Annotated in this window: 57 protein-coding genes (2 of these 57 running past the window's edge); 30 read left to right on the top strand and 27 right to left on the bottom strand. The window is 69.8% G+C overall.

Going from position 1 to position 55,245, the window contains the following annotated elements; translation table 11 throughout:
- Positions 1–48 carry the 3' end of an Rv3654c family TadE-like protein gene (locus ACZ6SA_RS07555; RefSeq protein ID WP_465827065.1) on the top strand. It extends 354 nt beyond the left edge of the window, so only the last 48 of its 402 coding nucleotides appear in the window; its start codon lies off the left edge, out of view; it ends in the stop codon at positions 46–48.
- A 416-nt stretch (positions 49–464) separates the two neighbouring features.
- Positions 465–2,180 (top strand): hypothetical protein, encoded by a 1,716-nt coding sequence (locus ACZ6SA_RS07550; protein WP_465827064.1) that lies wholly within the window; start codon positions 465–467, stop codon positions 2,178–2,180.
- Positions 2,181–2,207: 27 nt separating this feature from the next.
- Here ACZ6SA_RS07550 and ACZ6SA_RS07545 read toward each other — a convergent pair whose 3' ends face one another.
- Positions 2,208–4,733: a DEAD/DEAH box helicase gene (locus ACZ6SA_RS07545; protein WP_465827062.1), complete on the bottom strand. Its 2,526-nt coding sequence runs from the start codon at positions 4,731–4,733 to the stop codon at positions 2,208–2,210.
- A gap of 349 nt (positions 4,734–5,082) precedes the next feature.
- Between ACZ6SA_RS07545 and ACZ6SA_RS07540 the strand changes: the two genes are divergently transcribed.
- The 4 genes from ACZ6SA_RS07540 to ACZ6SA_RS07525 all read left to right on the top strand — a co-directional run bounded on the left by ACZ6SA_RS07540 (position 5,083) and on the right by ACZ6SA_RS07525 (position 10,119).
- Positions 5,083–5,433: an STAS domain-containing protein gene (locus ACZ6SA_RS07540; protein WP_043629845.1), complete on the top strand. Its 351-nt coding sequence runs from the start codon at positions 5,083–5,085 to the stop codon at positions 5,431–5,433.
- A gap of 1 nt (position 5,434) precedes the next feature.
- Positions 5,435–5,854: an ATP-binding protein gene (locus ACZ6SA_RS07535; RefSeq protein WP_138203197.1), complete on the top strand. Its 420-nt coding sequence runs from the start codon at positions 5,435–5,437 to the stop codon at positions 5,852–5,854.
- A gap of 1,175 nt (positions 5,855–7,029) precedes the next feature.
- A complete protein-coding gene (locus ACZ6SA_RS07530) occupies positions 7,030–9,345 on the top strand; it encodes a sodium-translocating pyrophosphatase (protein WP_347648299.1) in 2,316 nt (771 codons plus the stop codon).
- Positions 9,346–9,651: 306 nt separating this feature from the next.
- A complete protein-coding gene (locus tag ACZ6SA_RS07525) occupies positions 9,652–10,119 on the top strand; it encodes a SixA phosphatase family protein (RefSeq protein ID WP_347648300.1) in 468 nt (155 codons plus the stop codon).
- Position 10,120: 1 nt separating this feature from the next.
- On the opposite strand, the gene serB is transcribed toward ACZ6SA_RS07525, so the two are convergent.
- The 3 genes from serB to ACZ6SA_RS07510 all read right to left on the bottom strand — a co-directional run bounded on the left by serB (position 10,121) and on the right by ACZ6SA_RS07510 (position 13,190).
- Positions 10,121–11,341 carry a phosphoserine phosphatase SerB gene (gene serB / locus ACZ6SA_RS07520; protein ID WP_465827059.1) on the bottom strand — a complete coding sequence of 407 codons (1,221 nt, stop codon included), beginning with the start codon at positions 11,339–11,341 and terminating at the stop codon, positions 10,121–10,123.
- A gap of 173 nt (positions 11,342–11,514) precedes the next feature.
- On the bottom strand, positions 11,515–12,537 hold the full coding sequence (locus ACZ6SA_RS07515; RefSeq protein ID WP_465827058.1) for an S-adenosylmethionine:tRNA ribosyltransferase-isomerase: 1,023 nt from the start codon (positions 12,535–12,537) through the stop codon (positions 11,515–11,517).
- Positions 12,534–13,190, bottom strand: coding sequence for an SDR family oxidoreductase (locus ACZ6SA_RS07510; RefSeq protein WP_465827056.1), 657 nt, complete (start codon positions 13,188–13,190; stop codon positions 12,534–12,536). Before ACZ6SA_RS07510 ends, ACZ6SA_RS07515 begins: the two co-directional genes overlap by 4 nt.
- 94 nt (positions 13,191–13,284) lie before the next feature.
- On the opposite strand from ACZ6SA_RS07510, the gene ACZ6SA_RS07505 reads away from it, so the two are divergent.
- Both ACZ6SA_RS07505 and ACZ6SA_RS07500 read left to right on the top strand, forming a co-directional pair.
- Positions 13,285–14,400, top strand: coding sequence for a GAF domain-containing sensor histidine kinase (locus tag ACZ6SA_RS07505; protein WP_347648304.1), 1,116 nt, complete (start codon positions 13,285–13,287; stop codon positions 14,398–14,400).
- A complete protein-coding gene (locus ACZ6SA_RS07500) occupies positions 14,397–15,020 on the top strand; it encodes a response regulator transcription factor (protein WP_347648305.1) in 624 nt (207 codons plus the stop codon). The genes ACZ6SA_RS07505 and ACZ6SA_RS07500 overlap by 4 nt, the downstream gene beginning before the upstream one ends.
- A 5-nt stretch (positions 15,021–15,025) precedes the next feature.
- On the opposite strand, the gene ACZ6SA_RS07495 is transcribed toward ACZ6SA_RS07500, so the two are convergent.
- Positions 15,026–15,745, bottom strand: a complete 720-nt coding sequence (locus tag ACZ6SA_RS07495; RefSeq protein ID WP_347648306.1) for a hypothetical protein — start codon at positions 15,743–15,745, stop codon at positions 15,026–15,028.
- Between the two features lie 70 nt (positions 15,746–15,815).
- On the opposite strand from ACZ6SA_RS07495, the gene ACZ6SA_RS07490 reads away from it, so the two are divergent.
- From ACZ6SA_RS07490 to ACZ6SA_RS07475, 4 genes are all read left to right on the top strand, one after another.
- Complete coding sequence (locus ACZ6SA_RS07490) at positions 15,816–16,604, top strand: ABC transporter ATP-binding protein (protein WP_347648307.1); 789 nt, start codon at positions 15,816–15,818, stop codon at positions 16,602–16,604.
- 106 nt (positions 16,605–16,710) lie between these two features.
- A complete protein-coding gene (locus tag ACZ6SA_RS07485; protein ID WP_347648308.1) occupies positions 16,711–17,634 on the top strand; it encodes an SPFH domain-containing protein in 924 nt (307 codons plus the stop codon).
- Positions 17,635–17,720: 86 nt separating this feature from the next.
- On the top strand, positions 17,721–18,476 hold the full coding sequence (locus ACZ6SA_RS07480; RefSeq protein ID WP_443155727.1) for a sulfite exporter TauE/SafE family protein: 756 nt from the start codon (positions 17,721–17,723) through the stop codon (positions 18,474–18,476).
- Between the two features lie 45 nt (positions 18,477–18,521).
- Positions 18,522–18,728, top strand: a complete 207-nt coding sequence (locus ACZ6SA_RS07475; RefSeq protein ID WP_246083453.1) for a hypothetical protein — start codon at positions 18,522–18,524, stop codon at positions 18,726–18,728.
- Here the strand turns inward: ACZ6SA_RS07475 and ACZ6SA_RS07470 are convergent.
- The 5 genes from ACZ6SA_RS07470 to ACZ6SA_RS07450 form a co-directional block, all read right to left on the bottom strand.
- Positions 18,721–19,554, bottom strand: coding sequence for an NAD(P)H-binding protein (locus ACZ6SA_RS07470; protein ID WP_465827053.1), 834 nt, complete (start codon positions 19,552–19,554; stop codon positions 18,721–18,723). The two genes, ACZ6SA_RS07475 and ACZ6SA_RS07470, sit on opposite strands and share 8 nt — an antisense overlap.
- Before the next feature lie 28 nt (positions 19,555–19,582).
- Entirely contained in the window at positions 19,583–20,404 is an 822-nt protein-coding gene (locus tag ACZ6SA_RS07465; protein WP_347648311.1) for a Rieske 2Fe-2S domain-containing protein, read from the bottom strand.
- Positions 20,405–20,524: 120 nt separating this feature from the next.
- Entirely contained in the window at positions 20,525–21,136 is a 612-nt protein-coding gene (locus ACZ6SA_RS07460) for an HD domain-containing protein (RefSeq protein WP_465827052.1), read from the bottom strand.
- Positions 21,137–21,292: 156 nt separating this feature from the next.
- Complete coding sequence (locus ACZ6SA_RS07455; RefSeq protein WP_347648313.1) at positions 21,293–21,943, bottom strand: hypothetical protein; 651 nt, start codon at positions 21,941–21,943, stop codon at positions 21,293–21,295.
- A gap of 1 nt (position 21,944) precedes the next feature.
- The gene (locus ACZ6SA_RS07450; protein WP_347648314.1) at positions 21,945–22,160 is read right to left on the bottom strand and encodes a hypothetical protein; all 216 of its coding nucleotides are present in this window, start codon (positions 22,158–22,160) and stop codon (positions 21,945–21,947) included.
- Positions 22,161–22,815: 655 nt separating this feature from the next.
- Between ACZ6SA_RS07450 and ACZ6SA_RS07445 the strand changes: the two genes are divergently transcribed.
- Together ACZ6SA_RS07445 and ACZ6SA_RS07440 are read left to right on the top strand one after the other, a co-directional pair.
- Positions 22,816–23,679, top strand: a complete 864-nt coding sequence (locus ACZ6SA_RS07445; RefSeq protein ID WP_465827050.1) for a helix-turn-helix domain-containing protein — start codon at positions 22,816–22,818, stop codon at positions 23,677–23,679.
- 50 nt (positions 23,680–23,729) lie between these two features.
- Positions 23,730–23,954, top strand: coding sequence for a DUF397 domain-containing protein (locus ACZ6SA_RS07440; protein WP_465827049.1), 225 nt, complete (start codon positions 23,730–23,732; stop codon positions 23,952–23,954).
- A gap of 131 nt (positions 23,955–24,085) precedes the next feature.
- Here the strand turns inward: ACZ6SA_RS07440 and ACZ6SA_RS07435 are convergent, their stop codons facing one another.
- The gene (locus ACZ6SA_RS07435) at positions 24,086–24,820 is read right to left on the bottom strand and encodes a DUF6082 family protein (protein WP_465827047.1); all 735 of its coding nucleotides are present in this window, start codon (positions 24,818–24,820) and stop codon (positions 24,086–24,088) included.
- A 240-nt stretch (positions 24,821–25,060) separates the two neighbouring features.
- Here ACZ6SA_RS07435 and ACZ6SA_RS07430 point away from each other — a divergent pair, with 240 nt between their 5' ends.
- From ACZ6SA_RS07430 to ACZ6SA_RS07420, 3 genes are read left to right on the top strand one after another with little or no spacing between them, the layout of a single operon-like run.
- Positions 25,061–26,155 (top strand): CapA family protein, encoded by a 1,095-nt coding sequence (locus ACZ6SA_RS07430; protein WP_465827045.1) that lies wholly within the window; start codon positions 25,061–25,063, stop codon positions 26,153–26,155.
- A 49-nt stretch (positions 26,156–26,204) separates the two neighbouring features.
- Positions 26,205–27,929, top strand: a complete 1,725-nt coding sequence (locus ACZ6SA_RS07425) for an SDR family oxidoreductase (RefSeq protein WP_465827044.1) — start codon at positions 26,205–26,207, stop codon at positions 27,927–27,929.
- A 29-nt stretch (positions 27,930–27,958) separates the two neighbouring features.
- Positions 27,959–28,618, top strand: a complete 660-nt coding sequence (locus ACZ6SA_RS07420; RefSeq protein WP_347648318.1) for a TetR/AcrR family transcriptional regulator — start codon at positions 27,959–27,961, stop codon at positions 28,616–28,618.
- A gap of 4 nt (positions 28,619–28,622) precedes the next feature.
- Here the strand turns inward: ACZ6SA_RS07420 and ACZ6SA_RS07415 are convergent, their stop codons facing one another.
- On the bottom strand, positions 28,623–28,958 hold the full coding sequence (locus ACZ6SA_RS07415) for a hypothetical protein (protein ID WP_347648319.1): 336 nt from the start codon (positions 28,956–28,958) through the stop codon (positions 28,623–28,625).
- 158 nt (positions 28,959–29,116) lie between these two features.
- On the opposite strand from ACZ6SA_RS07415, the gene ACZ6SA_RS07410 reads away from it, so the two are divergent.
- Positions 29,117–29,647, top strand: coding sequence for a tetratricopeptide repeat protein (locus ACZ6SA_RS07410; RefSeq protein ID WP_347617259.1), 531 nt, complete (start codon positions 29,117–29,119; stop codon positions 29,645–29,647).
- Positions 29,648–29,893: 246 nt separating this feature from the next.
- Here the strand turns inward: ACZ6SA_RS07410 and ACZ6SA_RS07405 are convergent, their stop codons facing one another.
- The 7 genes from ACZ6SA_RS07405 to ACZ6SA_RS07375 all read right to left on the bottom strand — a co-directional run bounded on the left by ACZ6SA_RS07405 (position 29,894) and on the right by ACZ6SA_RS07375 (position 38,077).
- Positions 29,894–30,556: a hypothetical protein gene (locus ACZ6SA_RS07405; protein ID WP_465827042.1), complete on the bottom strand. Its 663-nt coding sequence runs from the start codon at positions 30,554–30,556 to the stop codon at positions 29,894–29,896.
- Positions 30,557–30,789: 233 nt separating this feature from the next.
- Positions 30,790–33,360: an ATP-dependent chaperone ClpB gene (clpB, locus tag ACZ6SA_RS07400; protein ID WP_347648321.1), complete on the bottom strand. Its 2,571-nt coding sequence runs from the start codon at positions 33,358–33,360 to the stop codon at positions 30,790–30,792.
- Between the two features lie 5 nt (positions 33,361–33,365).
- Positions 33,366–33,716 carry a heat shock protein transcriptional repressor HspR gene (locus tag ACZ6SA_RS07395; RefSeq protein ID WP_043629776.1) on the bottom strand — a complete coding sequence of 117 codons (351 nt, stop codon included), beginning with the start codon at positions 33,714–33,716 and terminating at the stop codon, positions 33,366–33,368.
- Positions 33,717–33,719: 3 nt separating this feature from the next.
- Complete coding sequence (gene dnaJ, locus ACZ6SA_RS07390) at positions 33,720–34,898, bottom strand: molecular chaperone DnaJ (RefSeq protein ID WP_347648322.1); 1,179 nt, start codon at positions 34,896–34,898, stop codon at positions 33,720–33,722.
- Positions 34,899–34,919: 21 nt separating this feature from the next.
- Positions 34,920–35,510, bottom strand: a complete 591-nt coding sequence (grpE, locus tag ACZ6SA_RS07385) for a nucleotide exchange factor GrpE (protein ID WP_347648323.1) — start codon at positions 35,508–35,510, stop codon at positions 34,920–34,922.
- Positions 35,510–37,384 (bottom strand): molecular chaperone DnaK, encoded by a 1,875-nt coding sequence (gene dnaK, locus ACZ6SA_RS07380; protein WP_347617254.1) that lies wholly within the window; start codon positions 37,382–37,384, stop codon positions 35,510–35,512. Before dnaK ends, grpE begins: the two co-directional genes overlap by 1 nt.
- A gap of 234 nt (positions 37,385–37,618) precedes the next feature.
- Positions 37,619–38,077 (bottom strand): hypothetical protein, encoded by a 459-nt coding sequence (locus ACZ6SA_RS07375; protein ID WP_347648324.1) that lies wholly within the window; start codon positions 38,075–38,077, stop codon positions 37,619–37,621.
- A 58-nt stretch (positions 38,078–38,135) separates the two neighbouring features.
- Between ACZ6SA_RS07375 and ACZ6SA_RS07370 the strand changes: the two genes are divergently transcribed.
- Together ACZ6SA_RS07370 and proC are read left to right on the top strand one after the other, a co-directional pair.
- Positions 38,136–39,017 (top strand): proline dehydrogenase family protein, encoded by an 882-nt coding sequence (locus tag ACZ6SA_RS07370; protein ID WP_347648325.1) that lies wholly within the window; start codon positions 38,136–38,138, stop codon positions 39,015–39,017.
- Between the two features lie 60 nt (positions 39,018–39,077).
- Positions 39,078–39,872, top strand: coding sequence for a pyrroline-5-carboxylate reductase (proC, locus tag ACZ6SA_RS07365; RefSeq protein ID WP_347648326.1), 795 nt, complete (start codon positions 39,078–39,080; stop codon positions 39,870–39,872).
- Positions 39,873–39,876: 4 nt separating this feature from the next.
- Here proC and ACZ6SA_RS07360 read toward each other — a convergent pair whose 3' ends face one another.
- The 4 genes from ACZ6SA_RS07360 to ACZ6SA_RS07345 form a co-directional block, all read right to left on the bottom strand.
- On the bottom strand, positions 39,877–40,620 hold the full coding sequence (locus ACZ6SA_RS07360) for an ABC transporter permease (RefSeq protein ID WP_465827040.1): 744 nt from the start codon (positions 40,618–40,620) through the stop codon (positions 39,877–39,879).
- Positions 40,617–41,507, bottom strand: coding sequence for an ABC transporter ATP-binding protein (locus ACZ6SA_RS07355; protein ID WP_347648328.1), 891 nt, complete (start codon positions 41,505–41,507; stop codon positions 40,617–40,619). Before ACZ6SA_RS07355 ends, ACZ6SA_RS07360 begins: the two co-directional genes overlap by 4 nt.
- Positions 41,508–41,587: 80 nt before the next feature.
- A complete protein-coding gene (locus tag ACZ6SA_RS07350; RefSeq protein WP_465827038.1) occupies positions 41,588–42,259 on the bottom strand; it encodes a response regulator in 672 nt (223 codons plus the stop codon).
- Complete coding sequence (locus ACZ6SA_RS07345) at positions 42,256–43,383, bottom strand: sensor histidine kinase (protein WP_465827037.1); 1,128 nt, start codon at positions 43,381–43,383, stop codon at positions 42,256–42,258. Before ACZ6SA_RS07345 ends, ACZ6SA_RS07350 begins: the two co-directional genes overlap by 4 nt.
- A 124-nt stretch (positions 43,384–43,507) precedes the next feature.
- Here ACZ6SA_RS07345 and ACZ6SA_RS07340 point away from each other — a divergent pair, with 124 nt between their 5' ends.
- The 6 genes from ACZ6SA_RS07340 to ACZ6SA_RS07315 all read left to right on the top strand — a co-directional run bounded on the left by ACZ6SA_RS07340 (position 43,508) and on the right by ACZ6SA_RS07315 (position 48,175).
- Positions 43,508–44,671, top strand: a complete 1,164-nt coding sequence (locus tag ACZ6SA_RS07340; protein ID WP_347648331.1) for an acetoin utilization protein AcuC — start codon at positions 43,508–43,510, stop codon at positions 44,669–44,671.
- Positions 44,672–44,686: 15 nt separating this feature from the next.
- Positions 44,687–45,475: a phosphatase gene (locus ACZ6SA_RS07335; RefSeq protein WP_347648332.1), complete on the top strand. Its 789-nt coding sequence runs from the start codon at positions 44,687–44,689 to the stop codon at positions 45,473–45,475.
- Positions 45,476–45,781: 306 nt separating this feature from the next.
- The gene (locus tag ACZ6SA_RS07330) at positions 45,782–45,985 is read left to right on the top strand and encodes a helix-turn-helix domain-containing protein (protein ID WP_026214222.1); all 204 of its coding nucleotides are present in this window, start codon (positions 45,782–45,784) and stop codon (positions 45,983–45,985) included.
- A gap of 172 nt (positions 45,986–46,157) precedes the next feature.
- Entirely contained in the window at positions 46,158–46,256 is a 99-nt protein-coding gene (locus ACZ6SA_RS07325) for a 30S ribosomal protein bS22 (RefSeq protein ID WP_018654693.1), read from the top strand.
- Between the two features lie 24 nt (positions 46,257–46,280).
- Positions 46,281–47,276 carry an NAD-dependent epimerase/dehydratase family protein gene (locus tag ACZ6SA_RS07320; RefSeq protein WP_347648333.1) on the top strand — a complete coding sequence of 332 codons (996 nt, stop codon included), beginning with the start codon at positions 46,281–46,283 and terminating at the stop codon, positions 47,274–47,276.
- On the top strand, positions 47,273–48,175 hold the full coding sequence (locus ACZ6SA_RS07315; RefSeq protein ID WP_465827034.1) for a lysophospholipid acyltransferase family protein: 903 nt from the start codon (positions 47,273–47,275) through the stop codon (positions 48,173–48,175). The genes ACZ6SA_RS07320 and ACZ6SA_RS07315 overlap by 4 nt, the downstream gene beginning before the upstream one ends.
- 100 nt (positions 48,176–48,275) lie before the next feature.
- On the opposite strand, the gene ACZ6SA_RS07310 is transcribed toward ACZ6SA_RS07315, so the two are convergent.
- The 3 genes from ACZ6SA_RS07310 to ACZ6SA_RS07300 are packed head-to-tail and all read right to left on the bottom strand — an operon-like array spanning position 48,276 to position 50,563.
- Positions 48,276–49,139 carry an HAD family hydrolase gene (locus ACZ6SA_RS07310; RefSeq protein ID WP_246083048.1) on the bottom strand — a complete coding sequence of 288 codons (864 nt, stop codon included), beginning with the start codon at positions 49,137–49,139 and terminating at the stop codon, positions 48,276–48,278.
- A 30-nt stretch (positions 49,140–49,169) separates the two neighbouring features.
- Positions 49,170–49,865: a DUF5667 domain-containing protein gene (locus tag ACZ6SA_RS07305; RefSeq protein ID WP_465827033.1), complete on the bottom strand. Its 696-nt coding sequence runs from the start codon at positions 49,863–49,865 to the stop codon at positions 49,170–49,172.
- A 59-nt stretch (positions 49,866–49,924) separates the two neighbouring features.
- Positions 49,925–50,563 carry a sigma-70 family RNA polymerase sigma factor gene (locus ACZ6SA_RS07300; protein WP_347648335.1) on the bottom strand — a complete coding sequence of 213 codons (639 nt, stop codon included), beginning with the start codon at positions 50,561–50,563 and terminating at the stop codon, positions 49,925–49,927.
- Positions 50,564–50,802: 239 nt separating this feature from the next.
- Here ACZ6SA_RS07300 and ACZ6SA_RS07295 point away from each other — a divergent pair, with 239 nt between their 5' ends.
- Positions 50,803–52,248, top strand: a complete 1,446-nt coding sequence (locus tag ACZ6SA_RS07295; protein WP_465827031.1) for a putative quinol monooxygenase — start codon at positions 50,803–50,805, stop codon at positions 52,246–52,248.
- Here the strand turns inward: ACZ6SA_RS07295 and ACZ6SA_RS07290 are convergent.
- Positions 52,245–52,481 (bottom strand): glutaredoxin family protein, encoded by a 237-nt coding sequence (locus ACZ6SA_RS07290; RefSeq protein WP_347776430.1) that lies wholly within the window; start codon positions 52,479–52,481, stop codon positions 52,245–52,247. The two genes, ACZ6SA_RS07295 and ACZ6SA_RS07290, sit on opposite strands and share 4 nt — an antisense overlap.
- Positions 52,482–52,619: 138 nt before the next feature.
- Here ACZ6SA_RS07290 and ACZ6SA_RS07285 point away from each other — a divergent pair, with 138 nt between their 5' ends.
- The 3 genes in view from ACZ6SA_RS07285 to hemC are tightly spaced (each overlapping or abutting the next) and all read left to right on the top strand, a layout consistent with a single transcriptional unit that may run on beyond the window.
- Positions 52,620–53,297: a redox-sensing transcriptional repressor Rex gene (locus ACZ6SA_RS07285; RefSeq protein WP_347648338.1), complete on the top strand. Its 678-nt coding sequence runs from the start codon at positions 52,620–52,622 to the stop codon at positions 53,295–53,297.
- Positions 53,294–54,550, top strand: a complete 1,257-nt coding sequence (locus ACZ6SA_RS07280; RefSeq protein ID WP_443155702.1) for a glutamyl-tRNA reductase — start codon at positions 53,294–53,296, stop codon at positions 54,548–54,550. The genes ACZ6SA_RS07285 and ACZ6SA_RS07280 overlap by 4 nt, the downstream gene beginning before the upstream one ends.
- A protein-coding gene (gene hemC, locus ACZ6SA_RS07275; RefSeq protein WP_347648340.1) for a hydroxymethylbilane synthase crosses the window boundary here: on the top strand, positions 54,547–55,245 show its 5' portion. 222 nt of this gene lie beyond the right edge of the window; 699 of the gene's 921 nt are visible here — the first part of the coding sequence; it begins with the start codon at positions 54,547–54,549; its stop codon lies off the right edge, out of view. Before ACZ6SA_RS07280 ends, hemC begins: the two co-directional genes overlap by 4 nt.

Below are 55,245 nucleotides of genomic sequence, written 5' to 3'. Positions count from 1 at the left end.
AGATCCCGTGCGGGCCCGGCGACGGTGACCACGGCCGACGATCACTAGACCGCCGGCGTCGCTGCCAGCCCATCGCACGCCTGTGACCCTCTGCTGGATTGCTGCGACCGAGGTGTTCTGACTCGGTGATGCGTCGTGGTTTTTGTTATTTGACACAAGAATGTGTGGACGGCAAATGGTTGGCGCCCCCAATGTGATGGATGGGGCTTGCGGGGCTATGTCGCAATCCAGTTACGACTCCTTAGACGCGGTGTCCAAGAGCTGGGTATTTACCGTAAGGTCCCGCTTACCCTCGGTTCATGCCATATGCGACAGAGAGCCTGTGACCGCTCTGACGAAGTCGCTAGGGTGCGGTCCGGGGGCGGTCGGTGACCGTATCGGCCGGGCGGACTGCACTTCCGGTCGTCGCGCGAACGCTCCGTGGGCGGTCGAGCGACGCGAGGCTCTCGATGGAGGGAAGCGTCGTGACGGTAGTCGGCAAAGTGGTGGCCGCAGGAGCGATCGTGGTGCTGTCAGTCGCGCTGGGCGGGTCCGCGCGGGCCGTCTCCGTGACCGGACGAGCCGACACGTCGAAGCAGGCCGACACGTCCGGGCAGATCACCTCGCCCGCCGACGGTCAGGTGGTCTCGGGCTCGTCCGTCACCGTTTCCGCCCGCACGGGAATGATCCAGCTCAACATGGGCCTGTACGTCGAAGGTCCGGCCACCCCCCGTCAGAAGGTCGCCGGAGGCGGCGCCAACCAGACGCTCTCCGGGACGTTCGACGCCGGGGACGCTCCCAACGGTCCCTTCACCGTGACTCTCAAGGGAGAGCTCACCGGAAGGGAGTACGCCATCAGCACGTTCAAGCTGCGACGGCCGGCCGAGACTCCGGGCAACGTGAACGTGGCGAGGCAGGGCGCCGACAAGGTTCTCGTCACCTGGACCAGGGGCTCCGAGCCTGATCTGCAGTCCTACGAGGTCTCCAACACGCTGACGGGCATCGTCGGGAGGCTGCCCGCCGATGGTGCGTGCGCGGGCACCTCGTGCAGAGCGGCGCTCGCGGTGCCCGCCAAGGCGGAAGGGCAGCGGGTGGGGTTCACCGTCAAGGCCTTCAGGGGCGACGGCGAAGGAGGCTCGATCGGGTCAGACCCGTCGGCCTCCGCTTACCTCGCTTTCTCCGCCAAACCCACAGCTAAGCCGAAAAAGACCCCCAAAAGGACGCCGAAGAGCCGAGACGGCAAGAACGTCGACGCGCTGCCGACCCTGCCCGCCAAGAGGCAGCCACTGCCGGCGGACGAGCCGACGACCCGTAACCCGACGACCTCCAAGCTGCCCGACATTCCCGACACCGACGCTGACGGCAACCTGCCCATCCCGACGGCCGACGACGAGTCGGGCGGGCTTGTCCCGTCCGGCGCCAGGGACGGCACGGACACCGCACCCGTGACGACCGGCGGCGTGAGGGCGCAGTCGAGCGAGTCCCCGCTGGGGAACATCGGACAGTACGGCTTCTACGTGGCGGCCGGCCTCCTGCTGTTGCTGCTCGGCGCGCACGCGGGCGCGTGGGCGCGGCGGCGGGCGCTCGCCGGTGATGGGGCCGGAGCCACGCCCGCGCAGGTGACCGCGGCCACGCGGGCCGGCCCCGCTTTCGCCGGAGGCGGTACGCAGGCCGCGGAGAGCGATGACCGCATCCAGCCTGCCGCGACGCCGCTCCGGCGGCGGCCCACGGTGATCCTGGCCGTGGCGAAGACGCGCATACCCGATCATTCCCGGACCGAGCAGCCCGCAGAGCACCAGCAGCCGGCGAAGCCGGAACGACCTCGGGACACGCCCGGAGAGCGGGCCGCCGCGTTCCCCCGATCCGATCCGGCGCGTAAGGAGATATCCGTCCAGATCGAGGTGGACGACGTTCGGGGAGTTCGCGACGCGGAAGGCAGCCGTCAAGCTCCCATGCGGATCGCCCTGCCCAGTTCGGCCGTGACGGACGTGCCCGAGGGCTCGGCCTCCATCACCCCGCCCGCCGTCCGTATCGAAGAACGCTGGGACGACTACCTTCCGCCGTCGCCCAAGGCCATGGAGGACAGCGGGTTCTGGGAACGCCCGCAGCCGGGATCTGCCGATTTCTGGGCGGCCGACGAAGGCGACGACGAGGACGAGCGCGCTTTCGCTGGTCGCAGGCACAGGGGCGGCGACAGTTGAGGCCGCCCGAGCAAGAGCATCGCCGGCTCACGGGTCGGTGTCGCTCTCTTGCTGGGCCAGCAGGATGTCGAGGAGGCGGATCGCGCCTCGTTTATCCAAGGGTTCGTTGCCGTTTCCGCACTTCGGGGACTGGATGCAGGAAGGGCAGCCACGGTCGCATTCGCATGAGGTGATGGCCTCGCGCGTCGCCGTCAGCCAGTCCGTCGCGCGGGCGTAGCCGCGTTCGGCGAAGCCCGCTCCGCCCTCGTGGCCGTCGTACACGAAGACCGTGAGCAGGCCCGTGTCGGCGTGAAGCTCGGTGGAGACGCCGCCGATGTCCCAGCGGTCGCAGGTGGCGAACAGGGGGAGCAGCCCGATCGAGGCGTGCTCGGCGGCGTGGGCGGCTCCGCCGAGGTCGATGCCGGCTTCGGCGAGCGGGGCCACCGCGGACGCGGGCAGCGTCCACCAGACCGCACGGGTGCGAAGGGTGCGAGGGGGCAGGTCCAAGGGCTCGTCGCCGAGCATCTCGCCCGACTGCAGGCGTCTCTTGAGGTAGGAGACGACCTGCCGGGTCACCTCCACCTCGCCGAAGTGCAGGGTGCCCGGACCCAGGGCATGTGAGCGTTGGGTGCCAAGGATGGAAATGTCAGTGATGTCCTGGGCGAACGTGGTGTAGTCAGGGCTTGCGCTGGAGACCAGGGCCACCCCGGCCTCCAGATCGAGCACCTCCACCAGAAAGGTCTCGCCCTGGTGGAGGTAGACCGCGCCGGTGTGCACCGCGGTGTGGGCGGATGGTTCGTCCACGCTGCCCAGCAGACGGCCGGTCGACGACTCCACGACCTGGATGGGGGAGCCTCCGCCGCCACGGATGTCGGCGAGGTCGGTGGCGCGCTCGCGCCTGGTCCAGAACCAACCCGCCGGACGCTTCCGCAGCAGCCCCTGGGCGACCAGGTCGTCCAGGACGGCCGGGGTCGTGTCGCCGAAAACGGGCAAATCGTCCTCGGCCAGCGGGATCTCGGCGGCCGCGGCACAGAGGTGCGGGCCCAGCACGTACGGGTTGTCCGGGTCGAGGACGATCGCTTCCACAGGTCGGCCGAACAGGGCGTCAGGGTGGTGCACCAGGTAGGTGTCGAGGGGATCGTCCCGGGCGATCAGGACGGCGAGTGCGTCCCGGCCGTCCCGGCCCGCCCGGCCCGCCTGCTGCCAGAGCGAGGCCCGGGTGCCCGGCCAGCCGGCGATCAGCACGGCGTCGAGACCGGAGACGTCCACGCCGAGTTCGAGGGCGTTCGTGGTGGCCAGGCCCATGATCGTGCCCGCGCGGAGCGCCTTCTCGAGGAGCCTGCGGTCTTCGGCGAGATAGCCGGCCCGGTAGGCGGCGATCCTGTCGGGGAGGCTGGCCCAGTCGGAGGCGTCCGGGATCGACCATCCGAGCGAACCCCCTTCGGGCAGATCCCCCTCATCCGCCCCGCCCTCGTCCACAGGCTCTCCGGGGGTGGTGAGGCTCGCCGCCCGGCTGAGGGCGTGGTGGTCGGATGCGCTGGGTGGGCCGGGCGCTGGGGTGCTGTGGTCGGGTGCGCTGGGTGGGCCGGGCACTTGGGAGTGGTGGTCGGGTTCGCTGGGTGGGCCGGGCGGTGGGACGTGGTCGGGTTCGCTGGGCGAGCCGGGTGTGGGGCTGTGGTGGTCGGGGTCCTTGGGTTCCCCGGGGGTGGCGTTGTGCTGGTTGGTGGTGGTGGATGAGCCGGTCGCAAGAGGGCCGTGCTCAATGGGTGCGGTGAGCGAGAAGGCGACGTCGGCGAGCTTGGCCCGGGCGGACAGCGCCACCGTTTCCGCGCCGCGGCGCGAGCGGACGAAGGCGAGCGTGCGGATGTCGGCGAGGACGAGGTCCGCCAGCAGGTCGGCCGCCTCCGCCGTGGCCGTGCGTCGTACGGGTGCCCCTCCCTCGCCCCGCAGATCCGTCAGAGGCGGCTCCCACAACGCGATGGTCGTCGACCCCTTCGGCGAGGCGTCAACGGTCACCTCGTGCATCTCAAGCCCTGTCAGTCTCCTCGCGAACGCCCCCGGTTCGCTGGCCGTCGCCGAGGCGAGCAGGAACGTGGGGTCGGAGCCGTACCGTGCGCACACCCGGCGAAGGCGGCGCAGGATCTGGGCGACGTGGGAGCCGAAGACACCGCGGTAGCCGTGGCATTCGTCCACGACGATCATGCGCAGCCGGCGGAAGAACGACGACCACTGGGCATGGCGGGGCAGGATGCCACGATGCAGCATGTCGGGGTTTGTCAGTACGTAGTTCGCGTGCTGGCGTACCCACTTGCGCTCCTCGAACGGAGTGTCGCCGTCGAACGTGGCGGCCCGCACCTTGGTGATGCGCAGCTCGCGCAGGGTGCGCAGCTGGTCGGCGGCCAGAGCCTTGGTCGGCGTCAGGTAGAGGATCGTCCCGCCGTCCAGACACGCCGTGATCGCGGGAGTGAGGTACGCCAGCGACTTCCCGGACGCCGTTCCCGTCGAGATGATCACGTTTCGGCCACGGAATGCCAGGTCGGCGGCCTCGTACTGGTGCGGCCAGAGTCCTGTCACCCCGCGGTTCGCCAAGCGCGTAACAAAGACTTCAGACGTCCATTTGGGCCATCGGGCTTGACCCGCCTGACGTGCTGGAACATGCTCCACATGAGTGACACGCTCATGACGTGCGGGAACACCAAGCAGGTGGTGGAGGAGTGGACCTGCCTGTTCTGGGGAGGATGCGGTGGAAGTCACTGTTTCCAGTCTTGCATCGGTGGGCAAAGTCGCCGGGAATCGTGATTTCGTATAGACACAAGCCAGGCACGTGGTTGAATGCCGCGCGTCAGGGTCGGACAGTCTGGGGCCACGCTCCAGATTGCCAGGCCCGCAAGACTACTTTCGCAGGCGAGGCGCTGGAGGATCTGTGGATCTGAAGTTGGATCACCGCACCGAAGACCGACTCACCATCGTGGAGGTCGAGGGTGAGATCGATGTCTACACGGCGCCGAGATTGCGTGAGCTCCTCATCGACCTGGTGAACAAGGGCAACTTCCACCTTCTCGTCAACATGGAGAAGGTCGACTTCCTTGACTCCACAGGGCTGGGCGTCCTGGTCGGTGGGCTCAAGCGGGTTCGCGCGCACGACGGCTCGCTCGAGCTGGTCTGCACGCAGGAGCGTATCCTCAAGATCTTCCGGATCACCGGTCTGACCAAGGTCTTCGGGATTTATGCTTCGGTCGACGAGGCCAAGGAAGCTCACGGCAAAGACAAGTAGCATGGCTACCGTCGAGCTGACGTTCAGCGCTCTCCCCGCGCATGTGCGGACCGCACGGCTGGTGGCCACGGCGATCGCCCGCCGCACCGGCGTGGAGGAGTCCCTGCTGGATGAGGTCAGGCTCGCCGTGGGTGAGGCATGCTCCCGGGCGGTCGAGGTGCATCGCGCCCACTGTCCGGGCGAACCCATCCGCATCGAGCTGCGTGACGACTCCGGGCGCTTCGAGGTCACGGTCAGCGATCACGCCCCCAGCGATGAGATCAAGCCAGAACAACCCCTCGACCTGGGCATGCTTTCTGACTCGTTCATGTCGGGCTTCGGCATAGCGGTCATCGAAGGCCTGGCCGACGATGTCGAGGTCTTCCCCGGTCCGAAGGGCACCAACATCCGGATGAGCTGGCCTGCCGCCAACGGCGCGTGATCGGTTCCCGTGCGGGTGCCTTGCGCAGCCTGGCCGCTGGGCGCCCTTCCGGCGCCCAGCAACAAACCCTCCGTCCTGCATGGAGTCCAGCGACAAGCCCTCCGTCCTGCATGGAGTCCAGCGACAAGCCCCCCATCCTGTACGGCAGGCCAACGAGACCCACCCGCCGACCATGGCTGAGGGCCTCCAGGGAGACGCTGACTGACCCCGCACGGGGTACGCCGCCGTCACGGCGCACAGTCACCATGGCTTCCGCTCACGCTTGCCCATGTCCACCGGGCCGTGGCGCCATCACCGTCTCCCGCACGCCAGGCCACAGCGCCACCGGCGCCACCCATGGTGACCACTTGAGCGGCGGCGCACCAGCACGCTTCGCGGGCGGAGAGCCGGGGCCGTACACGGACATTTGACTCCGAGGTCGAGCGGCTGCATGACCCTCTTGACACCCTGACCCTGACCCGGCCCCATCCCGCCGACGCCCGACGCCCGACGCCCGACGCCCGACGCCCGACGCCCGACGCCCGACGCCCGACGCCCGACGCCCGACGCCCGACGCCCGACGCCGTCGGGGATCGCGATGCCGACGGCGATCGGCTTGTGGCCGGCGGTGGCCCTCGGGTGCTGGGTCCAACCTCGGGGAGCGCCCAGCGGGACCTTCACGGGCATCATCTGGCGATGGCCGGCTGGCAGGCTGAGGACGGGAGTGCACTTTCTCGGCAAATCCTGCGTAAAAGCTCTCCGACGGTCGATGGCAGACGCGATGATCGGGGGCGGCGGACGCCGGAGTCGCGGGAGCCCCGACGCCGGCGGCGGTTCCGGCGCTTCGCGGGCAACCGTCCACAGCCTGTGGACGAGGTGTCCTCACCTCAGAGATCCCCGGTTTCGGTCGGCACGTATCATGGCCTTGTCATGACCGTAAACCAGAAGAAATTTCGCCTGTCAGGCCCCAAACCGGGTCGCTGGCAGGGATTTACTGGACGCTTGCACAATTAGCGGCCTTCAGAGCCTTCATATCCGTGGAGTGCCTGCGTAGACTCCCGGCACCGGCCAAGGTGATCTGGCGGAACGCGGATTCAACCGGAAGCGGCACCCACAACCCGGATGGTGCCGCAACACCCGCCGAGGAAAAGTGCAGCACCGCCCGGGCAGGACGACCGGTCTTGCCGAGGAGAACGATGAGCAGGCACATGCTGGCACTGGAGCCAGCGTCCAATCTGGCCCTGAGCGGAAACAATCTCACCATCGTGATCGTGGTCGCCGCGGTCGCACTTATCGCGCTAGCCGTCGCCGGCGGCCTGGTACGCGAAGTGCTGTCCGCCGGCCAGGGCACCGAACGCATGCAGAACATCGCGCGCGCCGTGCAAGAAGGCGCCGCGGCCTACCTGACCCGACAGTTCCGCACGCTGGCGATCTTCGTCGTCGTGATTCCCTTCCTGCTGCTCCTCCTCCCCGGAGAGATGGACGTCCGCATCGGGCGATCGATCTTCTTCGTGGTCGGGGCGGTGTTCTCCGCGCTGACCGGGTTCATCGGCATGTGGCTGGCCGTGCGCGGAAACGTGCGCGTCGCCGCCGCGGCCAACGACTCCGGCGAGAAGCGCGCCATGCGCATCGCGTTCCGCACCGGGGGCGTGGCCGGGATGTTCACCGTGGGCCTCGGCCTGCTCGGCGCGGCCGTGGTCGTGGTCATCTACCAGGGCAACGCCCCCGGCGTGCTTGAGGGCTTCGGCTTCGGCGCGGCGCTGCTGGCGATGTTCATGCGAGTCGGCGGCGGCATCTTCACCAAGGCCGCCGACGTCGGCGCCGACCTGGTCGGCAAGGTGGAGCAGGGCATCCCCGAGGACGACCCGCGCAACGCCGCCACCATCGCCGACAACGTGGGCGACAACGTCGGCGACTGCGCCGGCATGGCGGCCGACCTGTTCGAGTCGTACGCCGTCATGCTGGTCGCCAGCCTCATCCTGGGCCGCGTGGCCTTCGGCGAGGAGGGGCTCGTCTTCCCCCTCATCGTCCCGATGATCGGTGTGGTCACCGCGATCATCGGCATCTTCGTCACCGGGATGCGCGACCGCGACCGCAACGGCATGGCGGCGATCAACCGCAGCTTCTTCATCTCGGCCGCCATCTCGGCGGTGCTCGTCACGGCGGCCGCGTTCTGGTACCTGCCCAGCAGCTTCAGCGGCCTGACCGGCGCCGCCGTCGAGTCCACCGCCGACCCGCGGCTCATCGCCATCGGCGCGGTCCTCATCGGTCTGGTGCTGGCGAGCGCCATCCAGCTGCTGACCGGCTACTTCACCGAGACCAACCGGCGTCCCGTGCGCGAGATCGGCGAGAGCTCGGCCACCGGCCCGGCCACCGTCATCCTGGCCGGCATCAGCGTCGGCCTGGAGTCGGCCGTCTACTCCGCCCTGATCATCGGCGGCGCGGTCTACGGCGCGTTCCTGCTCGGCTTCGGCAACGTGACGATCGCGCTGTTCGCGGTGGCCCTGGCGGGCACCGGCCTGCTGACCACGGTCGGCGTCATCGTGTCGATGGACACCTTCGGCCCGGTCTCCGACAACGCCCAGGGCATCGCCGAGATGTCCGGTGACGTCGAGGGCGAGGGCGCCCGCGTGCTCACCAGCCTGGACGCCGTCGGCAACACCACCAAGGCCATCACCAAGGGCATCGCGATCGCCACGGCCGTGCTGGCGGCGACCGCGCTCTTCGGCGCCTTCCGCACGGCGGTCGAGACCGAGCTGACCGCGGCGAGCGCGGCGGTCAAGGAGACGCTCGGCACGTTCTCCTCGTTCAGCCTCAGCATCGACCAGCCCAACGTGCTCGTCGGCCTGATCATCGGCGCCGCGGTCGTGTTCCTCTTCTCGGGGCTCGCGATCTCGGCGGTCGGCCGGGCCGCGATGCGCGTGGTCTTCGAGGTGCGCGACCAGTTCCGCAACAAGCCGGGCATCATGGACGGCACCGAGAAGCCGGAGTACGGCCGGGTCGTCGACATCTGCACCCGCGACTCGCTGCGCGAGCTGGCCACGCCCGGCCTGCTGGCGGTCATGACCCCGATCGCGGTCGGGTTCGCCCTCGGTTATGCGCCGCTGGGCGCGTTCCTGGCCGGAGCCATCGCCTGCGGCACCCTGATGGCCGTCTTCCTGTCCAACTCGGGTGGGGCCTGGGACAACGCCAAGAAGCTGGTGGAGGACGGTCACCACGGCGGCAAGGGTTCGGAGGCCCACGCCGCCACGGTCATCGGCGACACGGTCGGCGACCCGTTCAAGGACACCGCGGGCCCGGCCATCAACCCGCTGATCAAGGTGATGAACCTGGTGGCGCTGCTGGTCGCCCCGGCGGTGGTCCTCTACGCGGGCAGCCCGGCGATCCGCATCGGCATCACCGTGATCGCCGTGGGCGTGGTGGTCGCGGCCATCATCGTGTCCAAGCGGCGGTCGGTGACGAGCGAGCCGGCCAACGACAACAACCGCGACAAGGAAACCGTCTCGTCGTGACCCGCTGAACCAGCGAACGCCCGCTCCCTCCCGGGGGCGGGCGTTCCGCTTCCCCAGGTCCCGCCCGGGGCGACGCCCGCTTCACCAGGGATCTCCCAGGGGAACGTCTTCCACGGGAAGTCCGGGGTAGATCCGGATTTCCAGGGGAGTCGAGGAACCTGAGCATCCCGATGGGAGACTGGGCACGTGAACGATGACAAGCGGCCGAGCGGAGGCAAGGCCCTGGGTTTCATCCTGCTGGCGATGCTGGTCGTCCTGGCCGTGCTCGTCGGGCTGGCCACCTGGGCGACGAGGAATGGATGACCGGTGCGGACCTTGATTGTGCTTCGCCACGCGAAGGCCGCCCAGATCGCCGGCCTGCTCGACCGTGAGCGGCCGCTGACCGACCGGGGCGAGCGCGACGCCGAGCGGGCGGGCGACGAGATAAGGGCGGCCGGGTTCGCCCCCGAGGTGGTGCTCTGCTCGCCGGCGCTGCGGACCAGGCGCACGGCGGAGCTCGCCTTCCCCGACGCTGAGATCAGCTACGAGCGCGACATCTACGAGGCGTACCCGGACGAGCTGCTCGAGCTGGTGCGCGGGTGTGATCCGGGGCTGGGCACGGTGGTGTTGTGCGGGCACAACCCGGGCGTGCACGAGCTGGCGCTGGGGCTGGCGGGCGGCGACTACGTGTTCAGGCCCGGGGCCTTCGCGGCGATCGGGGTCGAGTCGCCGTGGGCGGAGCTTGCGCCGGGTGAGGGCCGTCTGGTCACCCGCTGGGATCCCAAGGAGGGCTGACTCAGCCCGCCGTGAGCACGCCGTCCTCGGCGTCGGCCGCCTCCACCTCGTCGCGCGAGATGCCCAGCAGGTAGAGGATGGAGTCGAGGTAGGGGGTGTTGACCGCGGTGTCGGCCGCCTGGCGTACGACGGGCTTGGCGTTGAAGGCGATGCCCAGCCCGGCCGCCGCGATCATGTCGAGGTCGTTGGCGCCGTCGCCGATGGCCACCGTCTGCGGGATCGGCAGGCCGGCCTCGCGGGCGAACCTCTCCAGCGCCCGCGCCTTGCCAGGACGGTCGACGACCTCCCCGACCACGCGGCCGGTCAGCCGGCCGTCGATCACTTCGAGCACGTTCGCCGCGGAGTAGTCGATGCCGAGCTCCTCCACCAGGCCGTCGGTGATCTGCGTGAACCCGCCGCTGACGATGGCGAAGCGGTAGTCGAGCCGTTTGAGCGTGCGGACCAGCGTGCGGGCGCCCGGTGTGAGCACGACCTCCTTGCGCACGTGGTCGATCACCTCGGCGGGCAGCCCTTCGAGCAGCGCCACCCGCCGCCGCAGGGACTCGGCGAAGTCGAGCTCGCCGCGCATGGCCTCCTCGGTGACCCTGGCCACCTCGTCGAGGCAGCCCGCGTGCGCGGCCAGCAGCTCGATGACCTCGCCCTGGATGAGGGTCGAGTCGACGTCCATGACGATCAGGCGCTTGGCCCGCCGCGACAGGCCGGTGCGCTGCACGGCCACGTCGACCTCCTGGGCGGCGGCTTCGGCGGCCAGCTCGACCCGCAACGACGTGGGGTCGGCGCCGGAGACCGACAGCTCGATGCACGTGACGGGCCACTGGGCGAGGCGATCGATGCGGTCGATGTTGGCTCCGGCGGCGGCGATGCGGCCGGCGATGCCCGCGATGGCGGCCGGCTGCAGGGTGGCGCCGAGCACGCTGACCGACAGGCGGCCGCGGCGGCGCTGCTCCTTGGCCTGGGAGCCGGTGGACAGCTCCACCTCCATGCCGAGGTCTTCGGCCACCCGCTCGACGGCGGTCCACATGGCGCCGAGTGTCGTGCCGGTGCCGGTGGAGGGGCCGCCGGCGTAGGCGACGAGCACGCCGAGCGTGAGCCGGCCTCGGATGACGACCTGCTCGATGTCCGCAACCGTCACCGGAAAGCCGGACAGAACGGAAAAAAGCCGTGAAGTAACGCCCGGGCGGTCAGGGCCGTTCAATGTGATCAGGAGGGTGCGCTGGTCCACATCCAGTCACGGTACTGCGCCCGCTCGGATGCTCGCGAAGCAGGATGGGCTTTGGGACGCGGGTGTGACCATCGGAGTGCGCCGTCCACCGGCCCGCCGCCGCCCGGCAAAATATCGGCAAAGGCCGGGCATGTCGGCGCCGGCGAGGGCAGCGCAGGGCCGCAGGCCACAGGCTAGCTCCGCAGGATCAGGTGGGTGTCGCCGAACTCGTGCCACAGATACCGCTCCCGCAGCGCCGCCTCGTACGCGCGGGCCAGCACTTTCTCGCCCGCGATCGCGCTCAGCATGAGCAGGTGGCTGGAGCGCGGCTCGTGCAACCCGGTGATCAGCCCCGTGACGGCCCGCACGCCGAGCTCGGGCGTGACGACGTGCCGGGTCCAGCCCGCCGACGCGGCCACGCGCCCGTCCGCGCCGGCGGCCGTCTCCAGAGCGCGTACGACGGTCGTGCCCGCGGCCACCACCCGGTTGCCGCTCTCCCTGGCCAGGTTCACCAGCCGCGCCGTCGGCCCCGGCACGTCGTACCGCTCCGCGTAGGGCGGCTCGTCCTTCTCCGGCGAGGCCACGCCCGTGTGCAGGGTGATCGGCGCGATCCCGATCCCGTGCGCCACGAGCGCCGCCACCAGGTCGGCGGTGAACGGCCGGGCCGCGCTCGGCATCTCGGCGCTGCCCGGCACGGTCGCGAACACCGTCTGGTAGTCCTCGATCGGCCAGTCCCGCTCCACGTACGAGTAGCGGATCGGCACCCCGTGACCGCGCAGGTACCGCTTCACGTCCCGGTCGAGCTCGGCGCGCCACAGGCGCGGCGTCTCCCGTTCGATCAGCCGCAACGTCGCCCGTCCCGGCAGCGGCAGCCACTCGCCGGGCTCGCCGCCGCCGTAGGGCTCGGACGCCTTGGAGGTACGGCGGCGCAGCTCCACCAGCCACGTGCCGTCCTCCCGCGCGGTCGAGAAGTGCACGGCCAGCCGGTCCAGCCGGACCGCCGCCGGCAGGGTCGCCGAGTTGTTCACCACGATCAGGTCGCCGGGGTCGAGCAGCTTCGGCAGGTCGGAGAAGCGGTGGTGGAGGGGGTCCAGGTCGCCGCGCGAGACCATCAGGCGTACCGCGTCCCTGGCCGTCCCCCTCGCCTCCGGCGGCTCGTGGGCGGACAGGCCGGGCGGCAGCGAGAAGTCCAGCGCGCCGCTCGGCGACGCGGTCATTGGAGGCTCACCTTGCCGCTGGCCGCGCGGGCGGCGACCAGGTCGTGCAGCGCCGCGGCGACCTTGGCGGGGTCGGCCGCCGCGCCGGCCTCCTCGGCGCCCACGGCGTCGGCCAGCATGCGGGTGTTCATCTCGCCCGGGTCCACCCACCAGACGCGCAGCTCGGGCTCCTCGGCGGCCAGCACGTTGGACAGCTGCTCCAGCGCCGCCTTGGTGGCCCCGTAGCCGCCCCAGCCCTCGTACGGGCCCGTGGCGGCGTCGGAGGTGACGTTCACCACCGCGCCCTGGGCCGCCCGCAGCGCGGGCAGCGTGGCCTGGATGAGGGCGAGGGGAGCGGTCACGTTCGTCTCCAGCAACGTCCTGAAGGCCTCCAGCGGGTAGTCGGCGAGCGGCGGCAACGGGGTGACGCCCAGGTCGCTGGCGTTGTTGACCAGCAGATCCAGCTCGGGAGTGGCCCCGGCGAGCCGCCGGACGTGCGCCGGGTCCCGCACGTCGCCGGGTATGGCGGTGGCGCCCAGCTCGGCGGCGACCCGTTCCAGGTCGTCCGCGCCGCGGGCGGTGAGTACGAGGTTCCATCCCGCTCCTGCCAGGGACCTCGCCAGGGCGAGGCCGAGGCCGCGGGACGCGCCGGTGATGAGTGCGGTGTTCGTCATGCCCACGACGTTAGGAACGCGACGTGCGGCGGGCATCGGGCTGAGGGCCGGACCGGCCCTGGAACGATGGTCCTAGGACCTTAAGGTAGGTGACGTGGCCACCGATCGAGACGCAGTCCTGCAGGCGGTGAGCTCCGCGGTGCTCGCGGTCACCCGCCACCTGTCGGTCCGCGAGGTGCTGCAGGTCATCGTCCGCTCGGCGCAGCGGCTGCTCGACGCCCGCTACGCCGCGCTCGGCGTGCCCGACGACGACGGGTCGTTCGCCGAGTTCGTCGCCGAGGGCATCACCGACAAGCAGTGGGACGCGATCGGGCCGCTGCCGAGGCAGCACGGCATGCTGGGGGCGATGCTCCGCGACGGGGTCTCCGCCCGGCTGCCCGACCTGCGTGAGGACCCGCGGTTCGAGTGGTGGCCGAAGGCGCACCCGGTCATGAAGGACTTCCTCGGCGTCCCGATCCGCGACGGCGACGAGGTGCTGGGCATCATCTTCCTCGCCAACAAGCGCACCCCCGGCGGCTTCACGCAGGAGGACCAGGACCTCCTCACGCTCTTCGCGGCGCACGCCGCGATCGCGCTGACCAACGCCCGCCTCTACGAACGCGGCCGCGAGCTGGCCATGCTGGAGGAGCGCAACCGGGTCGCCCACGAACTGCACGACGCGGTCACGCAGAAGTTGTTCTCGCTCAGGCTGACCGCCCAGGCGGCGCAGGCCATGCTCGACAAGGCCCCCGGCAAGGTCGCCCCTGAGCTCGAACGCGTCCAGCGGCTGGCCGGCGAGGCCCTGACCGAGCTGCGCGCGGTGATCGTCGAGCTGCGCCCGGCCGAGCTCGACCGGCACGGCCTGTCGGAGACGCTGCGCAAGCACGTGCGCATGCTCGACCGGCTCCACCCGTCCCTGGTGGTGTTCGAGTGCGGCGAGTTGCCGCCGCTGGACCCGGCGGTCGAGGTGGCGGCGCTCAGGGTGGCCCAGGAGGCGCTGCACAACGCGCTCAGGCACTCCGAGGCGTCCCGCGTCTCGGTGCGCCTGGCATACGAGGAGGGCAAGCTGGTGTTGACCGTCGAAGACGACGGCAGAGGCTTCGAGCAGGCGGACTCGCGCGGGCTTGGCCTGGCGTCGATGCGTGACAGGGCCGAGTCCGTCGGCGGCGTCATGACCGTCGAGTCGGCCCCGGGTAGGGGGACCATGGTGTGCGTGGAGGTGGGCGCGTGATCCGGGTGCTGATCGCCGACGATCACCCGGTGGTGCGTCAGGGGCTGCGGACGTTCCTCGATCTCCAGGACGACATCGCCGTGGTCGCCGAGGCGGGCGACGGGGCCCAGGCCGTCGAGCTGGTCGGCGAGCACTGCCCCGACGTGCTGCTGCTGGATCTGAAGATGCCCGTGCTCGACGGTCTCGGCGCGCTGGAGCGGCTGACCGGCACGGCGACCAGGATCGTCGTGCTGACGTCGGTGAGCGACCGGTCCGACGTGGGCCCCGCGATGCGCGCGGGAGCGTCCGGGTTCCTCTACAAGGACGTTGATCCGTCCGCGCTGGTCCAGGCGGTGCGCGCGGTGCACGGCGGCCAGGTGCTGCTCGCCCCCGAGGCGGCGGAGGCGATGCTGGCCTCGCCCGACGGCGCGTCCGGGGTGCCGGGGCCGGTGCCGCTGACCGAGCGGGAGCGGGAGGTGTTGTCGCTCATCGCGGCCGGCCGGTCCAACAAGGAGATCGCGCGGAGCCTGGCCGTGGCGGAGAAGACGGTCAAGACCCACGTGTCCAACGTGCTGATGAAGCTCGGCGTGCAGGACCGCACCCAGGCCGCGCTCTACGCCGTGCGGCACGGCCTCGGCTGAGCCGGCTACTGGTTCCTGATCGGCTCGAAGATCGCGTGGTGGGCCGCCACGAGCGCGCGGCGTACCGCACGGTCGAGCTCGCGCAGGGCCGCTCCTCGCGCCGCGACCTGCGCGACCGTGAGGCCGCGGTCGTCAGCCAGGCGCAGTACGGTGGCCAGTCGCGTGGCGAGCGTGGCCACGCGGTGCGCGCGAGCCGGATAACCCGGCGCAAGCTCGCCGCCGCGCTGCCCCAGCCGTTCGGGACGGTCGGCAACCGGGCCGTCGACGGAGGCCAGCGCTTCGGTGGCCGACCGCATCGCGTCGGACAGGTCGCGCTCGGCCTCGGCGAGCGAGGGCAGGTCATGGCGTACGGGGCCGGAGTCGTGCACTTCCAGACGCACACCGACATAGGACGATCCGCGGCGGTCCGGCAGGGGCAGCAGGCCGGTGTTCCGGCCGTCGGCCACGGCGATCGCGGCCTGGCCGGCGTCGACCGCGGCCGAGTTGAACGGCGCCGGGCCCGACAGGCCCAGCGGGTCGCCGGGCGCCGGCAGGGCGAGCCGAAGCTCGCGCAGGCCGCCCACGCGGAGATCTGCGAGGTATTTACGCAACGGAACGTCGCCCGCGACGACGGGACCGCCGGCGGCTTCCACGTGGTCAGCCGCCTCGTCAAGGCCGACGTGACCGGCGAGCCAGGCGTTGCCCCAGGCGACCAGGGAGGGACAGACAGGCGATTCAGGGCGCACCGATCCACGATAAGCGCTCGCCCTGCAATAGGTTTGTCCCCGTGGGTGACTCCTGAAGGAGGGATCGGGGATGGGTGGTCAGGTGCTGCGGCTCCAGGACGTCGCCGTCAGGCGCGACGGAGCGGCCCTGCTGCGCGGCATCGACTGGACGGTCAACGAGGACGAGCGTTGGGTGGTCATCGGCCCCAATGGCGCAGGTAAGACCACGTTGCTGCAGGTCGCTGCCACGTTGCTCTATCCGAGTGAGGGCCTGGTCGAGGTGCTGGGCGAGCGGTTGGGGCAGGCGGACGTCTTCGATCTGCGGCCGCGGATCGGGCTGGCGAGCGCCGCGCTGGCCGAGCGCATCCCGCCTGAGGAGAAGGTCATCGACCTCGTGCTGACCGCGTCGTACGCGATCATGGGCCGCTGGACGGAGGAGTACGACTCCAACGACGTCACGAGGGCCGTCGAGTTGATCGACATGATGGGCGCGGCCCACCTGATCAGGCGGAGGTTCGGCACGCTGTCCGAGGGCGAGCGCAAGCGGGTGCAGATCGCCCGCGCGCTCATGCCGGACCCCGAGATGCTGCTGCTCGACGAGCCGGCCGCCGGGCTCGACCTGGGCGGGCGCGAGGATCTGGTGCGCCGTCTGGCGCTGCTGGCGGGCGACTACCGCTCGCCGACGCTGGTGCTGGTGACGCACCACGTGGAGGAGGTGCCCACGGGGTTCACGCACGGGCTGCTGCTCCGGCACGGCTCTGTGGTGGCCCAGGGGCCGCTGGAGCACGTGATGACATCCGACAATCTCTCCCACACGTTCGGCGTGCCGCTCTCGCTGGAGCGGAGCGGTGAGGGCCGCTGGTACGCACGTCCGCACTAGATCGCCATTTATGCCGATAAAGTCGCTCGTCACTGAGGAGACGTTGCGGATAGCGGAAACCAAATAAGATCTACGGAGTCGGTCCCCTCGACTTCGGAGCGTCGCCATGTCCATCGAGCAGCTCATCGTCGCCCTTGTCGTGGTCGCGGCGGTGGGCTTCGCGGTGGCCCGTACGATCCGCATCATCCCGCAGGCCACGGCGGCCATCATCGAGCGCCTCGGCCGCTACCACCGCACGCTGACGCCGGGGCTCAACCTGGTGGTGCCGTTCATCGACCGCATCAAGGACCTGATCGACCTGCGCGAGCAGGTGGTGTCGTTCCCGCCGCAGCCGGTGATCACCTCCGACAACCTGGTCGTCTCGATCGACACCGTCATCTACTTCCAGGTCACCAACCCCAAGGCGGCCACCTACGAGATCGCCAACTTCCTGACCGGCGTCGAGCAGCTCACGGTCACGACGCTGCGCAACGTCGTCGGCGGCATGGATCTCGAGCGCACGCTGACCTCGCGCGAGGACATCAACACCGCGCTGCGCGGCGTGCTCGACGAGGCCACCGGCAAGTGGGGCATCCGGGTCAACCGGGTCGAGCTCAAGGCGATCGACCCCCCGGCCTCCATCCAGGACTCGATGGAGAAGCAGATGCGCGCCGACCGCGACAAGCGCGCCGCGGTGCTGGCCGCCGAGGGGCAGCGCCAGGCCTCCATCCTCGCGGCCGAGGGCGACAAGCAGGCCTCGGTGTTGCGGGCGCGCGGCGAGGCGGAGGCGGCCGTGCTGCGTGCCCAGGCGGACGCCGAGGCCCAGGCCATGCGCGCCAAGGGGCAGGCCGACGCGATCGGCATGGTCTTCAGGGCCATCCACGAGGGAAAGCCCGACCAGCAGTTGCTCGCCTACCAATACCTGCAGACCCTGCCGGAGATCGCCAAGGGCGAGGCCAATAAGATCTGGATCGTGCCGTCGGAGATGGGCAAGGCGCTGGAGAATCTCGGCGGTCTCTTCACACCCCCCAAAAACTCGGACACCCAGTGAGCGACCCGCTGCGAGGGCCATCGCCCCGGCCGTAGGCATGGCCGGCGGCGGTCCGGCGAGCGGGTTTCTCGGGTCAGGGAGGGTTTGTGACGGGGTGGGAACTGGCTGCGGTCTGCGTGGCCGGGGTGATGGCGGGCGCCATCAACGCGGTCGTCGGGTCGGGGTCGCTGATCACGTTCCCCACGCTGGTGGCGGTGGGCATCGATCCCGTCACCGCCAACGTGTCCAACACGATCGGGCTGGTGCCGGGCTCCTTCACGGCCGCCTACGGCTACCGCGTGGAGCTGCAGGGCCAGCGCGACCGCCTGGTGCGCCTGGGCGCGGCCTCGGCGCTCGGCGCGCTGATCGGCGGCATCCTGCTGCTGTTCCTCGATCCCGACGTGTTCGAGGTGGTCGTCGTCGCGCTGATCGCGCTGGCCTGCCTGCTGGTCCTGGTGCAGCCCAGGCTCAACGCCTGGCTGGCCGAGCGGCGGGGGAGGGCGCATCCGCACGGCGGCCTGGCGTTGTGGCTGGGCGTGCTGGCCTCGGGCGTCTACGGCGGCTATTTCGGGGCCGCCCAGGGGGTGCTGCTGATCGGGTTGATCGGCATCTTCCTCGATGAGGGCCTCCAGCGGGTGAACGCCGCAAAGAACGTGCTCGCGCTGCTGGTCAACGCCGTGGCCGCGGTGCTGTTCACGGTGGTCGCGGATGTCGACTGGCAGGCCGTGGCCGGGGTGGCGCTGGGCGCGATGGCCGGCGGCTTCCTGGGGGCCAGGCTGGGCCGGCGCATCCCGGCGCCCGTGCTGCGCGGGGTCATCGTCTGCGTGGGAATCGCGGCCATTATCGTACTGGTGTACGGATAAATTTCCGGCTATCTGGGTATGAATCTGTACATGAAGGGTGATTGGGTGGAGATCGTCATTGACGCGGGAGGGTCACCGCGTACCTACGAGATCACGGCCACCCGCGCCGGCCGGCGGGTCGAGGTGAACACGCGGCGGGGGCTCGTCGAGGTCAGCGAGGTCACCAGGACCGGCACCCCGGTGCGTACGGCCCGGTTCATGTCCAGTCGCATCCTCGCCCTCGTGGAGCACCCCGCCGACGAGGTCAGCTGAAGTCCGCCGCGCGGTCCTCCGCCCACCGGCGGAACGTCAGCGCGGGCCGCCCGAGCAGCCGCTCCACCGTGTCGGTGACCCGCTCGGGGCGGGTCACGAACGCCTCCCATCCCTGCAACGCCAGGTCCACGAAGGACGGGTCGCCCCAGGCCGCCAGGAGCTGCTCGCGGGCCTCGTCCACAGGGAGTTCCTCCCAGCGCACCTCGCGGCCGAGCACCTCGCCGATGACGCGCACCTGCTCGGCCTGGGTGAGCTGCTCGGGGCCCGTGAGCACGTATTTCGCGCCGTTGTGCCCGGCGGAGGTCAGCACGTGCACGGCCACGGCCGCGATGTCCTTCTCGTGGATCAGCGACCTGGCGGCCTGCCCGAACGGCCAGCGCACGACGCCCTGCCCGATCTGGTCGGCCCACATGAGCGTGTTGGCCGCGAATCCGCCGGGTCGCAGGAACGTCCAGCCGACTCCCGAGTGCCGGATCAGCCGCTCCACTTCCTGGTGGAAGTACGCCGGCTCCCGGTCGTCCGCCAGATCCTCGACGTCCGCCGACAGGTAGACCACGCGCCGCGCGTGCTTGGCGATCGCCGTGATCGTGCCCGCGGCGCCCTCGGTGGAAGGGCCGGGCCAGAGCAGGAACACGCTCTCCACCCCGTCGAGGGCGGGCTCCAGGGTATCGGGGGAGGTCAGGTCGCCGCGTACGGTCTCGACGGGCAGTTGCGCCCGTTCGGGATCCCTGGCGAGCGCCCGGACCTCCAGCCCGGCCTTCGCGAGCCGGGTCGCCACATGCCTGCCAACGTTGCCGGTCGCGCCGGTCACCAGAATCTTTCCCATGCGGCGACCGTAGGACCTCAAGCAAACTTCAGGTCAACCCCGGGCGCACCTGGAGCGTGCCGTCGCGCCTCACGCGCGTCTCGAACATGGGCGCGGGGGCGGTCGCGGGGCCGTGTTTCACCGAGCCGTCGGCCAGCCGGAACGTGCTGCTGTGCCACGGGCAGACCACACACGCCTCGCCGTCCTCCATGACGAGCCTGCCCTGGTGCAGCGGCCCGGCCAGATGGGGGCAGCGGTCGCCGAGCACGGTCACGGCCTCGCCCCGGCGCAGCACGAAGAGCTGGATGTAGCCGAGCCTGCGCGCCACGGGACGGCCGTCGGGCAGGTCTTTCAGCGCGCACAGGTCGTGCCAGCCCAGCGGCACCAGGTGGGTGACCTGCGGGGCGTGGTTGGCCCCTGCCGCCTGCCGGTAGGCCAGGTGGCCGCCGAGGTAGGCGCCGAGGCTGCCCACGCCGAGCCCGGCGAACGACAACAACCGGCCGGGACGCTCGTGCCCGCGCATCCGTGCCAGCAGCGAGGCGGAGAACAGGCCGAGGGCGGCCACGTTCGACGCCATGTGCACGAGACCCACCCGCTGCTGCTCGCGGTGGAGGGACGACCAGTCGGTCAGTCCCGCCGCGGCCGTCGGCAGGGCGTTGGCGATGCCGGTGGCCAGCAGCAGGCGCGAGGCCCGGGGGTCGGCGCGCGCCAGGTCCAGCACGGCGGCCGACATCCAGCAGCCGAGGCTCACCGTGGCGAGTGGCGGGTGCAGCGGCTTGCCGGTGGGCACGCCGTGCAGCAGGTCGCGTACCCGTCCCTGGGGGATGCGCCGGCGCACGGCCTTCGCCAGCGCCATGACGGCTTTGTCCATGGCTCTCGACTTCTCGAGCCGATCGGCGAGGGCGACCGGCCCGGCGAAACCCCTTAGCTGCCGACGCTTCGCTCGCACTTCCTCTTTCACGACAAGTCCCCTACCCCGGCCATGAGGGCATCACTCGGACAGGTGACCTCTCGCCGCGGAGAGCTCAACCAGCTCCAGCGCGTACGAACCGAGCGAGGGCGAGCCCTCCTCGATGATCCGCACCTTCTCCCTGACCTGGGCGGCCGTCACCTTGAACAGCGGCCACGTGCCGCCCTCCGTGTGGTGGTTGGCCAGGATCGGGGCGAAGCGGTCGAGTGCCTTGGCGAACTTCGCCTCCGGCGTCTTCCTGGCCTCGAACTCGTCCCACAACTCCCGCATCCGCGCCGCCTGGTCGGCGGGCAGCAGGCCGAAGATGCGGTCGGCGGCGGCCCGTTCGGCCTCGACCTGGGCGGAGACGGCCACCGGATCGTAGAGGAAGGTGTCACCGGCGTCGATCTCCACCAGGTCGTGCACCAGGAGCATGGCCACCACCCGTTGGAGGTCGGTCCCCGGTGGGGCGTGCTCGCCGAGGACCATCGCCAACGTGCCCACGTACCAGGAGTGCTCTGCGGTGTTCTCCCGTCGCGAACCGTCGATGAGATGGTTGCGGCGGATGATCCGCTTCAACTTGTCGATCTCGATGGCGAAGGCGATCTGGGTGTTCAGGCGGTCCTCTTCTGGTGCGATAGTCACGCGCGACACCCTATTGTGCGGTGATCACCCGGGATGGTGAAATCCTGACCGGATCTCCGCTGAACAGTGCGTGACCACCCGGAACGTCGAGCGCATAGGGAAGCCCCGGAGCCCCCGCGTGGTCTCCGGGGCTCGTGCCCCTGGGGTAGGCGCGGTCCCCCAGGTCTAGTGGCCGGCCCGCGCCAGCGTCATGTCCGCGCGGAGATCAGGCGGCTCCTCGACGTCGGGCCGTAGCGAGATCCACGCTCGCCGGCCGTACAACCTGTCCAGGCCGGGGGAGGCCGTGCCCGGCGCCTCGTCGCGCCGGACGATCTCCACGATCAGGAACTGCGAGCGCGTGCGGTGCCGGTAGACGTTCGCGCTCCTGGCCCAGCACGCTGCGGCGATCTCCTCGCTGTACGCCTCGAACTCCTCGGCGCAGATCCCGGCCCTCGTCAGGATCAGCGCCTTCTCGCCCCTGGACGTGGGCGTGATCCAGAGCACCAGCGGGATCCGCCCGGCCCTGGTGTGCATCGTGGTCTCCAGGCAGACCCGCTGCAGGCGGTGCCGGGAGATCACGCACCAGATGTGCGAGGTGACCCAGTTGCGGCCGGTCCTGGTCGCGGCCGGCACCGAGATGGCGCTGCTCAGCAGGATGAAGGGCATCCACCGGCCCTCCTGGGCGGCGCCGAGCAGCGACAGCGTGAACAGCGTCAGCGCCGCCGCGAGCAGCAGCTCCGTACGGATCCGCCAGAGCCTGACGAACCGGCCGCTCCGGCCGGGGGCGGGCAGGTCCTCGTAGCCGGGGTAGATCTGGTTACGCGGGTTCCTCGGCACGTCAAGACACCTCCTCCGTCACGCGGTGCGGGAGGCGGAGCTGGTCGAAGCGCGGGTCGCGGTAGCGGCGGGCGCCGAGTCCCACCCGCTCGACGGTCCAGCCCATGCGGTGCGCGAACTCGTCGGGCTCCATGCAGATCTCCCGGTCGGCCCATGCGACGAGTTCCCGGATCCGGGACTTGATTCGGCTGAGTCCCTTGGTACCTTGTGAGTACATAGAAGACCCCTTTCGCGGCATTTTGAGGTGGCTTCTTGGCCGGTCCGACGGCTGATGGCCGGTCTCGTCGCAGGGTGGCAGCCCATATGCGGCGAGTCGGATATCGGCCTCGGACCGGCTTTTTGCGTGCTCGAATGAGCGGACTCTCGCTGCGCGGTCAGGCGATGAAGTGGTCCTTCCGGCAAGTGGCCTCCCTGGGGTGGATTCTCAGTTCCGGGACGGCGACGTTGCCGGCGAGGCGGCCCGCGTGAGGGCGCGCGATCGTGGGCGGAAGGCCTGATGCGTACGGCCGTGTGGTCATATCGGCCTCCTCACCATCCAAGGTCCCTCCTGAGATCGATCGTCCCCCTAGGCCTGCGATGCTGCAAGACTTTGGGCAAGGGAAGATTTAAGTTTCTTCGCGACTTGCTTCACGGCTTGCGATGCAACTTGCACGAGAAGAGTCATAGGTCGGTCGACCTGCCACGAACTCCGGCTTCGCCACCCCTACCGAGCCTGTCTTGCCCCTACGCTCTCCCCGTGAAAGCCTTCATGGCAAGGCCGTACGCGACTATCCATGCAAGTTGCATGTACGATTGGCCGTACGACCCACAAAGCCGGGCCCCCAAACGACCCCTTCCGGCTACACCTTCATTCCCGACAAGGAGAGTGGACGGTGCCATCGCAGCAGGGCAGTCCCACAGTACGCAGGCTCCGGCTCGGGCAGGAGCTGCGCCTCCTCCGGGAGCGAAGGAAACTCACCGGCGCCAAGGCCGCCCGCGAACTCGGCTGGTCGGCGAGCAAGGTCAGCCGCATCGAGGCGGCCAAGACCATGCCCGTCGCCGACGACATCAAGGCCCTGGCCGAGCTCTACCGCGTCGACGGGACGAAACTTGACGAGCTCTTCGGCCTGTTGCGGGATGCGGAGCAGCGCGGGTGGTGGGAAGATTACGAAGACACTCTTCCTGAGGAATACACAAGATTCCTCGGGCTTGAGGCGGAGGCGACATTCCAGCGCGACTGGGAACCCCAGGTTGTGCCGGGCCTGCTGCAAACTGAGGACTATGCCAGGGAAGTAATCCTGGCAACCCGAGGTATCGCGCGCATCACGCACAGTGGTGTCAGGAGCCGGGTCGAGGCTCGTCTCGACAGGCAGCAGCGAGTGCTCCACAGGGCCGATCCCTGCTCTGTTGTCGCGGTGCTCGATGAGTCGGTGTTGATGCGCCGTTTCGGCGAGTCCGCCGTGATGCGGGAGCAGATGGAGCATCTCCTGGAGATCTCGATGTTGCCGCACGTCAGCGTCCGGATCCTACCGTTGGATGCACTTCATCCGGTTAATACAGGCGCCTTCATTCATTTGAACTTTTCGGCGTTTGATGATGTTGTGTACCTTGAGCAGCTGTACACGGCTGACTTTGTCGAGGATCTCGAACGGGTGGCTGGCTACGAAATAGCGTTCGATCACATCCAATCGGAGGCTCTGAGTGAGGATGAATCCCGTGTCCTGATTCAGCGTAAAACCATGTTTTGGCGACGGTAGCAAAAAGCCATAAGAGGGCGATGGGGCCCTTTTGTGTATTTGGAGAGAGAATGTACATCCATACTAAGAAGGAAGCGTGGCGGAAGAGCACCTTCTGCAACGGTGCAGGAGCCTGTGTCGAGGTTGCGCCCTTGGCCGATGGCAATGTGGCGCTGAGGGACAGCAAGGCGCAGGACGGGCCCGTACTGGTCTTCACGCCAGGCGAGTGGGAAGCCTTCACGGCAGGTGTTCGCCAGGGTGAGTTCGACCTGACCGCACGAGGGGCGAGCGCATGACGAACGGCCCTGGCAAGTTGATGGCACAACTTGCAGGGCCGTTCGGGTGGAGGCATGGCACTCCTCCGGACTTCCCGCACTTCCGCAGCAGAGAAGACCTGCACATCATGGCACATCTGCGGCCGTGGTGATCAATCATCGGCGCGCATCTTCTTGGTTCGGCTCAACCATGTGATCCCGACTCCGACCAGCGCAGTCACCGCAGCGGCACTGAGTGCGGCAAGCAGGCTCCTCTGGGCCTTCGGGACGCCCTGACGTGGTGGCTGAGTGCCCTGCGTCTCCACCGTCTGCCGCCAGGCCCGGTCGATCACTGTGACGAATTGCTTGCTCTGGCGGTCCTTGGCCAGAGCAAGTCGATGGCCTCGCGTGCCCTCCCAGAAACGCCTGCCAAATTCCGTGCCGAGGAAGTCGTGGCGCGCATACTCTTGCAGCACTGGCTCAGGCATCTGGCCCACCCTGAAAAGCATCTCCCAGTAGGAGAGCACGAGATTGAGGTAGAGGTGCAGTCTCGGGTCCAGCCCGCTATCCGCTCGGTGCATCGCGCCGCTCAGTACGGGATTTTCTATCTGCAGCTGCAGGAGCTGGAAATGATGGGCCCGCTCCGCTTCTTCGCGTGAGAACTTCATTTCCCTGGCTTGCAGGAAAAGGGAAGCGCCGATGGCGATGAGCGCCAAAGCGGAGAGCACGGCGGATGCTGCGCCGTAGGTCTCGCCGATGTCACTCAACTGCGGCCAATGTGAGCTGGCGGGCAGGAGAAGACTCAGCAGCAGCGGCGAGAGCAATGTCGCCGCAAGTGCTCCAAGCGCGATCGTCGTGAGAAGGAACGCCGACGAGCGCGACGGGCGCCGAGGATGACGGGGGGCCATAGGCACAAGGTGTCATACGAACGACTCGCGCCCTAGAAGTAGCGCGTGCCGGCTCCTGTGCCGAGCACGACCAGCCTCACGGCCTTTCCTGTGCCCCGGATGATCGCTGGCACGTCGATTGGATGACGAGACGCGCCACGAAGTGTCCGATTTGTTGTCAAACGTGTGGACTGCACGGTAACCGCCCTGCATGGCATGCTCGATCCCTGGAAGACAGGATTCGAGTGGAAGTGGCGGTAGATGAGACTCCCCCATGCCCTCCCGGTGCTCGCTGTCGTCGTGTCCCTGGCGGCATGCTCGTCGCCGCCGGAGAGGGAGCCGCAACGCGGGCAGGTGGAGCAGCAGCGGGCACCCTCCACGCCCTCGGCCACGCCCTCGGCGAAGCCGACGCCGCAGCGGCGGCCGTACACGATCGCCTTCGGCGGGGACGTGCACTTCGAGGGGATGTTGCGCCCCCGGCTCTCCAACCCGCGCACGGCTCTCGGGCCGATCGCGAGCGTGTTGCGCAAGGCCGATTTATCCATGGTGAACCTGGAGACGGCCATCACCACCGGAGGTACGCCGGCGCCGGGCAAGCAGTACACGTTCAGAGCCCCGCCCAGCGCGTTGAGCGCGTTGAAGGCCGCCGGGGTCGACGTGGCGTCCATGGCCAACAACCACGGCATGGACTACATGGACGACGGGCTGGCCGACACGCTGGCGGCGATCAAGCGCAGCAAGTTCCCCGTGGTGGGGATCGGGAAGGACGCGGCGCGGGCGTACCGGCCGTACCGGAAGACCGTGAACGGCAACCGGGTGGCGATCATCGGGGCCACCCAGGTCATGGACGCGGAGTTCATCCAGTCGTGGACGGCCACGTCCGGCAAGGGCGGGCTGGCCTCGGCCAAGGACGAGGCGAGCCTGCTCCGGGCCGTACGCAAGGCGCGCAAGAACTCCGACACGGTGATCGTCCACCTGCACTGGGGGACCGAGATGCAGAAGTGCCCCAACCCGGCGCAGCGCTCGCTCGCCCCCAAGCTGGTCGAGGCGGGCGCCGACGTGGTGGTCGGCGGGCACGCCCACATCCTGCTCGGGTCGGGATATCTCAAGAACGCGTATGTCAACTACGGCATGGGCAACTTCGTCTTCTACAACTCCAGCCCGGCGACCACGGGCAGGACCGGGGTGCTGACGTTGACGATCAACGGGCGGAAGGTGCTGAAGGACACCTGGACGCCGGCCACCATCCAGGGCGGCGTCCCGGTGCCGATGAAGGGGTCGTCCAGGACGCGGGCGGTCGCGGACTGGAAGGAGTTGCGCTCGTGTACGGGCCTGTCGGCCCGGCCCGGCAAGTGATCCCTCCCGTTGGTATTCTGCTGGACAGTGCGTCCAATAGGAGGTCGCGATGCGGTGGGTCGAGTCCGGTGACGTACGCCTGGCGCTCTTCGAGGAGGGTGACCCCGATCGGCCGACGATCGTCCTCCTCCACGGCTATCCCGACACCCACCGCGTCTGGGACGAGGTGGCCGCGCTCCTGCGCGACCGCTTCCACGTGGTGCGTTACGACGTGCGCGGGGCGGGCAGGTCCTCGGCCCCGCGCGACCGGCGCGCCTACGACTTCGACCACCTGATCGCCGACCTCGGCGCAGTGCTCGACGCCGTGGGCACGTCCAGGGTCCACCTCGTGGGCCACGACTGGGGATCGCTGCAGGGCTGGGAGGCCGTCGCGCGGGAGGGCATCCGTGACCGGGTGGCCTCGTTCACCAGCCTGGGCGGGCCAGGGCTGCGGCAGATGCGGCATTTCATGCGGCACGGGCGGCGGCGTGACGTCGCGGCGCAGCGGACGAGGTCGTGGTACATCGGCGCCTTTCTGCTGCCCGCGCTGCCCGAGCTGGCCTGGGGCTCCGTCATGCCGCGGATCGTCACCCGCGCCCTGCTCGGCGAGGGCGTCACGCCACGGCCGGGGCATCCGGCGCCCACCCTGGCCGAGGACGGGCGCAACGGGCTCTGGCTCTACCGGCGCAACATGGCCGCCACGCTCGGCGGCCCGGGCCTCGACCCGAGCGTCTCCGACGTGCCCGTGCAGATCATCGAGGCCACGCGGGACCGGTTCGTGACGCCCGCGCTGCCGGCCTCGTTCGACCGGTGGGTGAGCGGGTTGTGGCGCCGCAGGCTCGCGGCCGGGCACTGGGCCCACCGCAGCCGTCCCGGCGCCGTCGCCGGGATGATCGCCGAGTTCGCCTGCCATGTCGAGGGCGCCCGGGCCGGCACGGCGTTGCGGCGGGCGCGGGTGGGGAGCGGGCGGAGGAGGTTCGGCGGGCGGCTGGTGGTGGTGACGGGGGCCGGGTCGGGGATCGGACTGGCGACGGCGCGGGCGTTCGCGGCGCACGGCGCCGAGGTGGTCTGCGCGGACATCGATCTCGCCGCCGCCCGGCGGGCCGCCGAGCCGATCGGGAAGGACCTCGGGGGTACGGCACACGCGGTGCGGGTCGATGTCGCGGATACGGAGGAAATGGAGAACTTTTCGCGAAATATCATCGCCCAATATGGAGTGCCGGACATTGTGGTGAACAATGCTGGAATCGCGGTCGTTGGATCGTTTCTCGACCACACCGTGGACGACTGGCGCAGGACCGTCGACATCAATCTGTGGGGCGTCGTGCACGGATGCCGCCTGTTCGCCGCCGCCATGGTCGAGCGCGGCCAGGGCGGCCACATCGTCAACATCGCCTCCCTGGCCGCCTTCGCGCCCTCACGGCTGCTGCCCGCGTACTCCGCCTCGAAGGCCGCGGTGAAGATGCTCAGCGACTGCCTGCGGGCCGAGCTGGCCGGGCACGACATCGGGGTGAGCGCCATCTGCCCGGGCTTCGTCTCCACGGCCATCGCCCGCAACGCCATGTACACCGGTGCGGACCTGTACGACGACGCCGTACGCGGCCTGGCGCGGCGCGGATATCCACCCGAGCGCGTGGCCGCGCACGTTCTGCGTGCGGTGCACAGAAATCAGGCGGTCGTTCCGGTCAACCTGGAAGGAAAAATCGGATACGCCCTATCGCGGATTTCGCCACGGGCGATGCGCGGGCTGGCACGGTTGACCGGAACCACGTCGGTATCCAGAAATCGCGGGTAACGATCGCACGTACGGGAGAAGATGATTCCGTGTCCTCGCCGCAAATTGATGAAGACTGCAGCCAGCCCAAAGCACTCAGGCGGCAACCCGCACAGCGCCGCAGCGCCCGGCGCGTCGAGCGCATGCTCGACGCCTGCGCCGAACTGCTCGACGAGACCGGGTACGAAGCCCTGTCCACCACCCGCATCGCCGAGCGGGCAGGCGTGGCGATCGGGTCGGTCTACCAGTTCTTTCCCGACAAGCGCGCGATCACGCAGGAGCTCACCCGGCGCAACGTCGAGGAGTTCGTCCGCCGGGTCGACCGCAAGTTCCTGGAGGAGGACCACCGAGGGTGGTGGGAGGCGGTCGACGCGATCATCGACGAATACGTCGACATGCACCGCACGGTCGCCGGCTTCAAGAGCCTGCACTTCGGTGACGTCGTCGACCTCAACCTGCTCGACTCCGACTCCGACAACAACACCGTGATCGCCGGGCGGCTGCGCGGGTTGTTCCTGAAGGAGTTCGGCCTGGCCGACAGCCCCGAACTCGACCTCGCGGTGCTGGTGGCGGTCGAGGCGGGCGACGCGGTGCTGAAACTCGCCTTCCGCCGCGACCCCGACGGGGAACCGGAGATCATCGAGGCGGCCAAACACCTGATCCGCGGCTTTCTCTCCCGCCAGCTGCGTTCATGGTCGCCGCACGACTGAGCGCTCAGTGGCCGCCCGCGTACGGCGGCTCCGTCACCAGACCGGGCAGCCAGGCGGGCACGTCGTCCGGCTGCCAGTGCCGCCGCTGGCCGAGCGCGGCCGTCGGCAGTTCCTCATAGCCCGGCGCGGCAGGCGTGCGCAGGCACGGCCCCGGGTAGGAGACGGGACGCGCGTCCCTGGCCTCCCTGATGTGCAGGCGGGTCTCCAGGGCGCGCAGGCTGCGCTCCGCCGACTCGATGGCCTCGAGACGTGCCGACAGATAGCCGGCGAGGCCGGGGACGAGGGCCGACAGTACGACAGCGCAGGCCAGCGTGAAGGTCATCTGCTTGGACACGCCCATCACGGCCCCCTTCGCTCGCTTGACAGCGGAGCATCTGCTATATGCCCTGTGACCTGCACGAACACGCTCAGGGGGCGCAGAGTTGGGCGAGTCGTTACCGATTTGTGAGTGTGTGGATTGGCCAGGCAAACGGCCGGGCGGCTCGGTAGTCTCGCGGTGTGGCGCATGTGACCCGTGAGCACCTTGATCGTCTGCTTGAGCAGGCTCTATTGGCCGACGACCACGATTCCCTGGCCAGTCGGCTCTACGACGTCGCGCTCGACTATTCCTCGGGCGACGTCTCCCGGGCTTCCATCCTGGTCCTCGCCGCCGAGGAGTGGCGGGCGGCGGGCCAGCCGGCGCGCGCGATGGAGTGTTTCCAGCGCGCGGTCGAGGACGGTGGCGAGGCGGGTTTCGACCCGCGTGCCGGCATCGCCGACACGCTCTTCGAGCTCGACAGGCCCGACGAGGCGAGGGAGGTCATCGAGACGATACGCGCCGAGGGCGACGTCTCCACGGCGACCGCCCACACGATCGCCGAGACGCTCGTCGCCTACGGAGACCTCCGGGGTGGGCTCGAATGGGCCACCCAGGCTGTCCTCGACTGCGACGAGAACGACCCCGAGCAGGTGGCGCTGCTGCGCACCCGCTACCGCATCAGGGTCGATCTCGGGCTCCCGGAGGACGAGCTCGACGAGATGGTCTCCTGACCCGATCGCCTCGCGCGACGTCGCGGCCCGTCCCAGGGCGGGGCCGCCGGTGGCCGGAGTTCGCTGCGGCATGCCCGCAGAACAGCGCCGCAGAACAGCGCCGCAGAACAGCGCCGCAGAACAGCGCCGCAGAACGGCGGCAGGATGCGAAGGGGCCGCGGCCGGACGGCCGCGGCCCCTTCGGTTATGGAGATCCGGGCGCGGCAGGCACGTTCCGCGCCCGGACGAGATGGCCGGACTGCGTGCTCACCGCAGGCCGAGGCCGTCGGTGACCCCCGTGACGCCCGGCACCGCCGACCGGCCGCCGGTCAGCATGGAGGTGCCCTCGACGCTCTCCACCGCCTTCGGCAGCAGCACGCCGATGACGTCCTCGCCGACCTCGTGGACGGGCTTGTCCAGGTCCTTCGGCGACCGGATGCGGGAGCCCGCGATGCGGTTGCTGTGGGCGGCCTGGCCGAGCGACATCTCCGCCGGCAGCTTGGCCAGCTGCGGCGTCTCGGGCAGGGACGGCAGGGAGGGCAGCGCCGGCACGCTCGACAGGGTCGACACGTCCTTCATGCCGGCCCGGCCCGGCACCGTGGGGAACACCACGGGCGAGGCGGAAGTCAGCATCGGCATGCCCCAGGTCGCCGCGACCCCGCCGATGTCGGCGCCGCCCAGCGCCGACTTTCCGGCGGCCAGGCCCGTCAGGCCCAGCTGCCTGGCCAGCCGCCCGGTCGCCATGGCCAGCTTGCCCGACTCCTCGGCGACCATCCGGCTGCCGCCAGTGCCGCCGTCGTTGATGTCCACCCTCGACTGCTCGTGGCAGAAGGACAGGGCCGAGTCCGGCGACAACACGACCGGCTTGGTGTTCGAGCAGGAGTCAGCCGTCGAGGGGGTCGCGGCCCACCACGTGACACCAGCGGTCACCGCCGCCACCGCGAGGATGCTTCGGACTTTCTGGGATGACACTGCACGTCCCCCTGATCGATTTCGCTGATCTGACGAACGCTGAACGTAGCCAGCCGGCCGGCCGGGGGAGCGCGGCTTGTCCGAAGTGTGGGGCGAACCTTACCCAGCTCCATGCCGCATGACCGCGGCATGACACGCCGGAGCTCGCGGAGCCCGGAAACCGTTCGGGTCTCCGGGCTCCCGGCCGGGCCTCAGCCGCGCTGGATGAGCAGCTCGTCGTCGCCGAGCTCCACCATGACCTTGTCGCCGTCGGCGATCTCGCCCGACAACACCGCCTTGGCCAGCTTGTCGCCGATGGCCGACTGGACCAGGCGGCGCAGCGGGCGGGCGCCGTACATCGGGTCGTAGCCCGTCAGCGCCAGCCACTCGCGGGCCGCCGGCGTGACCTCCAGCGTCAGCCTGCGGTCGGCCAGGCGCTGCGCCAGGCGGTCGACCTGCAGGTCGACGATGCGTGCCAGCTCCTCGGAGCCGAGCGCGTCGAAGAGGATCACGTCGTCGAGCCGGTTGAGGAACTCCGGCTTGAACGAGTTGCGCACCGCCCCCATGACGGCCTCGCGCTTGGCGCCGTTCTCCAGCTTGGGATCGACGAGGAACTGCGAGCCGATGTTGGAGGTGAGGATCAGGATCGTGTTGCGGAAGTCGACCGTGCGGCCCTGGCCGTCGGTCAGCCGCCCGTCGTCGAGCACCTGCAGCAGGATGTCGAACACCTCGGGGTGGGCCTTCTCCACCTCGTCGAGCAGCACCACGGTGTACGGGCGCCGCCTGACGGCCTCGGTGAGCTGGCCGCCCTCCTCGTAGCCGACGTAGCCGGGGGGCGCGCCGACGAGCCTGGCCACGCTGTGCTTCTCGGAGTATTCGCTCATGTCGATGCGGGTCATCGCCCGCTCGTCGTCGAACAGGAACTCCGCCAGCGCCTTGGCCAGCTCGGTCTTGCCCACACCGGTCGGCCCGAGGAACACGAACGAGCCCGTCGGCCTGTCGGGGTCGGCGATGCCGGCCCGGCTGCGGCGTACGGCGTCGGAAACGGCCTGTACGGCCTGCTGCTGGCCGATGAGCCGCCTGCCCAGCTCCTCCTCCATGCGCAGCAGCTTGGCCGTCTCCGCCTCCAGGAGCCGCCCCGCGGGAATGCCGGTCCACGACGAGATCACCTCGGCGATGTCGTCGGCCCCGACCTCCTCCTTGACCATGGTGTTGTCGGGCTGCGCCGCCTCGGACGCGGACTTCAGCACCTGCTCCAGCCGCGGCACCTCGGCGTACATGAGCCGGGACGCGGCCTCGAAGTCGCCGTCGCGCTGGGCCCGCTCGGCGGCGCTCCTGGCCTCGTCGAGCTGCTTCTTCAGCTCGCCGACCTTGTTGAGCCCGGCCTTCTCGTGCTCCCAGCGGCCGACCAGGGCGTTGAGCTCCTCCTGGCGGTCGGCCAGCTCCTGGCGCAGGCGTTCGAGCCGCTGGACGGAGGCCTCGTCGGTCTCCTTGGACAGCGCCAGCTCCTCCATCTTCATCCGGTCGACGTTGCGCTGGAGCTGGTCGATCTCCACGGGACGGGAGTCGATCTCCATGCGCAGCCGCGAGGCGGCCTCGTCGACCAGGTCGATGGCCTTGTCGGGGAGGAAGCGGTTGGTGATGTAGCGGTCGGACAGCGCGGCGGCGGCCACCAGCGCGCTGTCGGCGATCTGCACCTGGTGGTGGGCTTCGTAGCGGCCCTTGAGCCCGCGCAGGATGGCGATCGTGTCCTCGACCGTGGGCTCGCCCACGTAGACCTGCTGGAAGCGGCGCTCCAGCGCGGGGTCCTTCTCGATGCGCTCGCGGTATTCGTCGAGCGTGGTAGCGCCGATCATGCGCAGCTCGCCGCGGGCCAGCATGGGCTTGAGCATGTTGCCGGCGTCCATCGCGCCCTCGGCGGCCCCCGCGCCGACGACGGTGTGCAACTCGTCGATGAACGTCACGATCTGCCCGTCGCTCTCCTTGATCTCGGAGAGCACGGCCTTGAGCCGCTCCTCGAACTCGCCGCGGTATTTCGCGCCCGCCACCATCGCGCCCAGGTCGAGCGAGATCAGCCGCTTGTTGCGCAACGATTCGGGCACGTCGCCGGCCACGATGCGCTGGGCCAGCCCTTCGACGACGGCGGTCTTGCCGACGCCCGGCTCGCCGATGAGCACCGGGTTGTTCTTGGTGCGGCGGCTGAGCACCTGGATGACGCGGCGGATCTCGGAGTCGCGGCCGATGACCGGGTCGAGCTTGCCGCCCCTCGCGTGCTCGGTCAGGTCGACGCCGTACTTCTCCAGCGCCTGGTAGGTGTCCTCAGGGGTCTCGCTGGTGACGCGGGCGTGGCCGCGTACTTTCTCGAAGGCGTCGAGCAGCGCCTGCGGCGTCGCGCCCTGAGCCTTCAGCAGGTCGGCCACGGGTCCGCCGTCGGCGGCCAGGCCCACCAGCAGGTGCTCGGTCGAGACGTAGAGGTCTTCGAGCCGGTTGGCGTGCTGGGCGGCGGTGTTCATGACCGTCAGGAGGTGGCGCGAGCTCGACGGCGCCCCCACGGTCGCGCCCTGCGCCTTCGGCAGCGTTGCCAGCTGCTCCTCCGCCCGCGCCCGCAGCGCGCGCCAGTCGGCGCCGACGGCTTCGAGCAGCGGTACGGCGGTGCCGCCGGTCTGGGAGAGCAGCGTGGTGAGCAGGTGAACGGGGGCGATCTCGGGGTTGCCCTCGGCGGCGGCACGCCGCATGGCACCCGAGAGCGCCTCCTGGCTCTTCTGGGTGAGCTTGTAGTCCATCTTTTCTAGGCCCCCGGTGGCAGCTCGTAGCGGATCAGCGCTCGGACCATCCGCATCTCGGCACGCAGGCGGTGAACCTCCTCCCGCAGCCGCAGCGCTTCGTTCTCGAGCTCGAGAATCCGCTTGATGCCCGCGAGGTTGATGCCCTCCTCCTGGGAGAGCCGCTGCACCTCGCGGAGCTGGATGATGTCGCGTGTCGAGTAGAGGCGGCCGCGCCCCGCGGTGCGGCCGGGGCTGACCAGCCCCAGCCGGTCGTACTGGCGCAGGGTCTGGGGATGCAGCCCCGACAGCTGCGCGGCCACCGAGATCACATAAACGGGTGTGTCATCTGACAGGTCGAAATAGTTGGCGTCCATCGGCTACTCGCTTCTGGCTCGCTGAATGAGCTCAGCGCGTGGGTCCTCACTGGCGTTGGCGGTGTTGAACTCGGTGAGGAGCTCGCGCGACTTGTCGTCGAGCGTCTTCGGCACCACCACTTCGACTGTCGCGAGCATGTCGGCCTTGGTGCCGTCTTTGCGGGTGACGCCCCTGCCGCGCACGCGGAACGTGCGGCCGTTGGGCGTGCCCGGGGGGATGCGCAGCGTCACCGGCATGCCCTTGAGGACGGGCACCTTGATCTCGGCGCCCAGAGCGGCCTCCGTGAACGTCACCGGGACGGTGATCGTCAGGTTGTCGCCCGACCGGCCGAACACGGCATGCGGTTTGACGTGCGTCTGGATGTAGAGGTCGCCGGCGGGGCCGCCGTTCTCGCCCGGGGCGCCCTTGCCCTTGAGCCTGACCCGCTGGCCGTCGGCCACCCCCGCGGGGATGCGGGCCTGGATGGTGCGGGTGCTCTTGGCCCGGCCGTTGCCCTCGCACACGGGGCACGGGTCGTCCACGATCAGCCCGCGGCCCTTGCAGTCGCGGCAGGGCTCGGAGAAGGCGAAGTTGCCCAGGTTGCGGCTGGCCGCCCCGGTGCCCTCACAGGTGGGGCAGACCCTGGGGGTCGTGCCCGCCCTGGCGCCCGTGCCGGTGCACGCGGCGCAGGCGGCCGAACTCGTGAGCCTGAGCGACACCGTGGTGCCCTCGGCCGCTTCGGTGAACGTCAGCGTCACCTCGGACTCGACGTCCTGGCCGCGCCGCGGCCTGGACGTGGTCGAGGTGCGGGTGGAGCCGCCCCGGTTGAACAGCCCGCCGAACAGGTCGCCGAGCCGGTCACCCGCGCCTCCGCCGGAACCCGGCTGCGCCGTGCCGCCGAACAGGTCGCCGAAGTCGAACGGGAACCCGCCACCGCCGCCGGCCCGCTGGCCGCCCACCCCGGACCCGAACAGCGTGCGCGCCTCGTCGTACTCCTTGCGGCGCTTGCTGTCGGACAGGACGTCGTACGCCTCGGAGACCTCCTTGAACTTGGTCTCCTTGGTCGCGTCGCCCTTGTTGGTGTCGGGGTGGTATTGCCTGGCCAGCTTCCGGTAGGCCTTTTTGATCTCGTCGGCGGTGGCGGTCTTGGGCACACCAAGGACGGCGTAGTAGTCCTTCTCCAAGTAGTCCTTGGTGCTCATCTACGGCCCTTCGTCCTCGTGTCAGTTGTCGTCGTCATCGGACGCGGGAGTGGCGTCCTCGGGCTCGGCGACGGCCACCCGCGCCGGGCGTAGCACCCTGTCGCCCATCCGGTAGCCGAGCTGCAGCACCTCGACGGCGGTCGGCTCGGTCACCTCGGTCGAGTAGCTGTGCATCAGCGCCTCGTGGACCGTCGGGTCGAACGGGTCGCCCTTCTGTCCGAAGGGACTGAGCCCCAGCTTGGTGAGCACCGCTTCCAGGGACTCCGCCACCTTCGCGAAGCCTCCGGTCAGCTCGCCGTGGTCGCGGGCCCTTCCGATGTCGTCGAGCACGGGAAGGAGCTCTGTCAGCGCCCCCGCGACCGCCTGCTCGCGGACCGCCACCCGGTCGCGCTCGACCCGCCTGCGGTAGTTGGTGTATTCGGCCTGCAGCCGCTGCAGGTCGGCGGTCCGCTCGGCGAGCTGGGCCGCCAGCTCGCCGTTCTGCGCCTGCGGCGCCTCGGCGGGCGCCTCCTGCTCGTCGGCCGGGGCCTCGCGCACCTGGCCCGTCTCGGGGTCGATCTTGCGGTTGTCGCGGATCACTGGCTCCTCGTGCCCGTTTTCACGCGCCGGCATCACTTGTCCTTCTTCGGCTGGTCTTCGTCGACGATCTCGGCTTCGACCACGTCGTCATCGGCCTTCTGGCCCTCCTGACCGGACGCGGCGTCCTGCGGGGCGCCCTCGCCGCCGGCCTGCTGGCCCTGGCTCTGGGCGTAGATCGCCGAACCCATCTTCTGGCTGACGGTGGCGAGCTTCTCCGCCGAGGTGCGGATGACGTCGGTGTCGGTGCCCTCCAGAGCCTTCTTCAGCTCGGCCAGGGCGTCGTTGACCTCGGTCTTGATCTCGCCGGGGACCTTGTCGTCGTTCTCGCGGAGGAACTTCTCCGTCTGGTAGGCGAGCCCGTCGGCGTTGTTGCGGACCTCGGCCTCCTCGCGGCGCTTCTTGTCCTCCTCGGCGTACGACTCGGCCTCGCGCATCATCCGCTCGATGTCGTCCTTCGGCAGCGCGGAGCCGCCGGTGATCGTCATCGTCTGCTCCTTGCCCGTGCCCAGGTCCTTGGCGGAGACGTTGACGATGCCGTTGGCGTCGATGTCGAAGGTGACCTCGATCTGCGGGATGCCGCGCGGCGCCGGGGCGATGCCGGTCAGCTCGAACGTCGCGAGCTTCTTGTTGTAGGAGGCGATCTCGCGCTCGCCCTGGTAGACCTGGATCTGCACCGACGGCTGGTTGTCCTCGGCCGTGGTGAAGACCTCGGAGCGCTTGGTCGGGATCGTCGTGTTGCGCTCGATGATCTTGGTGAAGATGCCGCCCTTGGTCTCGATGCCCAGCGACAGCGGGGTCACGTCGAGCAGCAGGACGTCCTTGACCTCGCCCTTGAGCACGCCGGCCTGCAGGGCGGCGCCGATGGCGACGACCTCGTCGGGGTTGACGCCCTTGTTGGGCTCCTTGCCGCCGGTCAGCTCCTTGACGAGCTCGGAGACGGCGGGCATGCGGGTCGAGCCGCCGACGAGCACCACGTGGGCGATGTCGGCCACCTTGATGCCGGCGTCCTTGATGACCTGGTTGAACGGGCCCTTGGTCCGCTCGAGCAGGTCGGCCGTCAGCCGCTGGAACTCGGAGCGCGTCAGCTTCTCGTCGAGGTGCAGCGGACCCTCGGCCGAGGCCGTGATGTAGGGCAGGTTGATGTTGGTCTCGGACTGGCTGGACAGCTCGATCTTGGCCTTCTCCGCCGCCTCGCGCAGGCGCTGCAGGGCCATCTTGTCCTTGGCCAGGTCGACGCCGTGGGCGTTCTGGAAGCGCTTGACGAGCTCGTCGACGACGCGCTGGTCCCAGTCGTCGCCACCGAGGTGGTTGTCGCCGGAGGTGGCCTTGACCTCGACGAAGCCGTGGCCGTCCTCCTGGCCGACGTCGAGCAGGGACACGTCGAAGGTGCCGCCGCCGAGGTCGAAGACCAGGATGGTCTGGTCCTGCTCCTTGTCGAGCCCGTAGGCGAGGGCCGCGGCGGTCGGCTCGTTGATGATGCGGAGCACGTTGAGGCCCGCGACCGTGCCGGCCTCCTTGGTGGCCTGGCGCTGGGCGTCGTTGAAGTAGGCGGGGACGGTGACCACCGCGTCGGTGATCTTCTCGCCCAGGTAGGCCTCGGCGTCCTGCTTGAGCTTCTGCAGGACGAAGGCGCTGATCTGCTGCGGCGAGAACTTCTTGCCGTCGATCTCCTGGGACCAGGTGGTGCCCATCTCCCGCTTGACCGACCGGATCGTCCGGTCCACATTGGTGACCGCCTGGCGCTTGGCGACCTCGCCGACCAGGACCTCGCCGTTCTTCGCGAAGGCGACCACGGACGGCGTGGTCCGCGAGCCCTGCGCATTCGCGATGACGGTGGGCTCACCGCCCTCGAGGATCGAGACGACGGAGTTGGTCGTCCCAAGGTCGATACCTACCGCACGTGCCATGAGTGAGTCCTTGTGGTCAAAGTTGAGTCTGGCAGACTCAAGCTAACGGATGTGTGTCGTCTTTGGCAAACGACTTGAGCCTACTCGACTCAACCCTCATGAGCGCCGAGACATTCCCGCAACAAAGGCCACATCACGCGCAACGGGGCAGCGGGTTCTGAGGTTCCGCGCACAGCGAAACCCCCGGCGCCGCGGGGGTGCGTCGCCGGGGGTTCGCGGGGCGGGCTGCTCGCGTTACGGCTTGGCGCCGTCCACCACCTTGCGCTCGCCGAGCGGCTTCTTGAGCTTGACCGTGGTGGTCTTCTCGATCGCGATCATGATGCAGGAGACGTTCTTCGCCTTGGGGGACGTGCCCTCGTACAGGGTGACCGTGACGCGCTTGGACGTCTCCTTGACCTTGACGCGGTCCAGCACCGTGCAGGGCTCCACCCCCGACTCCCACGTCAGCTGGAGCTCCTTGCCCTTGGCGACCGGCTTGGCCTTGGCCCAGCGGGCCTTGTGCACGTTGATGGCGTCGCCCGTCGGCTTGACCTGCTTGGGGCCCTTCGGGGGCGCCTTGCTGGGCACGGTGCCGACCGGGTTGGACACGACGGGCGGCTTGTCCTGGCTGGGGGAGGAGACCCGCTCGGCAGGCTGGGCCGTGCCGCAACTCGTCGCCAGCATCAGACATCCGGCCAGAAGGGGCGCTGTCATTGTCCGCATACCCCTACCACGGATCCCGCCGGCCGCCGGTTCACCATAGTCTGGTCATGTGCTCCGTCAGGCATTGCTCGCTGTCTCCAAGAGCCGGCGCGCCGAGCGCCTCATCGCCGCGTCGCCGCTGACCAGGGATGTGGTCAGGCGCTATGTCGCCGGCGACGTCGGCGGCGCGGTCGACGAGCTGTCCCGCAGGGGGTTGCGCGTCTCCGTCGACCACCTCGGCGAGGATGTGACCGGCCGGGTCCAGGCCGAGGACACCGTGATCGCCTACCTGTCGCTGCTCCGCCTGCTGCCGGCGGGCGCCGACGTTTCGGTCAAGCTCACGGCGCTCGGGTTGCGGCTGTCGGAGGAGCTCGCCTTCGACCACGCCGCGGCCATCTGCAGGGCCGCGGCGGCCAGGGACGTCACCGTGACGCTCGACGCGGAGGAGCACGACACGATCGCCATGCTGCACGCCGTGCACGCCGCGCTGCGCAAGGAGCACCCCGACGTGGGCGTGGTGGTGCAGGCCTACCTGCCCGACTCGCTCGACCGCTGCGAGCAGCTCGGCGACGCCAGGGTGCGGCTGTGCAAGGGCGCCTACACCGCTCCCGGCGCCTACACCTCCACCGCCGACATCGACCGCTCGTTCGTACGCTGCCTGAAAGTGCTGATGGCCGGCGCCGGCTATCCCATGGTCGCCACCCACGACCCCAGGCTGGTGCGCATCGCCTCGACACTCGCCGTGCTCGACGGCCGCGACCCGGCCGGCTTCGAATACCAGATGTTGTACGGCGTGCGCCCCGACGAGCAGGCCCGCCTGGCTGCCCTCGGCTTCACGATGCGCGTCTACGTCCCCTACGGCGCCGACTGGTATCCCTACCTGATGCGCCGGCTGGCCGAGCGCCCCCGCAACCTGGCCTTCTTCCTGCGCTCCCTGCTGTCGCGGGGCTAGCCCGCGATGCCGGGGACGGGCCGGTAAGCTGCATCAGCGTCTATTCCTCGAGGGGCGGAAATGATCGCGATTCTGGGCACGGGCAAGATGGGCGAGGCGCTGCTGTCCGGGCTGCTGCGCGCCGGCTTCATGCCCGGCGACATCATGGCCACCACGCGCAGGGCCGAGCGGGCGCAGGCGCTGCGCGAGACCTACGGCGTGCGCACCGTCACCAACTCCGAGGCGGCCAAGGCGGCCGACACGCTGGTCCTCGCCGTCAAGCCCCAGGACATGGCCACGCTGCTGGCCGAGATCGCCCCCTACGTGCCCGCCGACCGCCTGGTGATCACCGCCGCGGCCGGCATCACGACGTCGTTCGTGGAGCAGCGGCTCGGCGTCGAGGTGCCCGTGGTCAGGGTGATGTCCAACACGCCCATCAAGTTCGACGAGGCGATGAGCGTGATCTCGGCGGGCGCGCACGCGGGCGAGGAGCATCTCAAGCTCACCGAGGCGCTGCTCAGCCCCGTCGGCAAGGTGCTGCGCATCCCCGAGTCGCAGCAGGACGCCGCCACCGCGCTCTCCGGCAGCGGCCCCGCCTACTTCTTCTACCTCGTCGAGGCCATGGTCGACGCGGGCATCCTGCTCGGCATGCCGCGGGCGGCCGCGCTCGACATGGTCACCCAGTCCATCGTCGGCGCCGCTGTGATGTTGCGCGACTCGGGCGAGCACCCGGTGATCCTGCGCGAGGCCGTCACCTCTCCTGGCGGCACCACGATCGCGGCCATCGCCGAGCTCGAGCGCCACAGCGTGCGGGCCGCGTTCCTGGCCGCCATCGAGGCGGCTCGCGACCGCGGCCGCGAGCTCGCCTCCGGCTGACCGCTCAGGCGTCACGCCGCCGCAGCAACACGGCGCCGACGATCATGGTCACGGCGATCCAGGCGAGATAGACGCCGAAGCCGCTCCACGGGCCGAGCGAGGCGTTGCGGACCAGCGGGACGGCCACCTGCATGCCCGCGTTGGTGGTGAAATGGTCGGCCACCGTCCGGCTCACCTCGCCCGGCAGCATGCCGGCGATCTGGGGCAGCACCAGCATCAGCGCGATGGCCGAGACGATCGCGCCGGGCGTGTGGCGTACGAGCGTGCCCAGCGCCAGCCCGAACAGGCCGCACGCGGTGAGGTAAAGGCCGCAGCCCACCACCGCCCGCACGGCCTCCGCCATGTCGAGCGAGGGCGGCTGGGTGATGGCGACGCCCACGGCGAGCGAGGCGGCCGACGCGAGCGTGCACACGACCAGGGAGGTGACCGTGAACACCACGATCTTGCCGGTCAGCAGGCTCATCCGCCTGGGCACGGCCATCAGCGACGTGCGGATACCGCCCGTACGGTATTCGCTGGAGATCACCAGCACGCCCAGCGTGGCGATGGACAGCGACGCGAACATGATGCCTGTCAGGCTCAGCATGACGGTCTGGGCGCCGGGGATGGCGTCCTCGGTCGAGCCCCTGGCGGCGGAGGCGATGAGCGTGCCGATGCCCAGCATCAGCACTGCGGTGACGGCCAGCGTCCACATCGTGGAGCGGACCGAGCGGATCTTGGTCCATTCGGACCTGAGGATGTCGATCATGAGGTGAACTCCAGGCTGTCCTTGGTCAGCTCCATGTACGCCGCTTCCAGCGAGGGCTGCACGAACGTCAGCTCCGCCAGCGGGATCCCGGCCCGCGCGGTGAGCGTGCCGATCTCGACCGGGCTCATCGCGGTCACCCGCAGGTGGTCGTGGTGGAGCTCGCCCACCTTGATCAGCTCGGCGACCTCGGCCAGCCGGGGCGAGCGCACCCGTACGTAGCCCTGCGAGCTGCGCCCGATGAACTCCTCCACGCTCGTGTCGGCGATCAGCATGCCCTTGCCGATCACGATCAGATGGTCGGCGGTCTGCGCCATCTCGCTCATCAGGTGGCTGGAGACGAACACCGCGCGGCCCTCGGCCGCCAGCTCGCGCATGAACGTGCGGATCCACAGGATGCCGTCGGGGTCGAGCCCGTTGACGGGCTCGTCGAACAGCAGGATCTCCGGGTCGCCGAGCAGCGCGGCGGCGATGCCCAGGCGCTGCGACATGCCCAGCGAGAACCCGCCGATCCGGCGCCCCGCCACCTCGCGCAGGCCCACGGCCTCCAGCACCTCGTCCACCCGGCCGTTCTGGATGCCGTTGCTCTGCGCGATGGCCAGCAGGTGGTTGCGGGCGCTGCGCCCGCCGTGCACCGCCTTGGCGTCCAGCAGCGCGCCCACCTTGCGCAGCGGGTGTCGCAGCTCGGCGTACGGCAGCCCGTCCACGAGCGCCGTGCCGCCCGACGGCCGGTCGAGCCCCAGGATCATCCGCATGGTCGTGGACTTCCCCGCGCCGTTGGGGCCGAGGAAACCGGTCACCCGGCCGGGCTCGACGTCGAACGACAGGTCCGACACGGCTACGGTCTTGCCGTAGCGCTTGCTCAGGTTCGTTGCCCGTATCGCGGTCATGATCCCAGCGTGCCGTCGCGCGAGGTCGTGTGCCTCCTGCGCGGGAACCGCTTCCCGCGCGGGGGTCTGGGAGCCTGGTCCTACTCTCCCGGGTGGACGAGCGCCGCCTCGTAGGCGACGATCACCGCCTGCGCCCGGTCCCTGACGCCGATCTTGGCGAACAGGTTCGTCACGTGGTTCTTGACGGTCGAGGGGGACACGGACAGGGCCGCGGCGATCTCGGCGTTCGACCGGCCGCGGGCGATCAGCACGAGGATCTCCCGCTCGCGCTCCGTCAGAGCGGCCACCCCGGCGGGCGCCGGGCGCCGGGGGCCCGCGTCCAGGGCTCCTGCAGCCCGTACGAACGTGCCGATCAGCCTGGTGAGCAGGCGCGGCGCGACGGCGGACTCCCCCCGGTGCACCACGCGCACGCCCTCGATCAGCTCCTCGGGGGAGACGTCCTTGGGCAGGAAGCCGCCCGCGCCCGCCCTGAGGGCCGCGACCACGTTCTCGTCCAGGTCGAACGTGCTCAGCGCGAGCACCCGGACCTCCGGCAGCTCCGACGTGATCAGCTCGGTCGCGCGAACCCCGTCGAGGCCCGGCATGTGCAGGTCCATCAGCACCACGTCGGGGCGCAGCCGCCGGCTCAGGTGCACCGCCCGCTCGCCGTCGCCGGCCTCGCCGACGACACACATGTCCGGCTGGGCGTCGAGCATCAGCTTGAAGCCCACGCGCACCAGCGCATGGTCGTCGGCCAGCAGCACTTCGATCACGGTGTCTCCAGGGGGATGCGGGCGTGTACGCGGAAACCTCCTTGCGGGGCGCGGGGCCCTGTGGAGAGCTGGCCGCCGCACAGCGCCACCCGCTCGGCCATGCCTCCGAGCCCGAACCCCGGCGACCCGGTCCCCTTCGTGCTGCCGTCGTCGACCACCTCGACCTCCACGGCGTCCGGTTCGTACGCGAGCCGCACGCTCGCCCGCGCGCCGGGTGCGTGCTTGCGCGTGTTGGTCAGAGCCTCCTGCACGATCCGGTACACCGCGTGGTCCACGACGGCGGGCAGCGCGACGGGCTCCCCCTTGACGGTCAGGTGCGCGGGCAACCCCGCCGACCTGGCCTCCTTGATCAGCGTGGGCAGCCGCTCGGCCCCCACCCCCGTGGCGGCGTCCGGCCCTTCCTGGCCGTCGGCCCTGAGCACGTCGAGCAGGCGGCGCATCTCGGACATCGCCTGGCGGGCGGTCTGCTCGGCGCTTTCCAGGGCGTCCCTGGTGACCTCCTGCTCGGCTGGCAGCGTGGCCCTGGCGCCGCCGACCAGGGCGTTGATCACGGTGATGTGATGGGCGACCACGTCGTGCAGCTCCCTGGCGATGCGCCGCCGCTCGGCGCGGACCGCGGCGTCGGCGGCGTCGCGCCTGCCGCGTTCGTTCAGCTCGGTCCTGAGCCGGACGAGCTGCCCGACCCCGACGGGCACGCCGATGTTGAACAGGGCCGCGACCCAGCCACCGTTGACCTGGTCCAGCTCCAGCACTGTCGCGTAGGCGACGATCGCCGCCGCGGAGGCGATCGCGGTCGTGCGGCCGGCGGTGTAGCGGCCCAGGCTGTAGTAGGCGATGAGCGCGGGGACGTTGCTGGACGGCGCGACGTCCGCCGTCACGCCGACCGCGTTGATCGCGGTGACCAGCGCGGTGACCAGGACCGGCCGGTGGCGCCGCATGAGCAGGAGCATGACGGCGACCAGGTACGGCAGCGCGGTCAGGGCGAGCGCGGTCCTCTCCATGACGAGCATGACGGGGATCCCGATGATCCCGGGGGAGCCGAGCACGATCACCAGCGTCCTGTCGAAGACCTTGGGACGCCGGAAGAAGCGGATGAGCCTGAGTAAGGACCGTGCTGGGCGCACGCTAAGACACTAAGTCACGAATCGGTGCGGTCGCGGGGAGATGTCCACCGGATGAACCCGGGCTACAACGAGGTGTCTGCGCTGCGGTAACGTCGGCGGGACAGGGCGATCGCGGAGGGGTGGCATGAGCCGGTCGACACAGGTGATCTGGGACGACGCTCTCACCTCCTACGATTTCGGCCCCGGCCATCCGCTCGCCCCCGTGCGGGTCGAGCTGACCATGGCGCTCGCCCGCGAGCTCGGCGTCCTCGACAAGGTCGAGGTGGCCGGATGCGTGCCCGCCACCGACGACGAGCTGGCCATGGTCCACGAGCGCGACTACATCGAGGCCGTCAGGCGCGTGTCCGCCGACGGCCGGCCCGATCTCGGCGCCGGGCTCGGCACCACCGACAACCCCGCGTTCAAGGGCGTGCACGACGCCTCCGCGCTGATCGCCGGCGCCTCGCTGGCCGCCGCCCGCGCGGTCTGGGAGGGCTCGGCCGAGCACGCCGTCAACATCGCGGGCGGGCTGCATCACGCGATGCCCGCCACGGCCAGCGGGTTCTGCGTCTACAACGATCCCGCGCTGGCGATCGCGTGGCTGCTGCGCCAGGGTGCGGGCCGCATCGCGTACGTCGACGTGGACGTGCACCACGGCGACGGCGTGCAGGCGGCGTTCTACGACGACCCGAGGGTCCTGACGATCAGCCTGCACGAGAGCCCGCGCACGTTGTTCCCCGGCACCGGGTTCCCTCATGAGACCGGCGCCGACGGCACCGCCGTCAACGTGGCGCTCCCCGCCGGCTGCGGCGATCCCGGCTGGCTGCGGGCCTTCGACGCGGTCGTGCCGCCGCTGCTGCGCGAGTTCGGGCCGGAGATCCTGGTGACGCAGCACGGTTGCGACAGCCACGCGCTCGACCCGCTGGCCAACCTGATGCTCAGCCTCGACGGCCAGCGCACCGCCTACTCCGCCCTGCACCGCCTGGCTCACGAGACGGCGGGCGGCCGGTGGATCGCGACGGGCGGCGGCGGTTACGAGCTGGTGCAGGTGGTGCCGCGGGCGTGGACACATCTCATCGCGGAGCTGGCGGGCCATCCGATCGATCCGGCCACGCCGACGGGCGCGGAGTGGCGCCAGTTCGTACGCGATCGCACCGGCGAGACGGCGCCGCTGACCATGACCGACGGGCGCCATCCGGAATTCAACGACCTTTCCGGTGGTTATGACCCATCTGACCCCATTGACCGTGCGATCATGGCGACCCGAAACGCGGTCTTCCCCCTGCACGGGCTCGACCCCCTGCCCTGACGAGGAAGAAAAGCAGTGCTGAGCCGCGACGAACTCCGAGAGCACCTTGTCCAGAGCCGCATCGCCGGCGATGTCGCGACCTCCCGCGAGAACAACCTCGACCACTACAGTTCCCTGGCCAACGGCGATCCCTACTACATGCTGGGGCTCACGTTCGACCAGCCGTGGTCCTACCGCGACATCCTGGCGCTGATGGCGAAGTCCGCAGGCGTGGTCTCCGACCCGTCGCACCGCTGGGGCCAGGACACCATCGACCCCGACCTGACGATCGACGCGGTCGACGCCATGGCCGAGCGCGTCGCCGCCGTGCTGTCGCGGCCCTGCCCGTCCGTGTTGTTCGCCACCGGGCACCCGACCGGCCTGCTCGCCGTGCACCTGCCGCTGGCCAGGCTCTGCGCCGAGCGCGGCGCGCGGTTGCTGACCCCGGGGGAGGGCTGGACGTACTCCGGGTCGGGGTTCGCCCGGCCGCGGCAGATCCGCTATCTGCAGGGCGTCGCGATGCTCGACGACAAGGGCGGGTTCGTGCACACCCACGACGCCGACCCGATGCGCCACATGTTCTCCGAGCTTGACGGCGAGCTGCCCGATCTGGTTATCGCCGACCACGGCTGGGCAGGAGCGGCGGGAGAGGCAGGTGCGCCCACTGTGGGGTTCGCCGACAGCAATGACCCGGGGTTGTTCGTCGGTGAGGCTGAAGGGAAGATTGACGTAGTAGTGCCACTTGACGACAATGTGCTACCGCGATATTACGCTCCGTTGACGGAGCGGCTCGTCACTCTGGTCTCACGAGCCCTTCACGTCTAATTCGGTCCTCCCCATACCGTCTTTTCGCGCCTGCATTCCAAGAGGCTCGCCGTCCCTTTGCCAACTTTTGGCGGCGCTCCGGCGACTCTTATGTGTGGCAACTTGGACAGTTCCAACGTCCGGGTGAGGTGCTCGGCCCGGCTGCTGGCCAGCGATTTTGCTGGTTCGGCTGACAGGCGGCTCCGTTGACTGAGAAAATAGGGGGTTTGCGCACTCGGAGTCCCGACTTACGCTGACGGCAGTACACGTGCGTGAGCAATGGCACCAGTGGGGATAACCCGTAAACACGTGCGGAAGAGGCGTCCGATGGGTGCAGGCGAAAGACCTCTCAGTGAGGTGAAGTTCCTGACCGTTGCTGAAGTGGCCACGGTCATGAGGGTGTCCAAGATGACGGTGTACCGGCTCGTCCACTCTGGCGAGCTGCCGGCCATCCGAGTCGGCCGGTCGTTCAGGGTGCCTGAGCAGGCGGTACACGACTATCTGCGGGAGGCCTACATCGAGGCTGGTTAGCGTAGCGACGTGGACGACCATGTCGTGAGTGCTGTCGCGGGAGAGGCCCGGTCGCCATAAGACGCGACCGGGTGCTCACCCCCCAATGGGCGATCTACCGCCGATCGCCGGTAGTCTGTGAGCCGGTGTGCGCTCGCACTCCGTTCAGACTTAGTCACGACCTGGGGGTCCCGTGGGCTCTGTGATCAAGAAGCGCCGTAAGCGGATGGCGAAGAAGAAGCACCGCAAGCTGCTCAAGAAGACGCGCATCCAGCGGCGCAACAAGAAGTAACACCGACGCAGCTGCGAGGCGCTGATGACCCACACTGTGCTCGTCACCGGGGTCTCGCGCCACATAGGCGCCCGGGTGGCGAGCGAACTTGCCGCCGACCCGGACATCGGCCGTGTCATCGGAGTGGACACCGTGCCGCCCCCCTCGCTCACGCGAGACGGTGGCATCTCGCTCGGACGGACGGAGTTCGTCCGGGTGGATCTGCGCAGCCCTGACATCGCGCAGGTGATCGCGGCCGCGGACATCGGCACCGTTGTGCACATGAGCCTCGTCAGCGCTCCGTCAAGGAGCGGCGGCAGGGCCGCCATGAAAGAGCACAACGTCATCGGCACCATGCAACTGCTCGGTGCCTGCCAGCGGTCGGCGACCGTGCGGCGCGTGGTGGTCCGCTCCACCACCGCCGTCTACGGCTCGTCGCCGCGCGATCCGGCGGTGTTCACCGAGGACCTGGAGCCGCACGACGGCCCCAGCCACGGCTACGCCAAAGACGCGGTCGAGGTCGAGGGCTACGTCCGGGGTTTCGCGCGGCGCCGTCCTGACGTGACGGTGTCGCTGCTGCGCTTCGCCAACTTCATGGGTCCCGGCGTCGACTCGCCGTTGACGCGCTACTTCACCCAACCGGTGTTGCCGACCGTGCTCGGCTTCGACCCCCGGCTGCAGTTCGTCCACGAGGACGACGCGGTCGAGGTGTTGCGGCGGATGGCGACAGAGGATCACCCCGGCACGTTCAACGTGGCCGGGGTGGGCGTGTTGCTCCTGTCGCAGTGCACGAGAAGGGCGGGGCGGCCGTCGCTGCCGCTGCCCGCGCCCGCCTTCACGACGCTCGGCAGCGCCGCGCGCGGGCTCGGTCTGGTCGAATACTCGCCCGAGCAGCTCAGGCTGATGAGCCACGGACGGGCGGTCGACACCTCCAGGCTGGAGAACGAGCTCGGGTGGAGGCCCAAGTTCACGACCGCCGCGGCCTTCGACGACTTCCTGCGCTCGCGCCGCCTGCAGCCGTTCGGAGGTGCGCGGAGTTGAGCGTTCCCGACGAGGACGACGCTCGCGTCATCCCCATCAGCGCGGCGCCGTCCTACACCGGCGAGCCCGAGCCCCTGGCGAAGCTCCTGGCCTTCCTGCGCAGGCGCATCAGCGGCGACTACGACGTCGACGAGTTCGGCTACGACGCCGAGCTGACCGACAAGGTCGTCCTGGAGCTGATCAGGCCCCTCTACCACCACTGGTTCAGGGTGGAGACGGCCGAACTGAAGAACATCCCGGACGAGGGCGGCGCGCTCGTCGTCGCCAACCACTCCGGCACGCTGCCCGTCGACGCGCTGATGTTGCAGGTCGCCCTGCACGACGAGGCGGGCAGGGCGCTGCGGCTGCTCGGCGCCGACCTGGTCTACCAGCTGCCGCTGCTCAGCCACCTGTCCCGCAAGACGGGCCACACGCTGGCCTGCCGCGAGGACGCCGACCGGCTGCTGCGCAAGGGTGAGCTGGTCGGCGTGTTCCCCGAGGGGTTCAAGGGCGTCGGCAAGCCGTTCTCCGAGCGCTACAAACTGCAGCGGTTCGGCCGTGGCGGCTTCGTGGCCTCGGCCATCCGTGCCGGGGTGCCGATCGTGCCCACCGCGATCGTAGGGGCCGAGGAGATCTATCCCAAGCTCGGCGACCTGAAGTTCCTTGCCCGGCTGCTCGGCCTCCCCTACCTGCCGATCACGCCGTTCTTCCCGCTGCTCGGGCCGCTCGGCCTGGTGCCGCTGCCGTCGAAGTGGGTGATCGAGTTCGGCGAGCCGATCCGCACCGACGACTACGAGCCGTCGGCCGCCGACGATCCCATGCTGGTCTTCAACCTCACCGACCACGTGCGCGAGGTCATCCAGCAACTGCTCAACGAGCTGCGGTTGCGGCGCGGGCCGGCTTTCCCGCTCCTTCTCTGACCGCCCGGTCTCGCACGGGCGAGGGCGCCTATGCGCTGGCCGGCTCGAGCGGGTTGCGGCGAGCTCTCCGTGACCGGCCTTCCGCCGGGGGGACAGGTCGTCAGCCCTGCGTGCGGTAGTGCCTGCGCAGGGCGATGCCCGCGGCGACGCCGCCCGCCACGGCGCCCACGCCCGCGGCGATGGGCAGCGCCGTCAGCGTGGCCTTGCGGCCGGTCCTGAAGTCCCTGATCGGCCAGTCGTGCTTCTTGGCGTATTCGCGCAGTTCGCTGTCGGGGTTGATGGCCACGGCGCGCCCGACCAGCGACAACATCGGCAGGTCGTTGGCGGAGTCGCTGTAGGCCGTGCACTGGGTCAGGTCGAGCCCCTCCCTGCGCGCCAGCGCCCTGACCGCCTCCGCCTTGGCCGGGCCGTGGAGCAGGTCGCCGACCAGGCGCCCGGTGTAGACGCCGTTGCTCGACTCGGCGACCGTGCCGAGCGCGCCCGTCAGCCCGAGCCGCTGCGCGATGACCCTGGCCAGCTCGACGGGGGTGGCGGTGACCAGCCAGACCCGCTGGCCCGCGTCGAGGTGGCTCTGCGCGAGCGCCCGCGTGCCGCCCCAGATGCGGTCGGCCATGACCTCGTCGTAGATCTCCTCGCCGAGGCGTACGACGTCGTCGACCTTGGCGCCGGCGACGAACGCGAGCGCGGTCTCCCTGGCCACCGCGATGTGCTCGGGGTTCTCGTTGCCGCGCAGCCGGAACACCGCCTGCCCCACCGCGAACTTGAACAGGTCGGACGTGGTGAACAACCCCCGGGTGGCCAGTCCGCGGGCGAAGTGGTAGATCGAGGCGCCGCGCATCATCGTGTTGTCGACGTCGAAGAATGCCGCCGACTGGAGGTCGGGCTCGACCGGCGCGACGGTGACCGCTGCCTGTGCCGCGGCCTCGCCGGCGGCCTGGGGCTCCGTTTCGTGTCGTCGTCGCATTAGCCGCCACATGCGCTTCAGCTTATCGACCTACCCGGGGGCGACCAGACCTTTGATGTAGTCGAGGTAGCCCTCGGCCTGGGCCAGCTGATCCCGCTTGAGCTGCTGCAACATCGGCGCGACGACCTCCTGCTGGTGGCGGGCGAATTTTTTGATCTTCGGAGAGCGTGGTTCGGCCCGTCTCAGCCTGCTGATCCCCGCGCGCGTCGATTCCTCCATGTCCTTCAGCGTCCTGCCGACCAGCGGGCCGCCGTTGGACGAGCCGAGCAGGCTGGCGACCTCTTCCGCGCGGGCCTTGGCCGAGCGGAGCTCGCGCTCGCCGCGCGCGGCCTCGTTGGTGCTGAGCCCGACGAGAGCGCTCTCCGCGGCGCGCTTGAGAGGGTAGAGGGAGTCGCCGGGGACCGCCTGGTAGGTGGCGAAGGACGCGACCATCATGGCCGCCGCCAGTCCGAAGGCGGCCAGCTGCGACAGCAGCGGCCTCGGGCGCGCGGGCCGGCGGTGGGCGTGTCGTGGGCGGGCCGACCTCTCGGGCAGGAGTTCGCCGGTGATCGGCCCGGTGATCGGCCCGGTGATCGGCCCGGTGATGGGCGCGGTGGTCGGCCCTGTGACCAGCTCGGCGCGGAGCCGGTCGCGGAAGGCGGGGTCAGGGGCGCCGCCGAGAGGCAGCCTGGGCAGGTCCGTGAGATGCTCGAGCACGCGCTCCCGCCGTTCGCGTGCCCTACCCATGACGGCTCCCTTACGGATCCTGCTGTGACATTTGCCTAACGAGGTGCGGATGGTGGAGGTTACGCCAGGTCGTGCTTGAGAGCCCTGGCCAGCGCCCGGATGGCCCGAAACTGCAGCGCTTTGATCGCTCCGCTCTTCTTTCCCATGATGAGCGCGGTCTCCGCGAGCGACAGGCCGTGCAGGAAACGCAGGACCACGCATTCCTGCTGTTCGGGATTGAGATCCCGGACGGCACGCAGCACCCGGTCGTTGATGATGGCCGTGACCACGGCGTTCTCCGGAATGTGCGAGCCGTCGAGCGGGACATCGATCACTTCTCCCGTCGGCACCTCGAGCCGGTAGCGGCCGGACTTGAAGTGGTCGGTCACCAGGTTTCGCGCGATGGTCACGAGCCAGGCGCCGAAGTCGCGGCCCTGCCAGGTGAAGTCGGCGATTCTGCGCAGCGCGCGCAGGAAGGTCTCGCTGGTCAGGTCCTCGGCGAGGGGGTGGGAGCCCACCCGGAAATAGATGTAGCGGTAGACGAGGTCCACGTAGCGGTCGTAGAGCGTGCCAAACGACTCCGTGCAGCCGCTCTTGGCATGAAGCACCAGCGTACGTACGTCATCGGGCACTTCTTCGTGCACGGCGAGCTCGCCCGTCAGGGCAGGCGCGGCGCCCGCTGGCGCAAGCAGCCCGGCGAACGGCGACGAGTCAGGCATCCGGTATCCCTGGGGGTAAGGGGTGCGGCTGCTCGAACACTCTAGAAATCAACCGGAAATTCCACAATCCACAGCATGCTGGCATGACTAGGCGTAATCGGAAGATACCGTGTTACCGCGAACCCCCGCCGCCTGCGGCGCGCATCTCGCTGCCCGTGGCCCCCAAGGGCGGCCCGAGCAGGCACGTTTCGTCTACGGCTACCGGCTGGGAGGCATAGTCCGGCAGCATTGGAGTCACCATGGAGATCCTCGTTGCTGTCATAGCCCTTGCCGGTGCGCTCCTGGCCGCGTTCGCGGCGGGCGCCCTGATCCAACGCCTGAGGGACGAGCCGGACGGGTGGTTGATCGCCTGGACCGTCGCGGTGACCGCGCTCGCGCTGTCACTGGGCGTGATCGCCATCGGCTCCTTCTTCGGGTTCGGCAGCGTCACGTTCCGGATCTACCAGGTGACGGGGTCGTTGCTGGCCCCGCTCTGGCTGGCCGTCGGCATGGTGCAGCTGCTGGCGGAGAAGGCGCCGCCGAGATTCCTGTCCTGGTTGTTCGGCATCGCGCTCACCGTCGTCTCTGTCGCGATCATGATCTTCGACCCGCTCCGCGTCGAGCAGATGGGCCAGGCGCTGCCGTCGGGCTCGGCCGCCTGGGCGATCATCCCCAACTACCTGCTGACCGGCGTGCACGCCATCGACGCGCTGGTGATGCTGGCGATGCTCGTGGTCGCCGGGCTCAGGTGGCGCGACGGCGACGAGTACGACACCGACAACCTGCACGCCTCGGCCGTCATCGTCCCGTCAGGGCTGGCGCTCGTGGGCGCGATGCGGTTCTCGGTGCCCGCGATCTTCACCACGGCGCTGCTCGCCGTCGCCGCGGCGGCCGTCTGGTACACCGTGCTGCGGCCCCTGGCGCCGTACGAGGACGACGAGGACGATTTCGCCCCCGAGCGCGACGAGCGCCCGCCGCGCGGTGACGATCGCTCTCAGCGCCGCGACGTACGGGCACAGCACCGCGAGGAGCGGCCGGCGCCCGCGGTCCCGCCGGGGGAGCGCCCGATGTTCCGCGACGAGCAGCCGGGCCACCGGGGCCGGCCGGAGAGCGTGCCCGCCGCCGACCCGCCGCGCAGATCGTCGGGGCTGGGCGATCTGGTGGCCGAATATCGCGCGGGCGACCAGGAGGTCGACTACGCCGCCCGCATGGCGCCGCCGCCCGACGCCGGGCCCTCGACCGGCTACATCATGAACGGCGCGCCGCCCGCCGGCGCGTCGTCCCAGCGGCCCGACCTCGCCATGCCGGGCACGGGGTCGGTCTTTCCCGGCGCCGACGTGTTCACCCCGGCGCAGCAGCAGGCCGGCGGCAAGCCCTCGCCCAACATCTACGGCCTGCTCACCGTCTTCACGATCATGGACGGCGCGGGCGACGCGTTCGACATGCTGGCCGAGGCCACGGTCGAGGCGGTGCGCCGCGGCGAGCCCGACACGCTCGTCTACGCCTGCCACGCGGTCAAGTCGGCGCCCCTGCAGCGCATCGTCTACGAGCTCTATCGCGACGAGATCGCCTACCGCGACCACCAGCGCCAGCCGCACGTCGAGAGGTTCATCAACGAGCGGCAGGCGATGGTGCTGGCCACCAACGTCATCGAGCTCAACGTCAACGCCGCCAAGGTGGTGCCGCTGCCGACGGTGATGTTCTAGGCGCTGAGCGCGGCGCGCAGGCGGGTCTCGTCGACCCGCCAGAAGTCGTGCTGCACGCCGTCGATCAGCGTGACCGGGATCATCTCCCAGTATTTCTCCTTGAGCTCCTCGGAGGAGTCGATGCTGACCTCCTCCCACGGCACGCCGAGCTCGCCGGCCACTCTGGCGATGACCTCGCGCGCGTCGTCACACAGGTGGCAGCCGGGCTTGCCGAGCAGGGTGATGCGATGCATGAGGCCAACGGTATGCGAGACGTCCGCCACTCCGCGCCCGCGACTTTGTGCATCGGTTCACAAAGGGATTAACCTGAAAGACGGTTCGATTCCGTTCACCGCGGTCCCCAAGCCGCCTGTTCCCTGGAGCTCCGGCACGTGAAGAGCCCGTCCCAACCCCGTGACCGCGGCATTCCCGAGGCGACGGTCGCCAGGCTTCCGTTGTACCTGCGGGCGCTGCACGGGATGGCCGAGCGGGGCGTCGCGACCGTCAGCTCCGAGGATCTGGCCGGGGCCGCCGGGGTCAACTCCGCGAAGCTCCGCAAGGATTTGTCACATCTCGGTTCGTACGGCACGCGTGGCGTAGGCTATGAAGTCGAATACCTCGTCTACCAGATCTCGCGCGAGCTCGGCCTGACGCAAGACTGGGCGGTCGCGATCGTGGGAGTCGGCAACCTCGGGCGTGCGCTGGCCAACTACGGCGGCTTCGTCTCCAGGGGCTTTCGGGTCGCGGCGCTCGTCGATGCCGACCCCGAAGTCGTGGGCGACACCATCGCGGGATTGAATGTGGAGCACATCGACGACCTGGAAGCCGTGATCGTTCAGCGTGGAGTCTCGATCGTGGTTCTGGCGACACCTGCGGTGGCGGCGCAGAAGGTGTGTGATCGCGTGACAGCCGTGGGAGTGACCAGCATCTTGAATTTTGCCCCAGTTGTGCTTTCGGTCCCGGACGGCGTCGATGTCCGTAAAGTCGACCTATCAATCGAACTGCAGATTCTCGCGTTCCACGAGCAACGCAAGGCTGGGGGGCCACTCATGGCGGTGGACAGTCAATGAGTGTTCTGGCTATCGGACTCAGCCACCGGACGGCGCCGGTGGCCCTGCTCGAGCGCGTCTCGGTGACGGGTGACGCCCTCGCCAAGCTCCTGCACGACGTGCAGGGCGACCCCTGCGTGGCGGAGGCCATGGTCATCTCGACCTGCAACCGGGTCGAGGTCTACGTCACGGTCGACCGCTTCCACGCCGCCGTCACCGCCGTCAGCCGCCTGCTGGGCGTGCACTCGGGCGTCCCCGTCGAGGAGCTCACGCCACACCTCTACGTGCACTACGAGGAGCGGGCCGTCGAGCACCTGTTCTCCGTGGTGTGCGGCCTCGACTCCATGGTCGTCGGCGAGGGTCAGATCCTCGGCCAGGTCCGCCGCTCCCTCAAGCTGGCACAGCGCCGCGGCACCGTCGGCGCGACCCTCAACGAGCTGGTCCAGCAGGCGCTGCGGGTCGGCAAGCGGGCCCACCACGAGACCGGCATCGACCAGGCCGGCGCCTCCCTCGTCACCGCGGGCCTCACGCTGGCCGGCGACCTGGCCGGGCGGCGGGCGCTGGTGGTAGGCGCGGGCTCCATGAGCTCGCTGGCCGCCGCCACGCTGGCGCGGGCCGGGGTCACCGACATCGTCGTGGCCAACCGCACGTACGACCGCGGCGCCCGGCTGGCCGAGTCGGTCGGCGGCCGGGCGGTCGAGTTCTCCGCCGTGGCCGACGAGCTGGCCGGCGCCGACCTCGTCATCACCTGCACAGGCGCGGGCCGCCACGTCATCACGCCCGGCATGCTGACCCGGCCCGTGTTCCTGCTCGACCTGGCGCTGCCGCACGACATCGACCCCTCCGTACGCGCCGTGCCCGGCGTCACGCTGGTCGACCTGGAGACGATCCAGGACTCCGGCGTCGGCGCGCGCGAGGGCGACGCGGTCGAGTCCGTACGCGCCATCGTCGCCGAAGAGCTGCGGGCCTACCTCGACGCCGAGCGGGCCTCCAGGGTCACGCCGACCGTGGTGGCGCTGCGCAGCAAGGCGGCCGGCGTCGTCGAGTCGGAGCTCGGCCGGCTCCTCATGCGGATGCCCGACCTGGACGAGCGGGCGCGCGACGAGGTCGCCATGACCGTGCAGCGGGTCGTCGACAAGCTGCTCCACGAGCCGACCGTGCGCGTCAAGCGGCTCGCCACCTGCCCGGGCGGCGATCATTACGCCGAAGCGCTGCGCGAGCTGTTCGGCCTGGATCCGACGATGCCCGAGGCAGTGAGGGAGGTGGAGCTGTGACCTCGCTTCCGCACGCGTTGCGGCTGGGCACACGCCGCAGTCTCATGGCGACCACGCAGTCCCAGATGGTGGCCGACGCCTACATGGAGCGCACCGGCCGCGCGATCGAGCTGGTCGGCATCACGACCTTCGGCGACGTGACCAGGGCCCACCTCGCGCAGCTCGGCGGCACGGGCGTGTTCGTCAGCGCGCTGCGCGACAAGCTGATCGACGACGAGGTCGACTTCGCCGTCCACTCGCTGAAGGACCTGCCCACCACGCAGGACCCCCGCTTCACGCTGGCCGCGCTCCCCGCCCGCCACGACCACCGCGACGCGCTGGTCGGGCCGCGCAAGTTCGCCGATCTCGCCCCCGGAGCCAGGGTCGGCACCGGCTCCCCCCGCCGGGTCGCCATGCTGAGCGCCCTGCGGCCCGACCTCGAATACGTCCCGATCCGCGGCAACGCCGACACGCGCATCGGCAAGGTCACCTCCGGCGAGCTCGACGCCGTCGTGCTCGCCTCCGCCGGCCTGAACAGGATCGGCCGCGACGCGGAGGTCGCGCAGATCTTCGAGGTCGAGGAGCTGCTGCCCGCCCCCGGGCAGGGCGCGCTGGCGGTGGAGTGCCGCGCCGACCGCGCCGACCTGGTCGAATTCCTCGGCGTGCTCGACGACCCGCGCACCCGCTCCGCGGTGACGGCCGAGCGCGCCGTGCTG

It is taken from the genome of Nonomuraea sp. NPDC049378, assembly GCF_055586745.1.
This window is presented reverse-complemented; position numbering and strand designations above follow the sequence as displayed.

Bases quoted from the DNA above. Each gene is read 5' to 3' on its own strand.
- ACZ6SA_RS07535 (WP_138203197.1), top strand. From the start codon at position 5,435: ATGGCTACCGTCGAGCTGACGTTCAGCGCTCTCCCCGCGCATGTGCGG.
- ACZ6SA_RS07530 (WP_347648299.1), top strand. From the start codon at position 7,030: ATGAGCAGGCACATGCTGGCACTGGAGCCAGCGTCCAATCTGGCCCTG.
- ACZ6SA_RS07515 (WP_465827058.1), bottom strand. From the start codon at position 12,537: ATGACCGCGTCGCCGAGCGGCGCGCTGGACTTCTCGCTGCCGCCCGGC.
- ACZ6SA_RS07510 (WP_465827056.1), bottom strand. From the start codon at position 13,190: ATGACGAACACCGCACTCATCACCGGCGCGTCCCGCGGCCTCGGCCTC.
- ACZ6SA_RS07490 (WP_347648307.1), top strand. From the start codon at position 15,816: ATGGGTGGTCAGGTGCTGCGGCTCCAGGACGTCGCCGTCAGGCGCGAC.
- ACZ6SA_RS07485 (WP_347648308.1), top strand. From the start codon at position 16,711: ATGTCCATCGAGCAGCTCATCGTCGCCCTTGTCGTGGTCGCGGCGGTG.
- ACZ6SA_RS07470 (WP_465827053.1), bottom strand. From the start codon at position 19,554: ATGGGAAAGATTCTGGTGACCGGCGCGACCGGCAACGTTGGCAGGCAT.
- ACZ6SA_RS07465 (WP_347648311.1), bottom strand. From the start codon at position 20,404: ATGGACAAAGCCGTCATGGCGCTGGCGAAGGCCGTGCGCCGGCGCATC.
- ACZ6SA_RS07450 (WP_347648314.1), bottom strand. From the start codon at position 22,160: ATGTACTCACAAGGTACCAAGGGACTCAGCCGAATCAAGTCCCGGATC.
- ACZ6SA_RS07440 (WP_465827049.1), top strand. From the start codon at position 23,730: ATGTACATCCATACTAAGAAGGAAGCGTGGCGGAAGAGCACCTTCTGC.
- ACZ6SA_RS07435 (WP_465827047.1), bottom strand. From the start codon at position 24,820: ATGGCCCCCCGTCATCCTCGGCGCCCGTCGCGCTCGTCGGCGTTCCTT.
- ACZ6SA_RS07430 (WP_465827045.1), top strand. From the start codon at position 25,061: ATGAGACTCCCCCATGCCCTCCCGGTGCTCGCTGTCGTCGTGTCCCTG.
- ACZ6SA_RS07425 (WP_465827044.1), top strand. From the start codon at position 26,205: ATGCGGTGGGTCGAGTCCGGTGACGTACGCCTGGCGCTCTTCGAGGAG.
- ACZ6SA_RS07415 (WP_347648319.1), bottom strand. From the start codon at position 28,958: ATGGGCGTGTCCAAGCAGATGACCTTCACGCTGGCCTGCGCTGTCGTA.
- clpB (WP_347648321.1), bottom strand. From the start codon at position 33,360: ATGGACTACAAGCTCACCCAGAAGAGCCAGGAGGCGCTCTCGGGTGCC.
- ACZ6SA_RS07395 (WP_043629776.1), bottom strand. From the start codon at position 33,716: ATGGACGCCAACTATTTCGACCTGTCAGATGACACACCCGTTTATGTG.
- dnaJ (WP_347648322.1), bottom strand. From the start codon at position 34,898: ATGAGCACCAAGGACTACTTGGAGAAGGACTACTACGCCGTCCTTGGT.
- grpE (WP_347648323.1), bottom strand. From the start codon at position 35,510: ATGCCGGCGCGTGAAAACGGGCACGAGGAGCCAGTGATCCGCGACAAC.
- dnaK (WP_347617254.1), bottom strand. From the start codon at position 37,384: ATGGCACGTGCGGTAGGTATCGACCTTGGGACGACCAACTCCGTCGTC.
- ACZ6SA_RS07375 (WP_347648324.1), bottom strand. From the start codon at position 38,077: ATGACAGCGCCCCTTCTGGCCGGATGTCTGATGCTGGCGACGAGTTGC.
- proC (WP_347648326.1), top strand. From the start codon at position 39,078: ATGATCGCGATTCTGGGCACGGGCAAGATGGGCGAGGCGCTGCTGTCC.
- ACZ6SA_RS07360 (WP_465827040.1), bottom strand. From the start codon at position 40,620: ATGATCGACATCCTCAGGTCCGAATGGACCAAGATCCGCTCGGTCCGC.
- ACZ6SA_RS07355 (WP_347648328.1), bottom strand. From the start codon at position 41,507: ATGACCGCGATACGGGCAACGAACCTGAGCAAGCGCTACGGCAAGACC.
- ACZ6SA_RS07340 (WP_347648331.1), top strand. From the start codon at position 43,508: ATGAGCCGGTCGACACAGGTGATCTGGGACGACGCTCTCACCTCCTAC.
- ACZ6SA_RS07330 (WP_026214222.1), top strand. From the start codon at position 45,782: ATGGGTGCAGGCGAAAGACCTCTCAGTGAGGTGAAGTTCCTGACCGTT.
- ACZ6SA_RS07320 (WP_347648333.1), top strand. From the start codon at position 46,281: ATGACCCACACTGTGCTCGTCACCGGGGTCTCGCGCCACATAGGCGCC.
- ACZ6SA_RS07310 (WP_246083048.1), bottom strand. From the start codon at position 49,139: ATGCGACGACGACACGAAACGGAGCCCCAGGCCGCCGGCGAGGCCGCG.
- ACZ6SA_RS07305 (WP_465827033.1), bottom strand. From the start codon at position 49,865: ATGGGTAGGGCACGCGAACGGCGGGAGCGCGTGCTCGAGCATCTCACG.
- ACZ6SA_RS07300 (WP_347648335.1), bottom strand. From the start codon at position 50,563: ATGCCTGACTCGTCGCCGTTCGCCGGGCTGCTTGCGCCAGCGGGCGCC.
- ACZ6SA_RS07295 (WP_465827031.1), top strand. From the start codon at position 50,803: ATGGAGATCCTCGTTGCTGTCATAGCCCTTGCCGGTGCGCTCCTGGCC.
- ACZ6SA_RS07290 (WP_347776430.1), bottom strand. From the start codon at position 52,481: ATGCATCGCATCACCCTGCTCGGCAAGCCCGGCTGCCACCTGTGTGAC.
- ACZ6SA_RS07280 (WP_443155702.1), top strand. From the start codon at position 53,294: ATGAGTGTTCTGGCTATCGGACTCAGCCACCGGACGGCGCCGGTGGCC.